Origin of the sequence: Salinibacterium xinjiangense (assembly GCF_014645015.1) — a bacterium.
GTDB lineage: Bacteria > Actinomycetota > Actinomycetes > Actinomycetales > Microbacteriaceae > Rhodoglobus > Rhodoglobus xinjiangensis.
Genome location: NZ_BMLC01000001.1, coordinates 461,373 through 519,043 on the forward strand (window position 1 = coordinate 461,373; position 57,671 = coordinate 519,043).

Consider the following 57,671-nt stretch of genomic DNA (forward strand, 5'->3'; position numbering starts at 1 on the left):
CCAACCGGTCAGGTGCGACTCAAAAACTCTTGACGCACCTTCACTACGGTCTCCCTCGCAGGGAGCCGTCACGAAAGGAATCTCTCATGTCACGTCCCCGTCTCCCCATCGGCACTTGGGGCACGATCTCCAGTCACAAGGACCCCAGCGGCTCATGGCGATCAAGCGCCTACTTCCGCGACTTCAACGGAAGCAGCCGAAGGGTGCGCGCGAGCGGCCCTTCGGCGAGTGCTGCCGAACGGCACCTAACCGCGAAGCTCGTCGAGGGTGCACGGATCGGCAGCGGTGAGCTCAAGCCCACAACGCCGCTCGCCACTACTGCTGAGATGTGGCTCGCCGAAGTTGAAGGAACCGTCGGCGATGGCACTCTTGACGAATACAAGCGCCTCGCTCGCAAACGGATCATCCCCGCCATCGGCGAGCTGATGCTCGGTGAGGTCACCGTCGGCGTAGTCGACCGGTTCCTGCGCGCCGAGTCGCTGCGAACGCCAGCACAGGCGCGCAACGTCAGGTCCGCTCTTCTCCACATCATGGCCGTGGCCCTGCGCCACGACGCGATCCGGCTCAACCCCGTCCGCGAGTCCGCCCCTCTACCGAAGGTGCACAAGACGCCCGAGGCTCTCACGGAGACCGAGGTGGTGGAGCTGCGGGACATGGTCAGGCTACACCGCGCGGGACCGGGGAGGAGCGGGCCGCCCCCCGGCGTAGACCTGATGGACTTCGTCGATCTCACCCTCGCCACCGGCACTCGAATCGGGGAAGCCCTTGGCCTCCGGTGGCAGGACATCAACCTCGATGTGGAGCCCGTCCTCGTCACGATCGCTGGAACCCTCGTCGAGGCGACCGGCGTCCCCGTGCACTACAAAAACTCTCCGAAGACCGCGTCTGGATTTCGTACGCTGTCGCTGCCCGACCACGCCGCCGCGATCCTCAAGCGGCGGCGTGCATCGGCGAAGAGTGAATGGGTGTTCGCGACCAAGGCCGGCGCCCCGCGCGCTCCGCAGAATATCCACCGGACCTTTCGGGAGATCGTCAAGGATACGGAACTCCAGTGGGTCACACCGCACGTCCTCCGCAAGACGGTGGCCACCCGCATCGCCCGGCTCTTCGGCGATGAGGCGGCCGCGAAGCAGCTCGGACACTCCGGACCTGAGGTCACAAGGCGCCACTACATCCAGAAGGCGTCGATCGCACCAGACGTCAGCGAGACGCTGAGCCTGATGTTCCTGGAACCGATGAGCTAGACCCGCCCGACACCTCAACCTGCACGGGGCGAGGCACTCATCGAGCGCTTCGCCCTGTGGGCGAGCATTGGGCCACAAACGGGCCAGATGAATCTAGGCATGGCATACCTACAACGAAATGCGTCCCCTATGTGAGCCTGCTCGACTCACACTGGCGCACGAATCGCGTTGGTTTATGACCTTTAATGGCCCAATTGCTTCAACGGGAGCCCGCTCCGGGCAAGGAAAAAGCCCCGGAATCGTGACGATTCCGGGGCTTTCTGGTGGATCCAAGGGGATTCGAACCCCTGACCCCCTGCATGCCATGCAGGTGCGCTACCGGGCTGCGCCATGGACCCCAGTCTTCTCGCAAGCGCGAAGACAACTTCATAAGGGTACTACATCCGGATGCCGGTGCGAACCCGGGACAATGGATCCATGGCTCCAGAACCGATCACCGTCTCTGTCACTCGCCGGGTCGACCCTGAGCGGGCGAAAGAGGTCGCTGCGTGGGCGCGGGCCGGGCAGGATCTGCTCAGCGCCTCCCCTGGCTACCTCGGCTCGGGCTGGGTTCGGCCAGACCCGACAAGCCCGGAATGGCACATGCTTTTCAGGTTCGCGGATGCCGCATCCCTCGCCCGCTGGCAGGAATCCCCTGAGCGCGCGTGGTGGGTAGCCTCCGCCCTCGGGATGGTGGAGCACGATGCCGAGGAACATCGCACCGGGATCGAGGGATGGTTCGACACACCCTCCACTGTCGAGGTCATCAATTCCGGGGCATCCGCTCCGCCGCGCTGGAAGCAGATGGTGTCGATCTTCGTGGCGTTTTTTCCGCTCAGTCTGCTCGCAAACTGGGCTCTGGGCCCGCTAACCCACGACTGGTCGCTCGTGTTCAGGGTGCTCATCACCGTGGTGCTGGTGACCCCCGTCATGACCTACCTGGCGATGCCGCTCGTCACACGAGCACTGCGCCCCTGGCTTACCCGCTGAGGGAGCAACCAGGGCTGCAGCGGCTGCAATCAGGCAGTGGGGAATCAGGCACTGGGATCAGGAAGCGGGGAAGCGGGAACGACGATCCCGCCCCAGGTATTCTGGCCGAACCGGGCAACCTCTGGTGAGGTGAACAGCTCGTAGAGCTTCTGAATGCGCGGGTCGTCCTGCAACTCGGGTCGCGTCGCGTCACAAGAATGTTGAAGTACGTACTGTCGTCGCCCTCGATCGGGATCGCCTGGTCCGAGCTGAGGCCGGCGGGCAGGGCGAACGAGATGGTCGCGAACGCGGCATCCACATCCGGAAGCGCATGCGGACGAGTCGCGTTCTCGGTCTCAACAAGCCCGAATTTCTTCGGGTTGTCGGTGATGCCGTCCGCGGAGGCCGCACCATTGGCGATCTCAGTCAGCACGTTGGCCGCACTGCGATCAACGCTCGCAGTGAGTTCGCTACTCGTGGTTGCAGTACCGCTCAGTGCTGCAAACCCGCTCAGTGTTGCGCGACTACTCGGCTGCCTTGGCCGCGGGCAGTTCGATCGGGATGGCCGGGCAATCTTTCCACAGGCGTTCGAGCGAGTAGTAAAGCCTGTCTTCCTCGTGGAAGACGTGCGCGATGATGTCGCCGAAGTCGAGGAGGATCCAGCGGCCCTCAGCCCGACCTTCGCGGCGCAGGGTCTTCGCCCCGGCCTCGAGCATCTTCTCTTCGATCTCACCAGCGATGGCCTGGACGTTGCGCTCGTTGCGCCCCGTCGCAAGAAAGAAGATATCGGTCAGCGGGAGGGGGCCGGATACGTCGAGAGCGACGAGATCTTCACCCTGCTTAGCATCGGCGGCACGAGCCGCAACGGTGAGAAGTTCGCGGGCGCGCGAAGTGGCAGTCACATGATCCTTAGGGGGAGAGAAGTCAGCAAGGGAGAGAAATCAGAAAACGTTGAAGGCAAAAGCCGCCACCAACAATCCGGCAACGACGACAGCGAGCGACGACGCAGCAATGAGCAGGCCGGTGAGGGCCCGCGTGCCTTTGGGCTTCTGGGTGTGAGTGACCCCATGGGCTGAGGCGTGGGTGCTGACGGCACGAATGGCACGCACCGGCGATGAATCAGTCGAGATGACTTCTGCATCGTTCAGGTCGTACAGCGCATCCATATTGTCGCCATCGAATCGATCGGACTGGCCGTTCGAGGACAGGTTGCGAGGCAGGTCGACCGAGCCTGTGAGCATGATCTCACCGGCACCCGTCAGCGGCCCGCGGATGTCGGCGCCATCGGGGATCGACGGCAACACGAGCGCATTGGTGGTGGAGATTCCACTGCCGACAGTGCGGCTGATGGTGCCTTCACCGGGCGCATCTTCGTCGACTTCGTCCTGGGCTGACCAGTGCCCGGCTGGAGGCGTCCAATGCGAACCGGCCGCGGCGACAGACTCGCCAGCGTTCTTGCTCTCAGCGCGCGCGTCATCAGCAGCCTCGCGCGTCAGCGCATCGAACTTTGCCATGGCGTCAGCAAGAGCGGGGCTCTCGTCCGCTGCGGGTGCGACAGCGGGGAGTGGCGGATCGATCAGCGGTGCTGGCCTACCTTCGGCGCCCGGCGCGTCGCGGAATGGCGGCAGCAGGTCGGACGGAGCCGCACGCGGCGCGCCTGACGGCACCTGGAACAGGGAATCGAATGGTGTGAGAGCGGGAGCCGTGAAAGGCACCTCATCCACAGCAGCAGCATCGTCAGCGGCAACCTCGTCGATGCTCCCCGCCGGGGCCGCCGGGGCCGGCGGATCGACGAGAGGCGGTGGAGTGTTGGTGCCCTCGGATGACTTGGGCTCGGCGTCGGAGGTCGTCTCGATGAGCGCCTCGCTGTCGTTCTCGTCGTTGAACGTGGTCTCGACGAACACGGCCGCCGCTGCGCCAGTAAGAGACCCGTCCGGCGCAAACTCCGGCAAACGTGGTGGATTCTGGGAGCCGCGTTGCTGGGCTTCGAGTTGCTGGGCTTCGAGTTGCTGGGCTTCGAGGGCCCTGAGTTCACGACGGGTCATGGTGTACTCAGGAATGGCAAACTCAAGAATGGCAAGCACAGGCGCGACTGGAATGTCGACCTGCTCGACGGCCACGGCTTCGGGCATTGCGGCCACCGCGGCAGGGACGATGGTGTCTTGCAGGGCAGACTCCGGAACGAAGAACTGTGGGCGCGCTCCCGCGAGTGCGCTTGCAGCGGGAGGGCTGAACGGCGTCACGGCGAGGGCATCATCGACTGCGCTGGCCGACACTTCACTGGGCGCCGGGACTGGAACGGCAGTCAGCCATGGAGCTGCGGACGCTGCGGAAGATCGGCGGCCCTCAGGGCTGTAGTCACGAACACGGTAGGCCGGTCGATCGGCCTGCGCGATGGCCTGCGTGGGAGGAAAGCTCTCGAGACCCGGAGTCGTCACGACGGAATCCACCGTCCCCGGTGCATCCGCCTGCTTCGTGGCGTTCTGCTCTGTGCCGATTTGTGTCGTGGCGATCTGTGTCGTGGCGATCTGTGTCGTGGCGTTCTGCCCAATGGCGATCTGCTCTGTGACGGCGCTCGGCGGCCCGGCTGACGCAGCGGCGCGACGCCCCCTGGGTGCGGACCCCTTATCGGTCGTTTCCGCGTTTCCGCGGGTTTCATTGCGCGCTGCCGGAGGCGAGGCGTCTGGCGAGTACGCCTGTGGAGCATCCGGCTGACCGTTGGTGAACTCGGCCTGCTCGGTGCTCTCGCCGCGCTCGCTCTCGCGAGCCGCCCGCCTCGACTGGGGCTGCGATTCGTGGAAAGTCGTCATGAAACACTCCGATACAAATGGTGCTTGGCGATGTACTGAACCACACCATCGGGAACCAAATACCAGACCGGGAAGCCCCCGCTTACCCGGTCTCGGCAATCCGTGGAGGAGATAGCCAGCGCGGGCACTTCAAGCGAGCTTACGCCCTGCTCAGGTAAACCGCTAATAGTCAGGGAGTGGCCCGGGCGGGACACGGCTACGAAGTGGGCAAGCGACCAAACCTCTTCGACGTCTTTCCACTCCATGATCTGAGCGACAGCATCGGCACCGGTGATGAAGAATAGGTCGGCTTCCGGCCTCGCCCTGCGAATATCGCGAAGTGTGTCGATCGTGTACGTCGGCCCCTGGCGATCGATATCCACCCGGCTGACGGTAAACCGAGGGTTCGCTGCCGTGGCAATCACGGTCATCAGGTAGCGGTGCTCACCCTCAGTGACGGTCTTCTTCATCCACGGTTCGCCCGTCGGCGCGAAGATGACTTCGTCGAGGTCGAATTTCTGCTGCACTTCGCTGGCAGCGACAAGGTGGCCGTTGTGGATTGGGTCGAACGTGCCCCCCATCACGCCGATGCGAGCACGTCTGCGCAGAACCGAATCCGGGGCAGGCTCGCCTACCGGAGCTAGTTCGGCCATTGAAGCTCGAGAGCCCTAGTGACCAGAGCCGTGGGTATCACTGGACTTCCCAGCGCCCTGCCCCTGCCGGTTGGCGACGTCGCGAAAGCTGAACACGACGAAGCCCAAGGCAATGAAGATGGCCGCCGCGATTCCGGCGAACGCCAGTGGTGGCATAAGCAGTGGTGCGAGTTCCTCGGTGCTGGCAGCGAGGGTGACGAGCAGCGACATGTTTCTCCATTCGGGGTTGCTCTTAAATACTAGCCGCGAACCTGGCCGGAGCCGCGCACGACCCACTTCGTGCTGGTCAGTTCCGACAGGCCCATCGGGCCACGCGCGTGGAGTTTCTGGGTGGAGATGCCCACTTCGGCGCCGAAGCCGAACTCCCCACCGTCAGTGAACCGGGTCGAAGCATTCACCATCACCACGGCGGAGTCGACCTCGGCGAGAAACCGCTCCGCCCGCGCAATGTCATTGGTCACGATCGACTCGGTGTGGTGGGTGGAGTACTGACGGATGTGTTCGAGGGCTTCGTCGAGATCATCCACTACCCGCACGGCGAGATCAAGGCTCATGTACTCGGTCGCCCAATCGTCATCGGTTGCAGGAATCGCATCGCTGAATACGGCCAGGGTGCGCTGGTCTGCGTGGATGGTCACTCCGGATTCCCGTAACCGGGCCAGTACGGGCGGCAGGAGCCTCGCGGCGGCGCTCTCGTGAACCAGCAGGGTCTCGAGCGCGTTACAGACACTCGGCCGCTGCACCTTCGAATTGTGGACGATCTCGACGGCCTGCTCGAGGTCGGCCGACTCGTCGAGGTATACGTGCACCACTCCAGCACCGGTCTCGATCACCGGAACCGTCGATTCTGCCACCACCGTGTTGATGAGATCGGCGCTTCCGCGTGGAATCAGTACGTCGACGAAACCCCGTGCCCGCATCAGCTGTTGCGCACCCTCACGGCCGAACTCGTCAATGGTCTGGACGGCACCCGCTGGCATTCCGGCCGCATCCAGCGCCGACCGGATCACCTCGACGAGCACCATGTTCGTGTTTTCGGCTGCCGATCCGCCCCTCAGGACTACGGCATTGCCGCTTTTCAGCGTGAGTGCGGCGATGTCGATGGTCACGTTCGGTCGTGCCTCGTAGATCGCCCCGACCACTCCGAACGGCACGCGCACCTGCGTGAGTTTCAATCCGTTCTCGAGCGAAGACCCGCGCACGACATCACCGATGGGATCAGGAAGCGCGACGATCTCCAGTACCGCGGCAGACAGTGATGCGAGCCTCTCTTCGTCGAGTCGCAGGCGGTCCTGCAGCCCGGCGGCCATGCCGGACTCGCGGCCGCGTGCCAGGTCCTGTTGGTTCGCCGCAAGGATCCGGGGTGCATTGTTCACGACCGCGTCCGCGATCGACCGCAGCGCTTGGTTTTTCTGCGCGGTCGTCGCCGTTGCCAGCACCCTTGCCGCTTCGCGCGCGGCTGCCAGCTTGTCGGTGAGGGTCAGTATGAGGGTGTCAACCATGGCTGCAGTTTAGCTGCGCAGCCGGCACGTGATCCTTACTACTGCGGCAGAGCAGCCGCGAACCAGGTGCCGAGATCGGCGCCCTCGAGGGCTTCGGAAACACTTCCGGTGGCGGCGAGCAGCACAGGGATCCCGGATGCCGCGGCCAGCTTCGCCGCGGCGACCTTCGTCCCTGCTCCCCCGGTGCCCACTCCGGCCGAACCGATGTCACCGAAGGTGACCCGGGACAGGTCGTCGGCAAACTCCACGTGGTCGATCTTGAGCGCGCCTGGCTCGCCGGGCGGGCGGGTATACAGTGCATCGATATCGCTGAGAAGAACGAGCACATCGGCTTTGACCAGGATCGACACGAGGGCCGCGAGCCTGTCGTTGTCACCGAAGCGGATCTCGTGGGTCGCGACCGTGTCGTTCTCGTTGACGATGGGAAGGATGCGCAGGCCGAGAAGTCGCTCCATGGCGCGCTGTGCGTTGCTGCGGTGCGTCGCGTTCTCCATGTCTCCGGCCGTGAGCAGGATCTGCCCGGCGACGATCGAGTATCGCGACAGGCTCTCCTGGTAGCGATAGATCAGCACGTTCTGGCCGACGGCGGCGGCAGCCTGCTGCGTCGCCAGGTCGGTGGGCCTGCCATCCAGTTTCAGGAACGGGATGCCCGTGGCAATGGCCCCGGACGACACCAGGATCACCTCACAACCGCGTGCATGCGCGGCGGCCAGCGCATCGACCAGTGGCGCGATCTGGCCCACGTTCGGCCCACTGACCGACGATGAACCCACCTTGACGACGATGCGTCGCGCCGTGGACAGGTCGGCTCGGGACCGAACGGCTCTAGTCACTGAACACCGTGGAACCGTCGTCGTCGGCATCGGTGCGCTTGGCACCGCGGTCTGACTTGTCGATGGCGAATCCTTCGTCGTCGACCCAGATTCCGGCGGTGCGTTCGGCCTGGAGCTCTGCGCGAGCGGCGGTCTTGGCATCCATTCGCTCGAGGTAGGTCTGGCGACGCTTGCGGTTGGTGTCCCGCTGGTTGTCGTCAAGCCTGGAGTCTGTTCCGCGCGGGCTCGTGATCAGCTCTGCAGTCGACGACAGGGTCGGCTCCCAGTCGAACACGACGCCACCCCCGGCACCGATCATGACCGTCGAACCGGGCACAGCTCCGGCCTTGAACAAGTCGTCTTCGACCCCGAGCTTCGCGAGCCGATCTGCGAGGAAGCCCACGGCCTCCTCGTTCGTGAAGTCGGTCTGCGCCACCCAGCGTTCGGGTTTGGCACCGATGACCCGGTAGACGTTTCCGAACGTGCCGCCCTCGACCTTGACGACGAAGTCTTTCTCGTTGACCGCGCGGGGGCGGATGACGATCCGCTGCTTCGCAGGCTCGAGCACCCTCGCGGTGCGATCGGCCTCGACCAGGGCGGCCAGGGCGAACGAAAGCTCGCGCAGGCCGGCACGCGACACGGCCGAGACTTCGAAAACCCGGTATCCGCGACCCTCGAGCTCTGCTGTCACGAAGTCGGCGAGTTCGCGGCCCTCCGGCACATCGATCTTGTTCAGCGCGATCAGCTGCTCGCGCTCGAGCAGCGGCAGCTGGCCCTCGGGCACCGGATATGCGGCGAGCTCGGCGAGGATGATGTCGAGGTCGCTGATTGGGTCACGGCCGGGTTCGAGAGTGGCGCAGTCGAGCACGTGCAGCAGCGCCGTGCAGCGCTCGACGTGGCGCAGGAATTCGAGCCCCAGGCCCTTCCCTTCGCTGGCTCCCTCGATGAGGCCGGGAACATCCGCGATCGTGTAGCGGGTCTCGCCGGATTCGACGACTCCGAGGTTCGGGTGGAGGGTGGTGAAGGGGTAGTCGGCGATCTTCGGCTTGGCGGCGCTCATGGCGGCAACCAGGCTCGACTTGCCCGCTGACGGGTAACCGACGAGTGCGACATCCGCCACGGTCTTCAGTTCGAGGAAGACGTCGCCCTCGAAGCCGGGGGTGCCGAGAAGGGCGAATCCCGGCGCTTTGCGCTTCGTGGTGGCGAGAGCGGCATTACCGAGGCCGCCCTGCCCGCCCTGGGCGACGATGAGGCGCAGACCGGGAGCATCCATATCGAGAAGCTGGTTGCCCTCGGCATCTTTGACGACCGTGCCGACGGGAACCTGCAGGATCATCTCTTCGCCGGATGTTCCGCTCTTGTGGTCACCCTGGCCGGGCTGGCCGTGGTCTGACCGGCGGTGCGGCGCGCGGTGAAAGCCCAGTAGCGTCGTCGTGCCGGAGTCGCTCACGAGCACGATGTTGCCGCCGTCGCCGCCGTTTCCGCCGTCGGGCCCCGCCAGTGGCTTGAACTTCTCGCGCTTGACCGAAACACAGCCGTTGCCGCCATGCCCCGCGCGAAGGTGGAGTGTGACTTGGTCGACGAATGACGCCATGGCACTCTCCGTTCTCTTGTTAACGAGTGATGGCGAGCCGAAGCCCGCCATCACTTACATGCTTGGGCCCCTGCTGAGCAGTCCGACCGATTCGAAGAATCGGAAGGTGACTCAGGAGGGAACGATGTTGATGACCTTGCGGCCACCCTTCGCGCCGAACTCGACCGCACCGGCGGCGAGGGCGAACAGCGTGTCGTCTCCACCGCGGCCGACGTTGGCGCCCGGGTGGAAGTGTGTGCCGCGCTGGCGGACGATGATCTCGCCGGCGCCGACGACTTGGCCGCCGAAGCGCTTCACGCCGAGGCGCTGTGCGTTCGAGTCGCGACCGTTACGAGTGGAGCTTGCGCCCTTTTTGTGTGCCATCTGCTGAAAACTCCCTAGCGCCTATTAAAGATTGATGCTGGTGATCTTGATACGGGTCTGCTCCTGGCGGTGGCCCTGGCGCTTCTTGTATCCGGTCTTGTTCTTGAATTTCTGGATGACGATCTTCGGGCCACGAAGGTCGTTCAGCACCTCGGCCACGACCTTGACCTTAGCCAGGTCCTTCGCGCCGTGCGTGATCTTCTCACCATCGACAAGCAGCACGGGTACGAGCTCGACGTTGCCGTTCTCGTCACCCTTGATGCGGTCGAGGACGACGATCGTGCCGACCTCAACCTTTTCCTGGCGCCCACCGGCGCGCACAACTGCGTAAACCACTTGGTTTCCCTACCTATTTTTGTCGACTAGACCGGAAATCCGGAACGCTCGAACGAATCAATGCAATGAATCAAACCTGTTGGAAGCTGTTGGTGTTCAGAGCGGGCTCGGCCCAGCAGACACCAAGGGTCAACAGTACCCGACAGTGTCGGAGCGGTCAAACCCAATACGCCCCGAGGAGCGTGCCTCAAGTCTACAGGTCGATGATGCCCTCGAGAGGGCGCTTCGGTGGGTGATCTTTGCGCCAGATCCACAACAGGAGGCCGGCCAGCACCCCCAGGGGCAAGCGCATCAAAAACACGTTGATCGCACCCACGAGCGCGCTGAGCACCCCCTGGCCCGCGCCGCTGCCGTCGAACCGCGGGAACGGGAAGGAAGAGCCGAAGATCGATGCATCCGATGAAAATGAGGCAATGACGGCAAGCACCGCGATGACGATGAAGGTCACGGTCGATCCGATGCCGGTAGCGAGGATCGCACGGGTGATGACGTGTGGAACCCTGAGCTCTTCCGCGATCGGTGCGACGAGCCAGAGGCTGAGGAAGAAACCGATCCCGAACGGGATTGCCCGCAGGAGCGCGAAGCCGATCGACAGGATGAACACGTTCGGCAGATCCTGTCCGGCTGCTGACAGGAAAGAAGTCGCCGTTTGAACCATTTCCTGGGCAACGAGAACCACGACGATGGCGATTCCGGTGATCCCCGAGACGAACGCCCCGTGCCTGCGGACAAGTTGCTTCATGGTGACCGTCATGGCCACCATGCTAACGCCTAGTATTTTTGGATGACCGTGTTGATCGACCAGCCGATCTGGCCAGCGCACGACACGGTCTGGGCCCATATCGTCAGCGACACGTCACTGGCGGAGCTTCATGAATTCGCGGCATCCGCCGGGCTCCCGGACCGGGCCTTCGACCTGGATCACTACGACGTGCCCGCACGGATGTGGGCGAAGCTCGTGGCTCTCGGAGCTGAGCCGGTCAGCATCCGCGAATTCATTCGCCGGCTCGAGGCCAGTGGCCTCAGGGTGCCCCAGCGTGACCGGTAGCGCTCAACTCCGGTTGAAGATGCGCGACAACAGGCTCGGCCGGGCGGTCGACTTTTCGCCCTCGTGGCCCCGGCAGCGATCGGCGCTGGGCACTCCCCGCATCACCTGGTCGACATGCTCGCCACAGCCCGCCCAAGTCGTCTTGCCGCATTTTTTGCATGTGACAGCCCTGCACATCAGGTCTCCTCCAGTTGGTTGGTGAACTGCTCACTATACCCCCAGGGGTATAGTGAGCTTTTGGAGGATTTTATGAAAATACTGATTATGGGTGGGGTTGCGGGCGGCATGGCCGCAGCGACGAGGCTTCGACGCCTGGACGAGGACGCCGAAATCGTGGTGTTCGAAGCCGGCCCGTACGTCTCATTCGCGAACTGTGGACTCCCCTACTATCTGGGCGATGTCATCACCGACCGCGACACGCTCATCTCCCATTCCCCTGAATCATTCGGCAATCGGTTCCAGATCGACGTGAAGCTCCACCACGAGGTCACAGCCATCGATCCAGCCACAAAGGCGGTGACGGTGCACGACCACGCTGCTGGCACCGACAGCACCCACAGCTACGACGCACTCATCATCGCCGCCGGTGCAACTGCGAACCTGCCTGTTGCGCTGGCCTCACCACGCACCCTCACGCTGCGCACGATCGATGACATGGATCGCATCCACGCCATCCTGGACGAGCCGGGCACCGAGTCGGTGGTGATCGTCGGCGGCGGATTCATCGGACTTGAGGCTGCAGAGAACATCCGGCATCGTGGATTCGCCACCACGATCATCCAGCGTGGAGCCCAGCTGTTCCCGCTGCTCGATCCCGAGATGGTCGCGCCCCTCGCCGCCGAACTGGTGGAGCATGGGGTCACGATTCGCACGGGAACGCAGGTGCGTCGGATCGACGGTGACGTGGTGACCCTGAGCGATGGCAGCACGATCCGGGCCCAGTTGGTCATCGACTCCACCGGTATCGCCCCGAACGCGAGCATCGCGGCCGCGGCAGGCTTGCGCATCGGAGACACCGGTGGCATCTGGGTCGACCCCCGACACCGCACCAGCAATCCATTCATCTACGCCGTCGGTGATGTGGCCGAGAAGACCGACCTCGTCTCGGGCACGGCGACCCTCGTTGCGCTGGCGGGGCTCGCGAATCGCCACGGTCGCGCCGTCGCCGATGTGATCGCAGGCACACCGGACGACGCGGTGCCCTCGCTCGGCACGTCCATCATCGGGGTATTCGGGGTCACCGCGGCCTCCACCGGCTGGAACGAGACACGGCTTCGCGCCAGTGGCCGAGCGCACCGCATCATCCACGTGCATCCCGCCTCCCATGCCACCTACTATCCCGGCGGATCCATCCTCGCGATCAAGCTGCTCGTCGACCCGGCGACTGACCTGATCCTGGGCGCGCAGGTCGTCGGTCGTGACGGCGTCGACAAGCGCATCGACGTGCTCGCTGTGGCCATCAGCGCCGGCATCACCGCGTCGAAACTCAAGAACCTGGAGCTTGCATACGCGCCGCAGTATGCCTCGGCCAAAGATCCCGTGAACATCGCCGGTTACGTAGCCGAGAACACCGCCTCCGGGTTGGTGCCGACGGTGCAGTGGCACGAGGTGGATGCCCTCGCCGAGGCCGGAGCGACCATCCTGGATGTGCGTACGGCCGCCGAGTTTGAGCGCGGGCGGATCCCGGGAGCGCTCAACATCCCGCTGGATGAGATCCGGGATCGGGCCTCAGAGATACCCGCGGGGTCGGTGATCGTGCATTGCCAGGTCGGCCAGCGCGGGAACACGGCAACGCGCATCCTCACCCAGGCAGGGCACCTCGTGACCAATCTGGACGGCGGCTATCTCACCTGGGTGGCTGGAACGACAACGACAGGACGAGCCCGATGACCGACACCACGACAGGCACACGGCGCACCCACGTCGAGGGCGATCGGGCCGCCCAGCAACGAAAGATCGTCAATCGGCTGCGGCGCGCGCAGGGCCAGCTCGCGGCCGTCATCGCGGCAGTCGAACGCGGTGAAGACTGCCGCGATGTCGTCACCCAGCTCGCGGCCGTCTCCAAAGCGCTGGACCGCGCTGGCTTCACGATCGTCTCGTCCGCCATGCGCAACTGCCTCGCCGACCCCAGCAGTGAATCGGTCACCCCTGACGAGCTCGAGAAGCTGTTCCTCACCCTCGCCTGAGGCTGGCTCCCTGTCATCGCAAAGCCCTCGTGGCTTCGCAGCTGGGCGCCGAAGACCAGAGCGAGAGCGACGAGCTCCTCGCGGGTGCCAAACACAGCGCGCGAAACCAGCACCTTCCGGCGGCCACGAGCGACCCGATGAACCGCGCGGGCATGATCCCGCGCGACTCCCGCACCACGATGTCATCGATGCTCCTACCCCGCCTGGAGCGCGTGTGCCGGTGACCCTCGGGACGACGACATCCAGCCGCGATAAATCGGGCTCGCGACGGTGTGTGCATCGGAGCGCCCGAGCCCTCGGAATCGCCACCCGGTCTCGCCCTGACAGAGCAATCCCCGGTTCATGTGCTGAACCGGGGATTCTCGTTGCGCTGTGCGGTTGTGACGCTGGTCGCTAGTTGGAGCCGGCGCCCTTGGTCGTGATCACCGGTGATGAAACGCGCCGCGAGACCCGCGAACGACCCTGACCTGGCTGCTTGGGCTCGGGAAGGGCATCCAGCACAGAATCGAGGATCTGCTCGGCGTCGTGTGTCGAGATTTTACGGGGTGACCGCGAGTTCTTCTTCACGGGGATGTCGAGAATGGCGACGGCCGCCTCGGCAGCAGCGACCGAGGCCTCTTCCACCTTCGACTGCTCCTCTACCCGGGGCTGTTCGGAAGCCGGGGTCGACTCCGGAGCTGCAGCCTGCTGCACAGCGATCTCGGTGGTGTGAGGCACGGTGCTCGCAGCGACCCTGGCGAGCGCATTGCGAACATCCTCGGTGATGGCGTGCGTGCCCGCACTGCCCATGCCGTTCTTGACGGTATTCGAGGGAGCCGACTGGCCGTTGCCAGAGCTGTTCCCGTTTCCACTGCTGGAACCGCCCCCGTTGTTGCCGCTGCCGGAACCGCTTCCATTGTTACCCCCGCTCCGGTTGCGACCGCGGCGGCTGTTGCCGTCGGCGGCCGGCTGCGCGGTTTGCTGCTGCTGGCGGTGCTTGGTCACGGGGTCGTGATGAACGACGACACCGCGACCCGCACAGACCTCACAGGCCTCGCTGAAGGTCTCCAGAAGCCCGAGACCGAGCTTCTTGCGAGTCATCTGCACGAGCCCGAGGCTGGTCACCTCGGCGACCTGGTGTTTGGTGCGGTCACGACTCAAGCACTCTACGAGTCGCCGCAACACCAGGTCACGGTTGGACTCGAGCACCATGTCGATGAAGTCCACGACGATGATGCCACCGATATCCCGGAGCCTCAGCTGGCGCACGATCTCCTCGGCGGCCTCGATGTTGTTCTTGGTCACCGTCTCTTCGAGGTTGCCGCCGGAGCCGACGAACTTGCCGGTGTTCACGTCGACGACAGTCATCGCCTCAGTGCGGTCGATGACAAGGGAGCCACCGGAGGGCAGCCAGACCTTGCGGTCGAGTGCCTTCTCGATCTGCTCCGTGATGCGGAACGCGTCGAAGGAGTCGACGTTCGTGTCGTCGTAGCTCTCGACGCGCTCCGAAAGGTCAGGGGCCACGGCGTTGAGGTATCCCTCGATCGTGCCCTTAGCATCCAAACCATCGACGACGAGTTTCTGGAAGTCCTCGTTGAACACGTCACGGACGATCTTGATCAGCAGGTCGGGCTCGGAGTGCAGCAGCGCTGGACCCTGCTGGGTCTCGACCAGGCGGCTGATCTCCGCCCACTGAGTCGTGAGCCGCTGCACGTCGAGCGTGAGCTGCTCTTCGGTCGCACCTTCGGCCGCCGTGCGCACGATCACGCCGACGTTCTCGGGCAGAACCTCCTTGAGGATCTTCTTGAGGCGTGCACGCTCGGTGTCGGGAAGCTTGCGGCTGATGCCACTCATCGATCCATTGGGAACGTAGACGAGGTATCGGCCCGGCAGGCTGACCTGGCTGGTCAGTCGGGCACCTTTGTGGCCCACGGGATCCTTTGTGACCTGCACGAGCACACGGTCGCCAGGCTTGAGCGCGAGCTCTATGCGGCGAGCCTGGGTCTTGCCTTCACCGGACTCGAGAGCGGCGGCATCCCAGTCCACCTCACCGGAGTACAGCACAGCGTTACGCCCGCGCCCGATGTCGACGAAGGCCGCCTCCATGCTCGGCAGAACGTTTTGCACACGACCGAGGTAGACGTTTCCTATAAGGCTCGCGTCGGCCGCCTTCGCGACGTAATGCTCGACGAGCACGTTGTCTTCGAGCACGGCGATCTGGATGCGGTCGAACTTCGAACGCACCACCATGACGCGGTCGACGCTCTCACGACGGGCGAGGAACTCGCTCTCGGTAACGACAGGACGGCGACGACCGGCATCGCGGCCGTCGCGGCGGCGCTGCTTCTTGGCTTCGAGCCTCGTCGAGCCCTTGATGCGGGTCGGCTCGTTGCTGACCACGGGTTCCGGGCGCGGCTGGCGTACCCGCACGACAGTGTTGGGAGCCTCGTCTCCCGGGCGAGCTTCCTCACCGGGGCGACGGCGCGACCGCCGACGAACGCTGCCGGTCTCGTCAGCATCGGTATTGACCTGGTCACCCCGGGAGTTTCCCCCGTCGTGGCTCTGGTCACGCGAATGGGACTCGCGCGGCTCACGCTCCGGCCTGGAATTGCTCTCGCGACCGGGAGCACGCTCCGGCATCGGAGGAAGATCAGGCGCCTGGAACAGCAGTGATGTGCTCGGGCGTGCCCTGGTCTTCTTTTCGGGAGCCGAAGTCTCGACCGTGTCCTCCGGTGCAGCCTGAGCCTCAACCTGAACTGCACGACGCGGCTGGGTGCGCCGCGCGGCCGACTGGTCTGTAGCCGACTGGTCTGTCGGTGCCTGGTCGGCGACCGGCTTCTCGGCCTGCACTTTCTCGGCCTGTGCTTTGGACTCCACCGCGACAGGCGGCGTCGGTTCGGCTACCTGGGTGCGTTCTGGCTGGGGAGTCTCGGGGGCTTCTGCTGCGGTCGAGGCGGCAGCCGCGGCATCCCGCGCTGCCTTCCGACCACCGAAAAGGCGGCTTCTCTTCTTCGGGCCGTCTGCGTTGTTGTCGTGTGTATTCACCATTGCTGGTGTACTCCTAGCCCGGGTGGGCGACCGCGCCGCTCACCGGGTACTCTCTCGTGCGCTGTCCCCGCACTCGTGCGGAAGACTGCTGCCAATTCTTCAGGTCATGCTGCGGGCCTGCCCTCAAGAGGGCTGCTCACGCTGCATCAATTCTTTTGTCACTAAGACGCTTGTCAAGATCAATTCTTTTGTCACTACTGAACGGAACTTGCTATCCGCCTCGGGCGGTTCTGCGCATTCATAGCGCTGAACTGCATTCCTGGCCCGGTTTCATGCCCGGTAAATCTGTATTTGGTGCCACATCGAGCGCGGCTCGGGTGACTGAACTCGATTATCGCATGCATTCGCAGCAAGAGGCTATTTGGTGCGTGCAATAATCCGATCATGACTCAGGCTCCAGCCACCGTACGCCCGCTCCCGCTTGCGATTGTGCTGATCGCCACGGGAGTGATCGGCTGGTACGCGGCATTCAAACTGGTGCTCGACAAGCTCGAGGTGTTGGTGAATCCGCAGGCCGACCTCGACTGCAACCTGAGCGTGATCGTGCAGTGCGGCAAGAACCTCGGCTCGTGGCAGGGTGCCATTCTCGGCTTCCCGAATCCCCTCCTCGGCGTCGCAGGATTTGTCGCACCGATGGCTGTCGGAGTCGCCCTCCTGGCCGGCGCAGGCTTCGCCCGATGGTTCTGGATCAGCCTCAACGTCGGAGTGCTCGCCGCGTTCGCCTTTTGCCTATGGCTGGCTTTTCAAAGCATTTTCGCCCTGAGCACGCTGTGCCCGTGGTGCATGGTCGTGTGGTCTGCGACGATCCCGATGTTCTGGGCGCTGACGCTTTTCAATGCCCGGGCGGGCATATTCGGCAACCGGATGACCCGGCTCGGCTCAACCCTGTTCACCTGGGTTCCGGCGATCACCGTCGCCACCTACCTGGTCATCACGATCGTTGCGCAAGTGCGACTGGACGTGCTCTCCACGCTGTAGGGCGCGCAGCGCCCGACTCGCTAGAACCAGAGAGCGAGTTCGCGAGCGGCCGATTCGGGAGAGTCGCTGCCGTGAACGAGGTTCTGCTGAACCCTGAGACCCCAGTCTCGACCGAGGTCGCCACGGATGGTCCCCGCTGCCGCGGTCGTCGGGTCTGTCGTGCCAGCCAGCGCGCGGAATCCTTCGATCGAACGGTTTCCGGCAATGCGCAGTGCGACGACCGGCCCGCTCATCATGAATTCGACGAGCGGCTCATAGAACGGCTTTCCCTGGTGCTCTTCGTAGTGCGCCGCGAGCAGGTCGAGGTCGGCTTCGACCAGCTTGATGTCGACGAGCTGGTATCCCTTGGCCTCGATTCGGCGCAGGATCTCGCCAGTCAGGTTGCGGGCCACGCCGTCGGGCTTGACGAGGACGAGAGTTTCTTCAACAGGCATGGGGTCTCCTTGGAGTTGATTGGGTGGTGTGGTTGGTTGTTCAGGTCGCTGGAGGGTTGTCGAAAGAAGCACGCTGGCGGTCGATCTGACGACCCTTGACGAAGCAGAAGATCCAGATCGCGATGAAGGCGAGGGCCACGAAATACATCGCCGTGAGCACGACACCCGTGGCGAGGAGCACACCCTGCAGTGCCCAGCCGACCCACACGCCCCAGGGTCGACGCAGCAGGCGACCCGTGGCGATCAGTGCGAAGATCAGCACACCGCCACCGATGAACGCCATACCGGCGGGGAGCGCCTTGATGCCGAACACCGTCAGGGTGACGAAAAACATCAGCACGGCCTCGAGTACGAGCACGATGCTCAGCAGGGACTCGGTAGTCGAGCGCACCCGCCGGATGCGCGGTGGTGTGGGCTCATCGGCCGTGGTCACTGCTTCCACTTCTCCGCTGCGGCAAGGTCGATGGCCTCGCCGACGAGAGTGACGGAGCCGGTGACGATGACCGCGCGGCGTGGTGCTTTTGCCGCCCACTCACGGGCATCCTGCATCGCCCGCTCGAAGGTCGCGAACTGGTGGGTCGCGTCTTCGTGGGTGACCTCGAGCACCAGTTCGGCGAGCTCGTCGTAGGCGACAGCACGTTCGGACTGCGATTGGGTCGCATGGAAGCGGGCCGCGACCGGAGCAAGGGCCGCGATGATGCCGCGAGCGTCCTTGTCCTGCAGTACGCCGAGCACTACGACCACCTCGTCGAACGTGAAATAGGTCTTGATGGCGGCTGCTAGGGCTGCTGCCCCGTGAGGGTTGTGGGCCGCATCCACGATGACCGTCGGCTCGGTGCCGATGATCTGCAGTCGCCCGGGGGATGTTGCGGTCGCGAGCCCCTCGGCAAGCACATCGCCGACCAGGGCCTGGCTACCGGCCCCGAGGAACGATTCGACGGCGACGATAGCCAGGGCTGCATTGTGCCCCTGGTGATCGCCGAACATCGGCAGGAACAGGTCCCTGTAGGTACCCGCGAGGCCGCGAACCGAGATGACCTGCCCGCCCACTGCGACGCTGGAGCCCAACAGCTCGAAACCGGTGCCCTCAGTGGCGAATGTCGACTCCGTGAGTTCGACGGCGCGCTCGAGCTCGGCCAGCGCGTCACCGGTCTGGATCGCCGACACCACGTTGGCCAGCGGCTTGATGATGCCGGATTTGGTGCGCGCGATCTCAGCGACGGTCGACCCGAGTCGCTGCGTATGATCGAGGGCGATCGGGGTGAACACAGCCACCTGGCCGTCACCGACATTCGTGGAATCCCACTCTCCGCCCATCCCGACCTCGATCACGGCGACATCGATGGGGGCATCGGCGAAGCTCGCGAAGGCCAGCACTGTCAGCGCCTCGAAGAACGTCAGGGGCTCCTCCGAGCCCGCGATCAGTTCGGCATCGACCATGTCGAGGAACGGGCGGATGTCAGCCCAGTTCGCTGCGAGAGCCCTGTTCGAGATGGGCTGCCCGTCGATCACGATGCGCTCGTTGACGCGTCGAAGGTGCGGACTCGTCATCAGTCCGGTGCGCAGGCCGTATGCGCGCAGGATGCTCTCCGTGATGCGGCTCGTCGAGGTCTTCCCGTTTGTGCCCGTCACGTGCACGATCGGGAAGGTGCGCTGCGGATCGCCCAGCAGCTCGACGGCGCGACGCGTGGCCTCGAGCCGCGGCTGCGGCGCCGCTTCACCGATGCGGGCCAGCAACTCTTCGTAGACCCGGTCGGCGTCATCCTGGTACTCGGTGTCTTCGAGCTCGAAATCGGAGTCATCGTCGAGGTTTGTTCCCTCGTCGCCCTGCGCGAACGGGCTCAGATCGGCGAGCGGGTTCGCGTTGTCGTCGCCGAGGTCGGTCTCGTCGAACTCGTCACCGGTATCGAATCCTTCATGGTCGTCCCGACCCGATCCACCGTTCCCTGATCCACGGTTGTCAGACATTCACTGCTCCAGATTTCCAGACATCGATGACCAGCACGCCCTCGTTCGCATACTGGCCAGCCTTAAGCGTCGCACGTTGTGAGCCGGCCACAGAGTCTGCGGCAGATATTTCGGGCTCTGGCGAGACCGAGAGATCCATCTGGACGGCGAGTGTTTCGGCAGCGATGGTGTCGCCGAACCGCTCGATCGCCGCGATATCAGCCACAGTCGAGCCGACCACCGACAGCGTGATGCGGTCGCTGACGTCCAGCCCCGCCGCCTTCCTGGTGTCCTGGATGGCGCGGATGATGTCGCGCGCGAGCCCCTCGGCCTCGAGCTCCGGCGTCGACTGCGTGTCGAGGATGATGAACCCACCATCGGCGAGGAACGCTATCGCGCTCGACTCATCCACTGCCGTCGGCTGCAGCTCGAACTCGCCCTGTAGCAGTTCCACTCCTCCGGCAATGACGCCGTCCGTTGCCGTCTCCGACCAGTCCCCCGCTTTCGCGGCCTGGATAACGTGCTGCACCTGCTTGCCGAGGCGCGGACCGAGGGCGCGAGCGTTCACCGTGAGCTTGCGACTGATGCCGAAGGACTCGAGCGAACCTGCCGCGAATGGCTCGAATTCGACCGCCTTCAGGTTCAGTTCCTCAGCCAGGATTGCCTGCACCCCGTCGAACCAATCGCTGCGAGTGGTCACGATCGTCAGCTTCGCCAGCGGCAGTCGCACTCGCAGCGAGCGGTTTTTGCGCAGCGCCAAGCCCGCCGACGCGATCTCGCGCACGTAGTCCATCTCTCGGACGAGCTCGTGGTCGGCCGGGAACGCTGAGGCATCCGGCCAGTCCGTGAGATGCACACTGCGCCCGCCGGTCAAGCCCCGCCACGCCTCTTCGGCGATCAACGGGATCAGTGGAGCAGCAACCCGCGTGACGGTCTCGAGCACGGTGAACAGGGTGTCGAACGCATCCTGGTCGCCCTGCCAGAACCGGTCGCGGCTGCGCCTGACGTACCAGTTCGTCAGGACGTCGGCGAAGTCACGGAGCCTGGCGGCGGCGATCGGGCTGTCGAGCGCCTCGAGGTCGGTCGTGACATCCCGCAGCAGTTCACCGGTCTTGGCGAGGATGTAGCGATCAAGGAGGTTCGTGGAATCTGTGCGCCACCGGGCCTCGTAGTCGCTCGCGTTGGCGTAGAGCGCGAAGAAGTAATACGTGCTCCAGAGCGGGAGCATGAGCTCGCGCACGCCCGCGCGGATACCTTCCTCGGTCACGATGAGGTTGCCCCCGCGGATCACCGACGACGACATCAGGAACCAGCGCATGGCGTCGGCTCCGTCGCGGTCGAATACCTCGTTGACGTCGGGGTAGTTGCGGAGGCTCTTCGACATTTTCTGCCCGTCGCTGCCGAGCACGATGCCATGGCTGATGACGTTCTTGAATGCAGGGCGGTCGAACAGCGCCGTCGACAGCACGTGCAGCATGTAGAACCAGCCGCGGGTTTGCCCGATGTACTCGACGATGAAGTCTGCGGGGTTATGGGCCTCGAAGGACTCCTGGTTCTCGAACGGGTAGTGCACCTGGGCGAATGGCATGGAGCCCGAGTCGAACCAGACGTCGAGCACATCCTCGATGCGACGCATGGTCGACTGCCCGGTCGGGTCATCGGGGTTCGGCCTCGTCAGCTCGTCGATGTACGGGCGGTGGAGGTCGGTGGGTCTCACCCCGAAGTCGGCCTCCAGCTCATCGAGCGAACCGTAGACGTCGAGGCGCGGGTAGTCGGGGTTGTCGCTCTTCCAGACCGGGATCGGGCTGCCCCAGTATCGGTTGCGGCTGATCGACCAGTCGCGCGCGTTGGCGACCCACTTGCCGAACTGGCCATCTTTCACATTCTCGGGCACCCAGTTGATCTGCTGGTTGAGCTCACCCATGCGGTCGCGGAACTCGGGGACCTTCACGAACCAGCTCGACACCGCCTTGTAGATCAACGGGTTGCGGCAGCGCCAGCAGTGCGGGTAGCTGTGCTCGTAGCTCGCGACGCGGAAGAGTCGGCCATCGTCGCGAAGCTTGCGGATGAGCGGCTTGTTCGCCTCGAAGACCTGCAGGCCAGCGACATCCTCGATGATCGGCAGGAACTTTCCTCCGTCGTCGACGGAGAGGATCACGGGGATTCCCGCGGCAGCACAGACCAGCTGGTCGTCTTCACCGTAGGCGGGCGCCTGGTGCACGATACCGGTGCCCTCGCCGGTGGCGACGTAGTCGGCGACCAGGATCTGCCACGCGTTGCCGGTGCCCCACTCGGCTTCATCCGCGTAGTAGTCCCACAGCCTGGCGTAACGCACACCATCGAGCTCGCGACCCTTCAGGGTGCGAGTGGTGGCGGATGCCGCGGCGTCTGCCGACTCGTAACCGAGCTCTTTCGCGTACGCGCCGACCGTGTCAGTCGCCAGGAGGTAGCCCGCGACGCCCTCCGCCGCGCCGTCTCCCCCGCCCAGTGGACCGCTCGGGACCACGGAGTAGTCGATGTCGGGGCCCACGGCGAGCGCCATATTCGTCGGCAGCGTCCAGGGGGTTGTCGTCCATGCGAGTGCCCGCACGGCCGTCAGCCCGAGGCTCTCGGCCTTCACACCGTCCAACGGAAAGGTCACTGTGACCGACTGGTCCTGGCGCATCTTGTAGACGTCGTCGTCCATGCGCAATTCGTGGTTCGACAACGGTGTCTCGTCGTGCCAGCAATACGGCAGCACACGGAAACCCTCATAGGCGAGTCCCTTGGTGTGCAGCTGCTTGAACGCCCAGATGACCGACTCCATGAAGTTCACGTCGAGCGTCTTGTAGTCGTTCTCGAAGTCGACCCAGCGGGCCTGGCGCGTGACGTACTCTTCCCACTCCTTCGTGTAGGCGAGCACGGATTCGCGGGCTTTCGCGTTGAAGACCGCGATCCCCATCTCCTCGATCTGCGCCTTCTCGGTGATGCCGAGCTGGCGCATCGCCTCGAGTTCGGCTGGCAGCCCGTGGGTGTCCCAGCCGAAGCGTCGGTGCACCTGCTTGCCGCGCATGGTCTGGAACCTGGGAAACAGGTCTTTCGCGTATCCGGTCAGTAGATGGCCGTAGTGCGGAAGCCCGTTGGCGAAGGGTGGGCCGTCGTAGAAGACCCATTCCGGCGCGCCCTCGCGCTGGTCGATGGACGCCTGGAATGTGCCATCCTGTTTCCAGAATTGCAGCACGCGCTCTTCGATCGCCGGGAATCGCGGTGAGGGTGCGACGGGCTCGTCGGGGGTGTGGCGTGGGTACGTCATCTCAGGCTCCTGTGTTGTTCCAACACGAGGACGACATCGCTTCTGCAAGCACTGCCGCGGTACCACCCCGCTTGCCCTCGCGCCGGCTTACGCTCGACGAGAACCACTCAGACTGCTGTGACGGGCTTACCCGCTCGGTTCTACGCACGTGTCGGCGGGCCGCCAGCGTGTTTCTTCCGAGAACTCCCCGGTGATGGCCGGATCAGCGTCTTTCAATGACGAGTCTAGCGCGAGCTACCAGGCCGTTGACGAGGGATGCCGCGGTTACGGCGGCGTCGACCGTCACCTGTCGCCCGGCAGCAGTGCTCGAACAGCGCCATGGTTGATGCGGCATCCGTTCGATACAGCACGGGACAGGCGTATCGCTCTCCTTACGCTGGAACAACTATTTTTATGAGTAGCCACTCACCACGGCTTCTCGACGGAGAACCCGCCGCCACCACCGCGATCCTGCGACTGCTCATCGGCCTTCTCCTGGTCGGCCTGCCCCTGCTGGTCCTGGAGATCCTGCAGTTGCTGATCCTGGCTGTTCGGCTCTCCGTCGCCCCGGTCGGGCTGCTGGGCGTCACGCAGGTTCTTGGCGGCGTCGATCTTCTGCTGCACCCGCTGCTTCGAGTCGTCGAGCTGCTGCTTCTTCTCCGGAGGGTCGCACTCCGGCCCGGCGGCATCCAGTACCGCCTGCGACGCTTCGTACAGCAACACGGCGCCCTGGTAAAAACCGTTGGCAACATAGATGTCCCCGAATCGCTCCCAGGTGAGGGCGAGGTTCAGCCGCACGTCGCATTTTCGATCCTCGGGAGCGAGCTCCAGTGCTTTCTCGAAGTCGTCGGTCGCTGGCCCGTAATACTGGTCAGCCGCGAAGGCGTCACCGCGGTTGAAGTAGGGCAGGTACGGCTCCACGATGTTGATGTCGAGCAGCGAACCCGAAATCTCGCCGCTCGAGGTGTACAGCCCGCTGTCGTAGGCGTCGATCGCCGACTGCGCGGTCGGCGCGAGGGTCAGGAGCTTCACTGCGGCGACGAGCACGAAAAGCACGAGAGGCAGGGAGATCCAGAACATCAGAAGGCGGCGGCGGCGAAGTTGTTCGACCGTGAGGGCTGTCATGACGCCCTCCTGGCGGGTCGAAGCTCGGCTATGGCGCCGCCGATCGCAACGATCTGCAGCAGGGCCAACAGGCCGAGGGGAATCGCGAAGATCCAGTACAGCTCGGTGACGGTACCGGGTTTCCCATCGTCTGCGAAAAGGTCGCCGACCTCGATTCCCGTCGTCGCGAGCGCGGTGGATGTCGCTGCCGACCTCTTCTCATAGACGATCCCGAGCCCACTCGCGATCAGCTTGAGCGCGGTCTCGTCGATCGTCGAGACGGCTTCGACGGGCGTGCCCCCCGAGAAGTCCTGAATGTAGGAGGGCGGCGGGGTATCCGTGGGAACGGGCACCTGCTCCTCACCGAAGAATCGCTCGTCGATCCCGTTGGATTCCTGCATCCGCCCGCCATCCGCGGTGCCGTAGCCGAGCACCGCGCCACCCTGGATGTACGGCGCGAGCTGGTCGAAGGGCTGCGGCTCTGCGCTCGAGGTCTGCTCGCCGTCACCGAAGTAGAACAGCACGCGACGCTGCTCGGGGTTCTGCGCGGCGGCATCCAGCAGGATGCCCGACAGCAGGTCGAGCGGTTCGTCGATGCTGCTCCCCCGCGAGTACGCCGAGACCTCCTGCCGAAGCACCGATGCGGCCGACAACACCGCGGAGCTGTCACTGGTGAGCGGCACCCGCTGCACCGCGACGGCGTCGAAGGTCACGAGGGAGAATTGCGCACCGTTCAGGTCCCTGACAATCGAATCGATATCGGCTTTCACGCCATCGAGCCGGGTCGGCGCCGCGGTGCTGCCTGATCCCTCGCCGTCCCAGTCCTCAGCCGCCATGCTGCTGGTCGTGTCGACCACGAGATACACCTCGAGCCCTCCCGAGGCGCTCGGCCCCTGGCCCTCGCCGAGGATGGTGGGGCGAACGGCGATAACGAGCAGAAGCGCAACCATGAGAAGTCTCGACGACCACAGGATCACGAGGCGACGGCGACGTCGGTTGACGACGAGCTGCCACACGGTCATCGCAGCAAGGGCCAGGCCGACGACGGCCAGCAGCCAGATCGGTGCCACGGGATTGACGGTCATCGCTTCAGCCTCCAGCCGAAGACGGAGAGCCCCACGAGACCCGCGAACGACAACCAGACCCACGGCTGTGGCTGCTCGATGACCTGCACCCGGGGTTGACCGGGAAGAATGGACGCCTGCTCCGAGGTAATCTGGTCGACCACGGCAGGAATGACCGATGGATCATCGAGCGCGTAGTAGGCGCCTCCCGTGGCCAGCACAGAGGTCTCGAACTCGTTCGCGAGATCGGCGAGATAGTCTTTGGCCGCCGCGTCTCCGGGGTTGATCCCGTACACCCTAATCCCACGATCGGCGGCGAGCTGCGCTGCCTGCGGAAGCGTGAAGATCTGCTCTCCGGCCACGAAGTTGTCTGTCACCATGATCACCGATCGCGACCTGTCTGCGGTGCCCTGGTCGAACCTGACCACACAGGATGCCAGCCCATCGCCCACCAGGGATGAGCCATTGCCGATGAGCGTGCCGCCATAGTAGGGCGCTGCGGGGTCATCGAATTCTTCAGAAAGCCGTTCGAGCTGCCTCGAGATGTAGTCGTAGTCCGTCGTCAGCGGGAAGTACGTCACCGCTGAGGCGTTGAAGACCACGAGACTTATGCGTTCGCCGGTGAACTCCGTCGCGAGCTCCTGGAACACCTCGAGCACCACGGCGTCGTAGTCGATCATCGAGCCCGAGACATCCAGGCACAACACGATGTCACGGTTATTGAGGTCGGGGGTGACGAGTGATACCGTCGCCGGCCGAGCTGTCAGCACTGCTCCCCCGGTAACGAGGGCGACCAGGCAGAGTGCGAATCCGGCCACGAGCAGCCTGTACCGCGACATGGCCCGCCGATAGGAGGGAAGCGCCGTGAGCCGCTCCCGGTGTGCGACGGGGATGCCGCCCGTCACGCGATGCCGTCGCCGGTACCACGCCACTGCACCGATGACGGCGGCGGCAGCCGCGATCCACAGCAGCGGGGCCCACCATGCGATCAGTGCCATGTGGTTACCAGCCTCTTGGCCTCGTCGACGGCACGGTCGACGCTCACGCCGGCGCGCACACCGAAAGCGCCCGGATACAGCTTCTCGACGGCCTGCGCGAGTGGCGTGAAACGTGTACCGCGCAGGTCTTTCAGGGTCATCTGCATCGTCTGCTGGCCTTCACGTTCGGCCACGTACGATCTCAGGATCTGGCTGAGCTGGTGATGTGCTTCCCGGGAATCGACGCGTCCGCTGGCGTGCTCGCGCCGCGTCCGGTCGATGAGTTCCAGATATTCCATGCGGACGGTTTCTGCCGTGCGCAGCGGACCAGCCAGCTGGTCTTCGGCAGGTCGCGTCGGCACGCGACCGGCCCTCGTCGACACGAACAGGAAAACGTACCAACCGGCCACCACCAGCAGCAGCACGAAACCGATGATTCCCCACCACGGCAGGTACTGCACTGGGGGAAAGAATTCGCTATCTCCTGGCATGCTTATGCGCCTCCAGGAGCCTGAACAGGCCGGGAACAACCGCAGCGCCAGAGGTAATCCGCCGGCTGCTGATAGTCACGCTCTCGAAGAACTCCTCGGTCGTCGTAGCCGTCTGCGTGACGGAGGACGCATACTCTGCCCGCAACGTCGAGTCATCCCGCAGGAATTTGGGGAGCGCGGCCGAGTCAGCCACGTCGTACATGGCACGCCCCGCCCACTCCTCGCGCATGAGATCGGCATCGCCGATCGTGAGCCAGAGAATCTCGTGCTGCACCGCGAGCCTGCGGACGAGCCGCTGCTCGTCGGAGGTGAGCTGCCTGTCATCCGCGATCACCATCACGATCATCCTGCGCCTGAAGGTGCGTGCCACATAATCGAGCTGCCGCGAGAGATTGCTCGGATCGCTCGACAGCGTCGTCGATGCATGGATGCGCTGCAGCATCCTTTCGAGGTGCGATTCGGTGAGTTCGGGCGCCATGTACCGGGTCGATTCCGCGGTTCCCGTAACGAGTCCGACCTGATCGCCATGCCGGATCGCGATGTAGCCGGCTGTTCCGGCGGCGAGGATCGCGAGGTCGCGCTTCGACTCACCACTCTCGGCGAGTGCCGCCATGTCGCGGCCGGTGTCGACCACGAGCATCAGCGTGTGCTTTCGTGAGGCGATGTAGCGCTTCGTGAGCGGCGAACCGTGCCGCGCCGTGGCCTTCCAGTCGATGTCCTTGAATTCGTCTCCCGGCACATAGGGCCGCAGGTCGTCGAAATCCATGCTTCGACCGTGGAACACCGAACGGTATTCACCCTCGATCAGCCCGCGCACCTTACGGTGTGCGTGAATCGACAGTTTCGTCCTGACGCGGCGCAGCAGGCTATCCACGGTCCCCGCCGTTTCTCATCGACATCGTCCCCGGGTGAGCAACGGTCAGGGAGCCTTCACTGATTCGAAGATGGCGTCGATGACGGTTTCCGGCGAGATGTTATCGGCGATGGCCTCGAAGTTCAGGATGATGCGGTGCCTCAGCACCACGTGCCTGAGCTCTTTCACGTCTTCCGGGATGACGTGATCGCGGCCCTCCAGAAGCGCCAGTGCGCGTGCAGCCTTGCTGAACGCGATGCTCGCCCGGGGGCTCGCACCGTACTCGATGCCGTCGGCCAGCTCCTGCGAGATATAGGTGGACGCGTGCCGGGTCACGTACACGGCAGACACGATGTAGTTGGTGATCGAGGCGTCGACGAAGACCTTCTTCACGGCATCCTGCAGGAAGAGCACATCCTCGATCGACACGGTCGGCGACTCCGGCGCGTCCTTGTCGTACACGCCGGCGTCGATCCTGCTGATGATCTCGATCTCTTCCGCGAACCCGGGATAGTCGAGCACCTCCTTGAGAAGGAATCGATCCAACTGCGCTTCGGGCAGGCGGTAGGTGCCCTCCTGTTCGATCGGATTCTGCGTCGCGAGCACAAGGAACGGCGTCGGCAGCGCATACACGGTGCCGCCGATGCTCGTCTGGCGTTCCTGCATCGCCTCGAGCATCGCGCTCTGCGTCTTCGCACTGGATCGGTTGATCTCGTCGAGCAACACGAAATTCGCGTGTACAGGGCCGAGCTGCGTCTCGAAGCTCTGGCGGTTGTAGTCGAAGATCTGGGTGCCGATGATGTCGCTCGGCAGCAGGTCGGGGGTGCACTGGATGCGCTTGAACGAGCCATTCACCGCGTCGGCGATCGCCTGCGCTGCCGTGGTCTTGGCGAGCCCCGGCACGCTTTCGAGCAGCACATGGCCGCCGGTCAGCAACCCGATCAGCAGGCTGCGCTTGAGGCTGGCCTGGCCGACCACCTTCGAGCCGTAGGCGTCACCGATCGTCGTCAGGATGGATGTCGCCCTCGCGAGATCGGCGACCGACAGGGTCCCAGCCGACAGGGTCCCAACCGCCGCAATCATGGCTGCGCCGCCAGGGCCGCGCCGAGCTCGATCATGGCCACACTCGTGCGGTCCCCGGTGCGGCGGTTCCACAACTCGACGGTGCCCTCGGCGGCATCCCGTCCGACGATGACGATGAGCGGTACTCCGAGGAGCTCTGCATCACCGAACTTGACCCCGGGCGAGACCTTCGGCCGGTCGTCGAACAGCACGTCGAAACCGCTCTCTTCGAGCGAATCGACGATGGTCTCTCCGATGGCCATGACGGCGACATCCTTGCCCGCGACCGCGACATGAACGTCGAACGGCGCCACATTCTTCGGCCAGATGAGCCCCTTGCCGTCGTTGTTACTCTCGGCGATGACAGCGAGGATGCGCGTGACACCGATGCCGTACGAGCCCATGGTGACCGTGACGAGCTTGCCGTTCTCGTCGAGCACCTTGAGCCCGAGCGCGTCAGCATACTTGCGACCCAGTTGGAACACGTGCCCGATCTCCATGCCGCGGGCAAGTTCCACGGGGCCGGAACCATCGGGAGCAGGATCGCCGGCGACCACGGAGCCGACCTCGATGATGCCGTCGCTGTGGAAGTCGCGCCCGGCGACGAGGCCGAACACGTGCTGGCCGTGCACGTTAGCGCCTGTGATCCACCCTGTTCCTTCAGACACTCGCGGGTCGAGCAGGAATCGGATGCCCGTGGTCGACCTGGCCGGTTCCCCCGTCTGTGCCGCTCCCAGGACCGCGCCGCTCGGTGACCAGGGGCCGATGTAGCCCTTGACGAGTCCAGGATGCTTCGCGAAGTCGCCCTCGTTGGCCGCCTCCACGTCGGCGGGTGCAAAGGCGACTTCTGCACGCTTGAGGTCGATATCACGGTCGCCGGGGATTCCGACGACAACCAGCTCGCGGGTTCCATCGAGGGCGGTCAGGGCCAGCACGATGTTCTTCAGCGTGTCGGCAGCAGTCCAGGCGCGGCCGTCCGGTCGAGGGTGCTTGCCGTTCGCGACATCCACGAGGGCCGCGATCGTCGGGGTATCCGGGGTGTCCAGTACTTCGGCCGGGGTGAGGCCGTCGAACGAGCGGGGCTCAGGCACAGCCGTCGTGAACGCCTCGACGTTGGCGGCGTAGCCACCGGCGGAGCGCACGAAGGTGTCTTCGCCGACCGGGGTGGGGTGCAGGAACTCCTCACTCCTCGATCCACCCATCGCGCCGGCATCTGCCTTCACGATCACGTAGTCGAGGCCGAGCCGCGTGAAGATGCGCTCGTAGGCATCGCGATGCTGCTGGTACGAAGCGTCGAGTCCGGCATCCGTGTAATCGAACGAGTAGCTGTCTTTCATCGTGAACTCGCGTCCACGCAGCAGACCCGCACGGGGTCGTGCCTCATCGCGGTACTTATCCTGGATCTGGTACAGCGAGAGCGGCAGGTCTTTATAGCTCGAGTAGAGGTCTTTCACGAGAAGCGTGAAGACCTCCTCGTGGGTCGGAGCCAGCAGGTAGTCGGCACCCTTACGGTCTTTGAGGCGAAAGATGCCGTCGCCGTATTCCGTCCAGCGGTTGGTCACCTCATACGGCTCGCGCGGCAGCAGGCCGGGGAAAAGTACCTCCTGGGCTCCGAACGCTTCAAGTTCGTCCCGGATGATCGCCTCGATCTTTCGACGGACCTTCAGGCCCAGTGGCAACCACGCAAACACCCCGGGAGCCTGGCGCCGGATGTAGCCAGCGCGCACCAGCAGGCGGTGGCTGGCGACCTCCGCATCGACGGGATCTTCACGGAGAGTGCGGACAAAAAGCTGCGAAAGGCGAGTAGACACCCGGCCATATTACCGGCGGCGGCTGGAGCCACCCTTCGGTGACGGCTAGCTCGTGAGCACCTGTGGAGACCCGACGGCACCCGCTGGCATCTCAGCCGCCAGGCGGTTCGCCTCCTCGATGAGGGTAGCGACAATGTCTGCTTCCGCCACGGTCTTGATGACCTCGCCCTTGACGAAGATCTGGCCGCGGCCGTTGCCACTGGCGACGCCGAGATCGGCTTCGCGCGCCTCGCCAGGCCCGTTCACGACACATCCCATGACAGCCACACGCAACGGAACCGTCATCTTCTCGAGCCCGGCGGTCACGTCGTTTGCGAGTTGGTAGACGTCGACCTGCGCGCGCCCGCAACTGGGGCATGACACGATCTCGAGCTTGCGCTCTCGCAGGTTGAGTGATTGCAGGATCTGGAGCCCGACCTTGACCTCCTGGACCGGCGGCGCCGAGAGCGAGACGCGGATTGTGTCTCCGATGCCCTCGGACAGGAGGATACCGAACGCCGTCGCGCTCTTGATAGTGCCCTGGAACTCTGGCCCGGCCTCGGTCACACCGAGGTGCAGCGGCCAGTCACCGCGCTCGGCGAGCTGGCGATAGGCCTTGACCATGACGATGGGGTCGTTGTGCTTGACGGAAATCTTGAAGTCGTGGAAGTCGTGCTCTTCGAAGAGGGCTGCCTCCCACACCGCACTCTCGACGAGAGCCTCCGCCGTCGCCTTCCCGTACTTCTGCATGATGCTCGGCTCGAGTGATCCGGCATTGACGCCGATCCTGATGCTCACGCCGGCCGCCTTGGCCGCGGCAGCGATCTTGCCGACCTGGTCGTCGAACTTTCGGATGTTCCCGGGGTTGACGCGCACGGCGCCCACGCCGGCGTCGATCGCGGTGAAGACGTAGCGGGGCTGGAAGTGGATGTCGGCGATCACCGGCAGCTGGCTCTTGCCCGCGATGATGTGCAGCACGTCCGCGTCGTCCTGGTGCGGAACCGCGACGCGCACGATGTCGCAGCCGGTTGCCGTCAACTCGGCGATCTGCTGGAGCGTCGCATTGATGTTGGTGGTTTGGGTCGTGGTCATCGACTGCACGCTCACCTGGGACTCACTGCCCACCCCGACCTTGCCGACCTTGATCTGGCGGGTCTTGCGACGGGGGGCGAGAGTTTCGGGAACTTTGGGAATACCGAGATTGATGGCTGGCACGCACCCCAGCTTACGCGGGCACGCTCACCACGGGCACGAGGTGCGCTTGTGGCGAAATGCTGGCATTGCCGACGTCGCCGGGAGTCGACTACAGGATCGAGATCGGCTTGACGATATCGGCATAGATCAGGATGACGCTCATCACGATCAGCAACGAGGCGACCACGAACGTGAGAGGAATGATCTTCGCGGTGTCGATCGGACCAGGATCCTTACGACCGAAAAGCTTTGCGAAGAAGCGCCTGATGCCTTCGAACAGCGCACCAGCGACATGGCCGCCGTCCAGCGGCATGAGCGGCACCAGGTTGAAGACCATGAGCGCGACGTTCAGTGACGCGACGAGGCCGACGAGGGCCGACGCCCGTTCGACGATCGGCACGGTGTTGAGACTCGTGATCTCGCCGGCCAGGCGCCCGACACCGACGACGCTGATGGGTCCGTTCGGGTCACGCTCATTCGGCCCGAACGCCGCGTTGACAACGTCGATCATGCGCTGGGGAAGATTCAGGATGAGGTGGGTCACCCTCGAGATGTTGTCGCCGACTGCGGGAAGCACGGCAGTGATGGGCTGCTGCACCACCTTCGAGGCCGAACCGATGCCGAGGAAACCGACTTCCTCTGTGATGGAGGCACCGCTCGAATCTTTCTGGATCGCGCCCTGCGCGTCGTAGACATAGCGTTCGGTAAGCAGGGGGGAGGCTGTCAGCGTCACCGGCGCTCCATCGCGATTCACCACGATCGACAGGTCGTCCGAAGCCGACTGCCTGATGATGGTTGTCGCCTGCTCCCAGCTGGTGATCGCAATGCCATTCATGCTGACAATCCGGTCCCCCGGTGTCAACCCGGCTGCGAGCCCTGGAGCCGGGGCCGACGACGGCCCGCACTCCTGTTGCTGGCTCGTCGCGGGAAGAACGCATTCCGAAACGCTCCCGACGGTCGTGGTGGCCTGGGCGAGTCCGAATCCGCAGAGCAGCACGGCGTACAGCACCACCGCGATGACGAGGTTCATGAACGGTCCACCGAGCATGATGATGACCCGCTTGTAGACGGGAAGCCTGTAGAAGGCACGACGCTCGTCGACCACGGCCTCTTCGCCGGTGGTCTCGTCGACGGCCACCATGGTGTCGGAACTGGAGGTGCGGGCATCCTGGACCAGGCTCTGCATGATGCCGGTCGTCGCCGTTCGCGAGCTGGCTCCCTCTTTGGCAGGGGGAAACATGCCAGCCATCGAGATGTATCCGCCCAGCGGGATGGCCTTGAGTCCGTACTCGGTTTCTCCCCGCCTGCGCGAGAAGAGGGTCGGGCCGAAACCGATCATGTACTGGCTGACCCGCACCCCGAAGAGTTTTGCCGGGACGAGGTGGCCGATCTCGTGCAGTCCGATCGACAGCGCGAGGCCGACGACGATGATCACTATGCCCAGGAGATAGAGCAGAACGGTTTCCACTGGCCCATGCTAGCGTCGCCGTCTCGATAACTCGCTGTGAACTGGCAGGGACCCTCCGAGCGCGTTTCTGCGGCGGGTTGATACGATCGATCGGGTGAACACACGAGATGACGACGCGACCGTAGGGTACGCGAACAGCGATGATGCATCGACTGACCGTCTCGTCGCTGGCCGCTACCGGCTTCGGGAGGTGCTCGGCCGCGGCGGTATGGCGACCGTCTACCGCGCTGACGATGAGTCGCTCGGACGAACCGTCGCCGTCAAACTCTTCCACGCCGGACTTGCCCATGCACAGGATGCCCGCCGCCAGCGCGACGAAACGAGCCTGCTCGCGAGCCTCAATCACCCGGGCCTGGTCACACTGTTCGATGCAGCCACCGATGGCGACGACGCATTCCTCGTTATGGAGTTTGTCGATGGGGATGATCTCAAGAACCGGATGCAGGTTGGTGCGCTCGACTCGAGGTCCACTGCGCTGATCGGTGCGGACGTTGCCCGGGCCCTGGCGTACATCCACGGCAGGGGCGTCGTGCACAGGGACGTGAAGCCGGCGAACATCCTGCTTGCCAGCGACCTGGACGCGTCGAAGCCCACATATGCGAAGCTCGCCGACTTCGGGATAGCCCGGCTGATCGATTCGACTCACCTCACAGCGACTGGTTCGCTCATCGGCACGGCGAGTTTCCTGAGCCCCGAGCAGGCAGAAGGAGGCGAGATCGGCGGAGCCAGCGATATCTACTCGCTCGCACTGACCCTCCTCGAATGCCTCACCGGCAACCGAGCCTTCCCGGGAACCGCCGTCGAATCCACTTTCGCGCGACTCAATCGAGATCCGGTAATTCCCGTCGAGCTGGGGCCAGCCTGGGTGGAGCTCCTCACATCGGCAACCGCCCGCACACCAGCGGCCCGACCCAGCGCGATCGAGTTCGCGCAGCGTCTCCAGGATCTGTCGGCGACCGACGCCACGCTCGTACTTCCGCTGTTTGCCGCACAGCCCGCCGATGGCACCCAGCAGACAGTGCGGATGGCGGTGGGACCGAATGAGACAGTGCCGATGTCATCGTCAGCGATTCCGCAACGACGCGCCCGAACGGTTTCAAGCCGCGCCCGAGCCATCGGGATTATCGCGGCTGCGGTCATCGTGATCTCGGCGGGCGTCGGCCTATGGTCGCTTCGGCCCGTCGATGCCGGCGCAGGTTCTGGGCCGTCGAGCGTGCCCGTCGTCTACCCCGCCACCGAGGGCGACCTCGGAGTCCATCTCGAACAACTACAGGAAAGCGTGGCACCGTGATGCGCCGGATTACCCTGATCGTGCTCGCAACGTGCGTCCTCCTGTCAGGATGCGCGGCAAACGACAGTTACAGCACCGATACCGCTGGTGCGCTTCAGGGTCGCGTGCTGGCGGTGTCTGAGGCCTCGGCCGCTGGCGATCCGGTGGCTGCCCTGGCGCACCTCGATGAGTTGCAGGCTTCGCTGCTCGACGCCTACGGCGCCGGTTCGGTGACCAAGCCTCGATTCGATGGCATCACTGCCGCCATCGAACTGGTGCGAGCGGATCTCGAACTGGCCATCAGCCAGCAGGTTGAGGTCCCCAAAGATGAGGACAAACCCGACAAACCCGACGAACCGGACAAACCCGACAGGCCGGACAAGCCGGGCGAAGACTAGTCCCGAGAGGCGAGTAACCCGTCGGCGTGCTCGCGAGCCCACCGTTCGGCCTCGTACACGGCATTCAGGTCCATGCCGTGCGGTTCGTGGGCATCGACGACGGCGGCCACCGTATCGAGGATGTCCAGGTACCCGATGGCTCCCGCGTGGAAGGCCAGCACGGCCTGCTCGTTCGCCGCATTGAACACGGCAGGGAAGGTCAAGCCCGCTTTGCCCACCTCTTTCGCGAGCGCGACGGCGGGAAATACCTCGGAATCCAACGGCTCGAAGCTCCACTGGCTCGCCGTCGTCCAGTCCAGCGGTGTGCCGACTCCGGGTACGCGATTCGGCCAGTCGAGCCCGAGGGAGATTGGCAGGCGCATATCGGGCGGGCTCGCCTGGACGATGGTCGAACCATCCACGAACTCCACCATCGAATGCACGATCGACTGGGGATGCACAGTGACGTCGATGCGGTCGTAGGGCACATCGAACAGGATGTGCGCCTCGATTACTTCGAGCCCCTTGTTGACCAGGGTGGAGGAGTTGGTCGTGACGACGAGCCCCATATCCCAGGTCGGATGCGCCAGCGCTTCGCTCGGAGTGACTCCTCGGAGTGACTCTCGAGTCCTGCCCCGGAACGGACCGCCCGACGCCGTCAACACCAGTCTCTGCACCTCGGCGCTGCTGCCGGAGCGCAGCGCCTGGGCAATGGCCGAGTGCTCGGAATCAACAGGCACGATCTGTCCGGGGGCAGCGGCCGCGGTAACGAGGTCGCCGCCCACGATCAGGCTCTCTTTGTTCGCCAAGGCAAGAGTGGCGCCGGACTGGAGTGCCGCGAGGGTCGGACCGAGCCCCACGGAACCCGTGATGCCATTCAGGATGACGTCTGCTGAGACATCCCGAACCAATTGGCACGCCTCATCGACCCCGAGCGCCGTGTGCTTGACACCGAACGCGCGCGCCTGCGTCATCATCTCGTCGCGATTACTGCCGGCGGCAAGCCCCACCACCTCGAAGAGGTGAGGATTAGCGGCAATCACGTCGAGAGCCTGGGTTCCGATGGAACCCGTCGACCCGAGGATGATCACGCGACGCACGATGACCCCTAGCCCAGGCCGAGGATGTCGACCACGAAAACGAGGGTGTCTGTTCCGCCGATCGAGGGCGGACGGCCCGCTTCGCCGTAACCCTCAGCTGGCGGGATGATCACGATTACCTGCGAACCGACGGTCTGGCCCTCGAGCGCCTTGGTGAACCCGGCGATGACCTGGGCGGTGTTGAACGGCGAGGGTTCGCCGCGAGCCCAGCTCTCGTCGAAGATCTCCTTCGTGTTCCAGTTGATGCCCTGGTAGTGCACGATCACGTCTGAGGCCGGCGGCACCTCAGCGCCGTCACCCTTCTTGAGAACCGCGATCTTCAGCTCGGTGGGCGGCGCCCCGTCGGGAATCGTGACGGTCGGGCGGCCGTCGTCGGCCAGTACCACCGTCGGGAATCCCGCTGTGGCCGGCTGATCGGCACCGTCTGCCTTGGGCAGTGGCGCGGTGGTGGGCCCATCGGTGGGCGGCGCCGCCTCGATCGAGACGATGTCGGCGACGAACACGAGATCCTGGCCCGGCTCGATGCCGAGGTCTGCCGATCCGGTCTCTCCGAATGCGTCGGCTGGCGGGATGACGCCGACGACCCTGGAACCGACTGCCGAGCATTCGAGTGTCTTCACGAAGCCGGGAAGCAGGTTCTCATTGAGGGGGAACGCGCTGAGCGTCGCATCCGTGTAGTCGGTGCCTGCGATGTTCACGCCCGTGGCACCGTTGAAGATGGAGTACTGCACGTTCAGGGTGTCGCCCTGCTGGGCGACCTTGCCGTCGCCCTTGATGGCGACGGTCCGCTCCGTCTTTTCGGCGGATGTCGGCGAATCGAAGATGACGATGGGAAGCGTTCCGATCTTACCGGTCGCCTTCACTGCGTCAGAGATCGAGCCGGATGGTGTGGGGGTACAGTCCGCCGCAGCGCCACCCCCTGAGGCTGGTGTGCACGCGGCGAGTGAGACGACGAGACCCGCGGTGACGAGCATGGTTGTAACGATGCGCAAGACGGCACCTTTCTGATCGGAAGTCCGGAGCAATACTTACGCAGTTTTCCTGAACGAACTGTGAACGCCTACGACGTGATGCGAAGAGTCGGCTCATGGCCCACAGGGAAGTTTACCGAACTGGCGATGAAGCACAGGGCACCCGCCTCGGCATGGATGGCCTGGGCTACCGTCGGATCTCCAGCCGAGATCGTGACCACCGGGCGCAGAGTCACCGATGTGAAGTGGCCGCCATCCCCTACCTGCCGCATCTCTCCTACGGCGTCGTCGACGTATTCTTCGACGATGATTCCGTGCTTGACCGCTACGTGCAGGTAGCTGAGCATGTGGCACTGGCTGAGGGAGGCGAGCAGCAACTCTTCGGGATTCCACCGTTCGGGTGTGCCGCGGAACGGGGTGTCTGCTGAGCCCTCGATCGGCGCATTGCCTTCGGCCGAGACCAGGTTGTCCCTGCCGTAATCCCGGTAGCCGGATGTACCGGATCCGGTGTTGCCCGTCCACTCGACGCGCACACTGTAACGATGCTCAAGATCCACCGAAAATCCCCCGTCGCGTGGCCCGTTTACTGCACATAGGCTCTAAGTATTATGACTGACATCCTTTCGACATACGTTTCACCGATCACCCAGGAGCGCAGGATCACGACGGCCATCCCCGGCCCGAAATCGGTCGCCCTGCAGAAGCGTCGAGAGGCGGTCGTCGCCTCCGGTGTCGCCTCGGCACTGCCCATCTTTGCCGAGCGCGCTCACGGGGCCATCGTCGTCGACGTCGACGGCAACCAGTTCATCGACCTCGGAGCCGGAATCGGCGTGGTGACCATCGGCCACACCGACGCTGCAGTCATTGAAGCCGCATCGAAGCAGCTGACCGAGCTGACACACGCCATGTTCACGATCACGCCATACGAGTCATACGTACGCGTGGCTGAATTGCTCGCCGAGCACACCCCGGGCGACTTCGCGAAAAAGTCCGTGTTGCTCAATTCCGGTGCAGAAGCCGTCGAGAACGCTGTCAAGATCGCTCGCTCCTACACTCGCCGCTCCGGCGTCGCCGTGCTCGATCACGCCTATCACGGCCGCACGAACCTGACCATGGCGATGACCTTCAAGGCGATGCCATACAAGACGGGCTTCGGACCGTTGGCACCCTCGGTGTTCCATGCGCCGGGTTCGTACCCGTACCGCGACGGACTCAGCGGAGCGGATGCCGCTGCCCGCACGATCACCTACCTGGAAAAGTCCATCGGCGCCTCCGACCTGGCCTGCGTCGTAGCAGAACCCGTGCAGGGTGAGGGTGGATTCATCGTGCCGGCAGACGGCTACCTGGTCGCCTTGCAGGAGTGGTGCACGGCAAACGGGGTGGTGTTCATCGCCGACGAGGTGCAGAGCGGCATGGCCCGCACGGGAAAGTACTATGCGAGTGAGCATTTCGGGCTCGTGCCAGACATGATCATCACCGCCAAGGGCATCGCCGGAGGCCTGCCCATCTCCGCCGTGACCGGTCGTGCCGAGATCATGGATGCACCGCATAAGGGCGGCCTCGGCGGCACGTTCGCCGGCAACCCTGTCGCAGCCGCGGCGGCGATCGCGGTGTTCGATGAGGTCGAACGCAGGAACCTCCTCGCCGAGGCATCCAGAATCGAATCGATCCTCAAGCCCGCGTTGCACGCACTCGCGCTAAAGTACCCGATCATCGGTGACGTGCGCGGCATCGGAGCCATGATCGCGATCGAGCTCGTGCAGCACGGTTCGCTCACCCCGAATCCCGCCGCGGTCGCCGCGGTCGCCGCCTACGCGGCACAGCACGGAGTAATCCTGCTGACCGCGGGCACGCTCGGCAACGTGATCAGGTTCCTGCCGAGCCTCGTCATCAGTGACGAACTGCTGGCAGACGCCATCGGCGTGATCGATGACGCCTTCGCGTCACTATGACGCATCGCGCCCTAACGCCGGAAGGAACAGTGGAGCTTGCCCGGCTCGAACGCTCGGGGATGATCGAGTCGCGCCATGCGGGTGCGGCAGTCGTCGTCAGCGGAGACGGATCGGTGCTCCGTGAACTGGGCGACGGATCGGCGCTGGTCTACGGCCGGTCGACCCTGAAGTTCCTGCAGGCCGTCACCATGCTGCGGGCCGGCCTGGATCTCGAGGGAGAGCAGCTCGTGCTTGCGGCGGCCAGCCATACCGGCACCCCGCGACACCTCGCGGTCGTCGAGCAGATCCTGGCTCGCGCGAGTCTTGGTGACGATGCGCTGAAGTGCCCTGTGGACTATCCGATCGACGCACCATCGAGATATTCAGCCACGGGTAAGCGCCGAATCACCATGAACTGCTCGGGAAAGCACGCCGCATTCCTGCTCACCTGCGTGCTCAACGGCTGGCCGACCGAGTCGTATCTAGAGCCGAGCCACCCGCTGCAGCGGGCGATCCGGGCCACGGTCGAAGAGTTCACCGGTGAACCTGTCGCACACAGCGGCATCGACGGCTGCGGTGCTCCCGTCTTCGCGGTCACGCTCCGTGGGCTCGCCCTGGCGATGTCGCGGCTCATCACCGATCCGGATGGCGCACGGCTCGCCGCCGCGATCCGGGCTGATTCGTGGGCGCTGGACTCCCCCGCGGTTGCCACCGTCATCGATTCACTCGGGCTAATCGCCAAGAACGGCGCGGAAGGCGTGTTCGTCGCCGTGACCCCTGAAGGCACATCCGTCGCTCTCAAGATCATGGATGGCAGCACCCGGGCGTCCATCGCTGTCGGCCTGTCGCTGCTCGCGTCGGTGGGGGCAGTGGATGCCGCGACGGCAGAGACCGTGATCGCCGAGACCATCGAACCGGTGCTCGGCGGCGGACTCGTCGTGGGCGGCATTCGCGTCACCGAGGCCGTCTTCGCCAGCTAGCTGCGAGGCGCCAGCTAGCTGCGCAACTACCCCTGCCTGGCGAGTCGCTTACGCCTGGCAGCAGCCGACAGTTGCGTCACGACGACCAGCACCAGTGCGAACAGGAATACCGCAGAGGCGATCACGTTCGCCTCGGGAGGCATGCCCTTGGCGGCCGCCGTGTAGACGAACACCGGGAACGTCTCGACACCGCCATTATTGAACCTCGTGATGATGAAATCGTCGAAGCTGAGAGCGAACGACAGCAGGGCTGCGGCGATGATGCCGGGCATGAGCAACGGCAGCGTGATTTTCATGAAGACCTGCGCGGACGAGCCGTAGAGGTCTCTACCCGCCTCTTCGAGGGCTGGATCAAGGCTCGCCACTCTCGCCTTCACCGTCACCACTACGAAACTCAGGCAGAACAGGGCGTGGGCGATGATGATGGTGCCGAGCCCCTTCGGAACGCCTACGCTCAGGAACTGTGCCGCGAGTCCGGCTCCGAGTACGACCTCGGGAGTAGCCATCGGCAGGAACAGCAGCAGGCTCATGGCGGAGCGGCCCCGGAACTTGAAGCGCACGAGAGCGATAGCCATCATGGTTCCCAGCACGGTGGCGATCAGGGTTGCGACGACGCCGACGAGGATGCTCGTACCGAATGCAGCACAGACGCCCTGCGCCTCGCAGACCCGCGTCCAGTTGTCGAGCGTGAATCCGACCCAGACGATGTTCGATTTCACCGACGCGTTGAACGAGAACACGAAGGTATAGACGATCGGGATCATGATGAAGACCAGCGCCAGGGCGCTGTACAGCGGCAGGAGCCACTTGCCGAGCGACAGCCTCACAACAGCTCCTCAGTGCCAGAGCGTCTCACGTAGAGCGCCACGATCAGCAGGATCAGCCCCATCAGGATCACGGACAGCGCCGAGGCCTGCGGGTAATTCAGCAACGAGATGAACTGCGACTCGATCACATTGCCGACCATCTGCGTCTGTGCCGAGCCGAGGAAACTCGCGCTCGCATTGATGTAGTCACCCGACGCCGGGATGAACGTGAGCAGGGTTCCCGATACGACTCCCGGCAGCGACAGCGGCAGCGTGACCCTCCAGAACGTCGTGGCGGGGCTCGCGTAGAGGTCGGATCCCGCCTCGAGGTAGCGCACGTCGAGGCGCTCCAGGGTCGTGTAGATCGGCAGAGTCATGAACGGGAGGAAGTTGTAGGTCAAACCGAAGATCACCGAGAACGCCGTGCCGGTCAGGTGCCCGTCGGCGGGCAGGATCGTGAGCGCCTTCAGTGCGGAGACGATGGCCGAATCATCCGACATCAATTGCTTCCAGGCGAGGGTTCGCAACAGGAAGGAGATGAAGAACGGGGCAATGACCAGCGTCAGCATGAGCGCCTGCAGCAGCGGCCAGCGGCGCGCCTTCACGCCGATGAAGTACGCGAGCGGATAACTGATGACCAGGGCGAAGAACGTGGCCGCGAGCGCGTAGCCGAACGCTCGCAGGAAGTGCGGCCAGTAGGCCTGGATCACGATCGCGTAGTTCTCGATCCTGAACGCCGTCTGGTACTGGCCGACGTCCCCGAATTCGATCGGTGCCTGCAGGGAGGTCATGACGAGCGACACCAGGGGCGTCAGGAAGAACAGCGCGAGATAGGCGAGCCCCGGAAGCAGCAGGATGAGCGCGACTTTCGATTTGCGCCGCGGCGCCGGGTCTGTCTGGATCGAGTTCGACCCGAAGGCTGCGAACGCCACTAGCGCTCCTCGATCTCCGCGAGGAGGTTATGCCTGGCCTGCATCGCAATCGTCGCGGTATCGGTATCGTCGGAGAACCTCGGAATCTCACCCGGTTCGTCAGCCAGCCCGAACCCGTGCTCGACCGTCCACGACACCCACACTTCGGCACCGGGGTGGGCCACTGGGCCGAAAACCATGTTCTGTGCGAACACCGTGATCATCCCGATCCCGGCAATGGCGACCTGGTACTGCGTGCTCACTCCGCTGAACGAGACATCCACCACCCGGCCCGGCCCGAGCACGTTGGTTCCCGCAGCGCTTTTCGGCGCCCGGGTGTGCAGGATGAGCTTCTCGGGGCGCACGCCGACCGTGACCTCCCCGGTGTGCCGCTGGGCACGCTCACGGGGAACCTCGATCTTCACGCCACTGATGTCGACCACGATCGACGTGCTCCCGCTGGCGGTGACGTCGCCGGTGAAGAGATTCGACTGGCCCAGGAAGTTCGCGACGAACGCCGTTCTGGGCAGCTCGTAAAGCTCCTCGGGGGCACCCATCTGCTCGATGCGGCCCTTATTCATCACGGCGACGGTGTCGGCCATGGTCATGGCCTCCTCCTGGTCGTGCGTGACGTGGAGGAAGGTGAGTCCGACCTCGTTCTGGATCGACTTCAACTCGAGCTGCATCTGGCGGCGCAACTTGAGGTCGAGTGCCCCGAGGGGCTCGTCGAGCAGCAGGAGCGCCGGACGATTCACGATGGCCCGAGCGAGCGCCACGCGCTGCTGTTGCCCGCCCGAGAGTTGCTGCGGCTTTCGTGTCGCGAGGTGATCGAGCTCGACCAGTCGAAGTGCTTCGTGCGCCTTCACGACAGCATCGCTGATTCCGCGACGCCTCAGGCCGAACGCCACGTTTTCGAGCACCGTCATGTGAGGGAAGAGCGCATAGCTTTGGAACACCGTGTTGACCGGCCGCTTGAACGACTTTGTATCTGTCACGTCGTTGCCGCCGATCAGGATGCGTCCTGATGTCGGTTGCTCCAGGCCGGCAACCAGTCGCAGGGTCGTCGTCTTGCCGCATCCTGACGGCCCCAGCAGCGCGAAGAACGACCCGGCGGGAATATGCAGATCGAGGTCGTCGATCGCCGTGAAACCGGGGAAGCGCTTATGGATCCCCACGAGTTCGAGATCAGCACCCTCCTCAGCGAAAGCGCTTTGTGCCATCACGCACCCAGCTTGACGCGCTGGAACTCGGCATTGAAGGCCTGGTCGTCAGCGGAATCCAGCGTACGGAAGATGTAGGAGTTGGCCAGCGTCTTTTCGCTCGGGAAGATCAGCTGGTTGTCGGCCACCTCCGGGTACTTCTCGGCCGCGACCGCCTGCGCACCCGCCACGGGCGTGATGTAGTTCACCCACGCCGCGACCTCTGCCGCTACCTCAGGCTCGTAGTAGTAGTTCATGAGAGCCTCAGCGTTCTTCTTTCGCGGGGAGCCCATCGGGACGACGAACGTGTCGCCCCAGAGCGTTCCACCCGAGTCGGGAAGAGCGAATTTCCACTTCTCGTAGCCTGCTTCGGCGTTGAGGACGGTGATGTCGCCCGACCACGCGATGGCAGCGAGCGCGTCACCCGACACGAAGTCCTGCATGTACTCGTTGCCCTTGATGCCCGAGATCTGGCCGGACGTGACCTGCTTCTCGAGCACCTCGATCGCATTGGCGTACTCGTCCATGCCCCAGTCGCCGGTCGAGACGTCGACGCCCTGGCTCAGCATGATCAGGCCCATCGTGTCACGCATCTCGCTGAGCACGGTGACTTTGCCCTTGAGGCTCGGATCCCACAGGTCGTCCACGCTCTTGAGACCGGCGGGCAGCTCTTCGGTATTCCACGCGATGCCGGCGAATCCGTTCTGCCACGGGAGCGACATCTTGCGACCGGGGTCGAAGTCGGGGTTGAGGAGGGCCGGCGCGAGGTTCTTCTTGTTGGGGATGTTCGCGGCATCCAGTTCCTGCACGTACTTGAACCGGATGAGTCGTGCGACCATCCACTCCGTCAGGCAGAACGTGTCGGCACCGGTCGCCTGGCCCAGCGCCAGCTGGTCTTTAATGGTGCCGTAATACGTGTTGTTGTCGTCGATGTCGACTTTGTACTCGACCGAGATACCCTCAGCGCTCTCGAAATTGATGAGCGTCGGATATCCGCCGGCGTCGTCTTCGTCGATATATGCCGGCCAGTTCGACCAGGTGAGGGTCTTATCGGTGTCAGAGACATCCGTTGCAGGCTTGGGAGCGGATCCGCCGGCCGGAGCACACGCGGCGAGCGCCATCGCTGTCGCCCCGATCCCCGCACCCTGAAGCAGGTGTCGCCTGCTCAGCTGCGATTTTTTGGCCTGCATAACCAGCTGGCGGATGATCGGATCTTCGGGAAGCGATTTCGGCAGTGATGACATCGTGGGCGACTCCTTCGCGCGTTGGTTGATACTTGCACACGAGTAGCACGAGGCACAGCTTTCAAGTGCAAAGCGCCCATTTTGTAACAAAAATTTCACGAAATCAGCATTGGAAGGGACGATTCTGTGCGGATTCCACGGTCACGGCTACTCATCGCGACATATCGCTACTACGCTGGGGCGCATGAGAGTGGCTGTCCCTCGGGAGATCAAAAACAACGAATTCCGCGTAGCGATCACCCCCTCGGGAGTGCATGACCTTGTCTCGCACGGCCATGAGGTGCTCATCGAGACGGGGGCTGGCCTCGGGTCATCCATCACCGACGAGGCCTATGTCGCTGCCGGAGCCAGCATCGCGCCAGACGCCGCATCCACCTGGGCTGCCGCCGACCTCCTTCTGAAGGTCAAGGAGCCGATCGCCGCGGAGTACGGGTATCTCCGGGATGACCTGCTTTTGTTCACCTACCTCCACCTGGCCGCAGAAGCCGAACTCACGAGCGCTCTCACCCATGCGTCCGTCACCGCGATAGCCTACGAGACCGTGCAGCTGCCGTCGCGAGCTCTGCCACTACTCGCTCCCATGAGCGAGGTAGCGGGGCGTCTCGCCCCAATCGTGGGCGCCAACGTCATGCTCAAGCCCAACGGAGGCCCCGGACTGCTCGTTCCCGGAGTTCCCGGAACGCATCCGGCGCAGGTGGTCGTGCTGGGCGGCGGTGTGGCGGGCACCAACGCGGTGTCTGTTGCGGTCGGCCTGGGCGCCGACGTGACAGTGCTCGATACGAACATCCAAAGACTGCGTGAACTCGATGCCCTGTACGCGGGTCGCGTCAAGACGATCGCCTCGAACGGCTTCGAAATCGAGCGCGCGCTTCTCACCGCCGACCTGGTGATCGGTTCGGTGCTGGTTCCCGGCGCGAAAGCTCCCAAGCTCGTCAGTAACGAGCTGGTGTCGAGAATGAAAGCCGGCAGCGTTCTGGTCGACATCGCCGTCGACCAGGGCGGTTGCTTCGCTGACTCTCGTGCGACCACCCACGCTGAGCCGACCTTCACGGTGCACGGCTCGCTGTTCTACTGCGTGGCGAACATGCCGGGCGCCGTGCCCAACACCTCCACGTATGCCCTGACGAATGCCACGATGCCTTACGTTCGCGCCATCGCGAACCTCGGCTGGAAGTCGGCGCTGCGGGCCGACCCCGCCCTCGCCCTCGGTCTCAACACTTTCGGGGGTGCCGTGGTCAATTCGCCTGTCGCTGCCGCCCACGGGGTCTCTCACATCGAGATGGCTGTCGCGCTTGCGTGAGTGATCGTCGGCTCACACCGACATTCCGGGGATTGTCGCGCGCCTGACCCTGTGCTCGCTCTCGAGCCAGACGTCGTTTGCTCCCGCGCTGAGCGGTGGCGGCAGCTCTCGCGACCTCGTCAGGGCCCGGTAGTCTGCGACCGTACACCGGTCGAACATGATCTCCGCCACCGGTCGAAGCGTCGGCAGCAGGCCCCACCGCGACTGCCATTCATCAGTGTCGCCGACAATGACCTGCCCCGGCCCGATGGTCAACTCCCACTCCCCGGGCACCAGGGACGCGAGGTGAAGCACCTCGAACCCGGCTGCCGACAGCCTCCTGCCGACAATCGAGGCGCGTGAGCTGACTATCGCCCATGGTCTGTCCGTGGACGGCCGCACCAGATGGTGGGCATCGGGTGATCGAAGCGGATCAGGATCGCAGACGACCTGCACCCTCGCGCCGTGCCAGAACCCGCCGCCCGGTGGGAGTGTCGCGTCGAACCGGGCGCCGTCTGCTCCGGCCAGCACGATGTCCGACTTGCTGGCATGCCTCAGTATTAGCCGCCCCGTTACGAGAGCAGCGAGCGGATGGATGTCGGCGGTCAACCTCTGGGCAGCCAGTACCACGACCACACCGCGCGCCGGGCCGTCGCGCAGCAGCCGCAGCAGCCGCTCGATTGCGGCGTCTTTGTGCTCTGCCGGAAACCTCGCCAGAAGCGAGTCGAGATCGTCAATAGCCACGACCTCGTCACGAGACTGTTCGAGCGCCGCGATGACGTCCCAGGCCCCGGCGACATCTGCAGGCACCAGCAGTCCGCCCTGCGCCAGCGCCGCGAGCGCCGTCGACTTCCCGCTGCGGGCCACACCGAGCACCAGAACGTGGCCGTCGAGTCGTGCATCCCATTCCGCAATGCCATGCCGCTGCTCATGCGGGAGATCGCTGAGCCCGAACGGCACGCGGCCAGCACCAATGCTGTGGGCGCCGAGGCCGGCATCGCGCCTGCTGAGGGACTCCGGGAGCGGATCGCACCACGGTCGTCTCGGCGCCGTCGCATGCTTCCAGCGCATCGCAATGTCGCTGGCATCGCCAGGGCCAGCCATCGCGAACTGGACCGTGCGGGGGCGCCCTCCAGCAAATCCGACCAGACCACGACCCACGGCACCCGCGGGAAGCTCTGCTGCCGCAGTCGTTCCCATGACCGCAGAACTGTCAGCGGCATTATTGACGCGCAGCGAGATGCGGAGATCGGCGTTGGCCAGCACCCCATCCCTCACGATCCCTGCTGGACGCTGCGTGCTCAGGATGAGGTGCACGCCGAGGGAGCGCCCTCGAGATGCGATGTCAGTGAACAGCGGATGCAGGTCGGGGTGCTCCCCCAGCATCGCGGCGAATTCGTCGGCGACGATGACCAGCCTCGGCAGGCTGAGCGGACCCTCCGGTGGGAGATCCAGGATGTCGCGCGCCCCGGCCCTGGCCAGGACGCGCTCGCGATACTTCAGTTCTGCACCCAGGCTCGCGAGCGCCCTGGCTGCTTCTGCGGCATCGAGATCGGTGATGATCCCCACCGAATGAGGAAGAGACGCGAGGGATTCGAACGCTGAACCGCCCTTGAAATCGAGCAGGAGGAAGTTGACGTCCGCCGGGGCGTGCCGCGCGGCCAGCGCGAGCACCCATGAGATCAGGAGCTCACTCTTGCCGCTACCGGTGGTGCCTCCGACCACCGCATGCGGGCCGTGCACGACGAGGTCGATCGTAACGGGACCGGCGGCATCCACCGAGAAGTCTGCGGCGAGGGTAGTGCTGCGCTCATAGTGTGCTGGCGACGGAAGCACGGACGCGAGCGGCACCAGCGTCGGGATATCGAGACCGAGCGACACCAGCCCATCCCTGGTCGCCTCACGAGCCGCCCGCGTGGCCCATGCGATCGCAGATTCTCTCGACACGAGTCCGGGGCTCACCACGCGGCGCTGGCTTCGATCAGGATGCCGAATAATCTCTGCCCCGGTGTCGTATCCGACCCTGATCACAATGCGACAGTCTCCGGGCAGTTCGCTCTCCTGGCGGGCCATGGCGACGAGCGCTGTGGCCCGATCTTCAGCAGCCATGCCGAACTCGGCCAGGTATCCCTGTCGGGGCTCCCGCAGCGCGCGGTGCGGAAGTGTGCCCACCCAGGATTCCGCCCGATCGGTTGCGGCAACCCAGTAGTCAGCTGGCGAGAGGGCCCAGGCGAGCTGGACAACGATGGCTCTCGCCACCGCCAGTGCCAGAACCCGCGATCCGCAGACTCCGATGCCGTATCGCGCATCCACCAGCACCGGTGCATCCTTGAGCACAGAAGCGAGGCTCTCGATCTCATCGAGGTCGGAATCGACCGCAGTAGGCGCGACGCGAGTTGGCGAGTCGAGCCGCAGGGTGCTTGGCACCGAACCGAGACCGGCACGGACCAGAATCGGCGACGCCGCGCCGGCCATCCAGCGATCGGGGTCTGCCCCATGGCTACTGGTGATCGCTTCGGCGCCCGGCCCGATCTCCGCGAGATCCGAGACTTCAGCGGTGTGGGCCGCACGGATCGCTGCGACCGTAGCCGTTGCATCCCGCGCGAATCTGGCCCGCTCCCGCTTCAGGGAGGTGCGGGACCCGAACTTCGAGTCGGCGAAGCTGGCGAGGGCGGTGACCGGCCCGAGGACGGCAAAAAGCAGGGCGAACGGTGAACTCGTGATGAACCAGAGGACGAGCGCTGCAACCAGCGGCGCGAGACTGGCGATGAGCGGAAATCGAAACGGCGGCGACGAACCCGGAGGTCGAGGCGCGGTAATTCGCTGGGGTTCGGGGCTGAGCATCACCGTAGACAACCACGAGCGAACGCGGGCTCCCGATCGAGGGATCAGGTCGGTGGATTTTCACCGCGGGGTCGCGACTCTGAGGAGAGGTCCGGGACCACGCGGCAGCCCTAACTGACGATGAAGAACTGCTCACCGATCTCGACCCTGGTACCACGGGCTATCCGGTATCGCTTTCCCGGCTCGCACCGTCTCGGCTGCGCATCTGGCTCACGAACGACAGTACCGTTGCCCGAGAACCTGTCACTCACCCAGAAGGTGCCTGCTTCCTGGCCGAACTCGACATGGGTTTTCGACACAGATTTTCCCGGATCGACAATTGTGACGAACGTGTCGAAATACTCACCCGGCTCAGCCAATGGATGCCTGCCGACCATTCCCGTACCGAACACGGTGACGCTCTCGCCGGTGCTGAACTGGAGCACGAATCGATCCCTGCGCAGTGAGTTGTTGACGATCCGCGTCTCCTCGACATCGGGGAACTCCGCCGCGACGGGAGGAAATGAGCCAGGGATCGCTGCCACGACGGGTGTCTGGCGCGCTACCTGCGCAGGCTCGACGGCCTCGGGCTGCTCAGGTCCTGTGCCCGAGGACGGACCGTGGGTGGATGCATGCTCGGTCGACCTCGGCAGCCCCCACGGGAAGGGGTCGTAGGCCACGGTGTCATGGGGTCGCGGCTCTGGGCTGGGGCGCCGGCGCACAAACCCGCATTCGGCACAGAATATGTCGGATTCCTCGAACCGCTGGCCGCACTGGGCGCAGAGGTCACCATCCCGGATCGCGTCGACAACCTCGGGTTCGAGGTCTGCCTCGACTTCGGGGTCTGGCTCTGGCTCGACCTCAAGCTCTACCTCAGCGTCAGCGTCAGCGTCAGCGTCAGCGTCAGCGTCAGCGTCAGCGTCAGCGTCAGCGTCAGCGTCAGCGTCAGCGTCAGCGTCAGCGTCAGCGTCGACCTCAGCCTCGACCTCAGGCTCAAGCTCCGGCTCCGGCGTGGGCTCAGACAGAAGCGGGCCACCGATTTCATCAATGACGGCCGGTACCGATTCCTTCGATGTCACAGGCCCCGCCGCATGGGGGTGTGCGGGTCGCGCGCCCGTCGAACGGCCGCATTCACCGCAAAACATGGCACCGGCGGGAAGGTCGGTACCGCAATACAAACAGGTCACAGCACGCGCTTTCTATCGTGAGAAGAAGTTCTTGAAACTATATCCACCAAGGGATCGCAGGGAGATCCTGGCCTTGATGCGCTGCCACCTGGTCAGGCCGTCGTCAAGCGATGCCTGCAATTCGTCGACCGCGCGCCAGACGTTGTCTGCGTCGGTACCGGATGGCGCATCCGGAGCGAAGATCGCCCGATCGGCAATCGCCGCGAGCACCGCGGACTGCACCCCCCCGGCCGCCATCGCGAACTCAGTGCGGGTAGATGCCACCTCGGGGCTCAGTCCATGGTCGACGACGGCGTTCTCGAACTCCTGCCATCCCCCACTGATGCGTTGGATCGGTGTTGACGCGTTCCGCCGCAATTTCCTCCTGCGGAACTTCGCGGCAACGATCACGAGGAACGGCGCGAGTACGACTGCCGCAGCGATCGCCACCCAGCCAAGCACCCTCAGCACCGCAAGAACCGCCTGGAGCGCGAGGTTCACGTCCGGTGTTCGTTGCTGCTCAGTGTCAGGGGTGAGCTGACGGTCGAACCTGTCCGGCTCGAGAACCGGGGGTGGCACGATCGTCTGTGGCCTGGCAATCTGCGAGGTCTCTTCTGGAATCTCCTCGGGGATATCGCGGACGAGCGGGTTCGGATCGATCGTCACCCAGCCGAATTGGGCCGTGTTGATTTCGATCCACGCCGACACATCGGCCCCGGTGACCGCCTCGCCTTTCGCCAAGAATCCCATCACCACTCGGGAGGGGAAGCCCAGGTCTTTTGCCATCAGTGCGGCCGATACCGCGTACTGTTCGGCATCCCCGATCATCCGGGAATCTGTGAACAGCTGCGAAATGCGGTCCGCCGCATGCCCGGAGCGACTGGCCGGTTCATCCACACCGATTCCGTGACTGATGTAGCCGTCAGCCTTCAGCCCGGCAAGGGCCGCTACCAGCCTGTTGCCGGCACCCGAGACGCCCGATGTGTACCCTTCGAGAGTGGCGGTCAACTGATCCGGAACATCCTGCGGGATAGGTACGGATGCCGAACCGGGGTCGAGCGTGGCCAGCTCGCTCTCGGTGGGCTGTCGCGGCGTGATTGCCGAGAGCGTGTACGAATCTCCGCTGACCAGTCCCCCCACGACCGCAGCCGTGCCCGAGACATTGTTGTAATAGAAGCCATCACGCAGGGTGGCAGCGTCGGCACTCGTGAAGTCGACTGCTTCGAACAGGCCGGTCGTCGGCAGCCACACCCCGGAATATCCGCGGATCGTTACCTCGAGTTCCTGCGCGGTCCCGTCGACGGCCGACTGGTCGAACGTCGACGGCACTCGTGTGAATGACCCTGACTGGCTCGTTACACGGCTACTGCCGACCGAGTAGACGACACCGTTGTAGGTATCGAGGGTAGCGAGTCTGATGCGACCGCCTTCCGGGAGCCCCCGAACCTGGAACAGAGTGGAGTCGATGGTCGCCGGTTGCCAGTAGCTCCGGAATGCTGAAAGGGGGCTGACGTAGTCACGCGGGTCGAATGGCTGCACGATCGCTGTGCGCAGTACGGTCCGGTCTGCGGCCGGGGGCACAAGTGCAACGGCACCGATAGCCGCCGTCGATGCAACGGCGAGGATAACGGCCGCGCTCACGGCGGTACGAAGGCCCGCCACGCCAGCGTCTGGCGAGCGATCGAGACTTGCGGCATCGGTCGACTGGGCCAGCAGGGAGTTGACGGCGGTCCGACGGCGGTACCATCGCAGCCACACGAGCCAGAGCAGCACCGCTACCAGCAGCGCGATCGGTGTCACCAGTGGCCGGTCGGGGAACTTCGGCCCGAAGGCCGTCGCCACGAGGAACACCAGGACGGGGAACGCAGCAGCGATCTCTCCCCGAGTCGACCTCAGCGCCACGCTCAGGCCGACGACGGTCGTGGTGAGGATCAGGACGAGCGCGGGCACGAGCAGCGCCTGGTAGTCCGCGACGGGCAGCGTGATCGTCAGCAATTGTTTCCAGCCGAGGGCGACACCGGTGACGAGATCGACCAGACCGCCAGCGGTCGGCAGAACCCCGTATTGCGTTTTGGCCGGCACCGCGAGGGGAACCCCGACAAGAAGGAAGGCGGCAACGGTGGCCACCATCACGACGGGAGACGGCCACCGGAAATAGGCACCGATGACGGCGATGATCGTGCCGAAACCCAGGGCACTCCCCACCAGGATGACGATGGCCGTGCTTCGATAAATCGGCCACAGTGCTGTAGCGGCGATGCCCGTGGAAACCCAGAACATGGCCACATTGACGGCAATGAAGAGCGGGCTCGCTGGCGAGAAACCGCGGGAATTGCGCTGGCCCCTGCTCATGCTGCTGACGCCCTCGCCAGGGACTGTTTGAGGTCGTCGAGGTAACCGATCGTGAGCACACTCAATCCCGCGATGCGACGAAGGCCCGGGGCACTCTCGGGATCGCACACGACGGCAACCACCTCGACCCCGAGCGGGAATTTCGTGGATGCTGCTCGCAATTGTTGGCGGGTGACGCTGGAGCCGCACACGAGGAATGCCACCGACACGCCGCTCGCGCGATCCGCCGCAACGCGAGCGACGTCGGTAATGGTGAGCGCCGATTCGGTGTGTTCGACTACGGCGAGATCATCCAACAGTCTCGTTCCCGTGAGGGTCGACAGCATTCGCACGGCAAAGACCTTGTGTTTGGCGAACTCCGGCGTATCCTCGCTCGCGACGACGGTCACGGTGCGGGTGTCCCTGATGGCCCTGATCCCGAGCGACCCGGTGACGCTCACCGCCAGCTCGAATTCGTCGTCGTTGGCATAGTCGGCACTGGCCAGACTGAGCGCGATCATGAGGTGGCTGCGGCGCGTCTCCTCGAACTGGCGAACCATGTAGGTCCCCGTTCTCGCCGTCGATTTCCAGTGGATGTTGCGGCGCTCGTCTCCCGGCATGTACTCGCGCAGCGCGTGAAACGACACGTCGTTATTGGAGAGGTCTCTCGTCGGGTTGCCCTCCAGGTCTCGGATGAAACCGGTGCTCATGCTCGGAATTGCGACAGTGCGCGGATGCACGAACAACTCACTCACCTCGGTCCATACGAGTTCCCGCCGGACAAGACCCACGGGGTCCGCGCGAACCGTGCGAACCGGTCCGACCGGCACCACACCGCGACGAGCCGTCGGGATCGAGAAGTTATGGGTGAATGATCGGCCCTTCCGGAGGCTCGGCAGCGCAACCTCGGCCAGAGCTTTCCCGACCGGGATCTCGATGGTGACCCCGAGGGTGCGCCTGCGTCCCGTGTTGGCGATCATCACTTCCCCCACGGCTGATTCCCCAGCGACGACCCTCCGGTGCGGCATGCTGAGGTCGATCTGGATGCTGCTTCGGCCGACGAGGTAGACGACAGCGATGATCATGAGCGCGCCGCCAGCAAATCCGACGACGATAAGTTCGATCCACCCGATCAGGTAACCGAACAGGAGTGACAGTGGTACCAGGGCCAGCATCGTCCAGCCCAGCGGCGTGATGACCGCGGCCAGTCGCACAAAAACCCGCCGGAGAAAGCCGCCGATCGAGCGGCCCAACTGCACGGCTGAGATGATCGTGTCGGCCAGGAAACCCGTCCGCTCCCCGACGATCCTCGTTCGGGTATTGGTGAGTCCGGCCGTGCCGGTGGGGAACTGGAAGTCGGCGCGCGCCGATGTCGCCGAACTCACCGACCTCTGGGCGCTTCTCGAGATTCGGCTCGGCTGAGTGCCGTCCAGCCCTGTCCTGCGGTCTGCCATCACACAGATTGCCGCTCGCTGGGTGGCGGGGTCTCCATGAGAATCTGACTCATAATGCTCGGTGCCGTCACTCCGTCGAACTCCGCCTCGGGGTCGATGACGAGCCTGTGGGCGAGCACGGGTTCGGCGAGCGCCTTCACATCATCCGGGATCACGTAGTGCCTGCCGCTGGCCGCGGCGAGCGTCTTCGCTGTGCGGATGAGGGCGAGCGCCCCACGCACGCTGGCGCCCAGGCGCACCTCGGGGACGGTTCGAGTCGACTCGACCAGTCGACCGACATAGTCGTTGATGGTGGGATCGACATGGACCATACGGGCCAGTTGCGACATCTCGGCGACCACCTCTGCGGTGACGATCGCGGGCACGGTCGTCTCGTGGGCCTTCACGCCGGCTCCTTCGAGAATGCGCAGCGTCGATGCGTGATCCGGGTATCCGATGGATGCCTTCATGATGAAACGGTCGAGTTGAGCTTCGGGCAGGCGATACGTGCCGGCCTGCTCGATCGGGTTTTGTGTCGCGATCACCATGAAGGGTGCTCCGACGGGGTGGGTGACACCATCGACTGTGACGTGCCCTTCCTCCATGACCTCCAACAGCGCCGACTGCGTCTTAGGGCTCGCACGGTTGATTTCGTCGGCAAGCACGATGTTGGCGAAGATCGGTCCGCGATGGAACTCGAAGTCGGAGACAACCTGGTTGTAGATGCTCACCCCCGTGATGTCGCCGGGGAGCAGGTCTGGGGTGAACTGGATACGGCTGCTCGAACCCGCGACGCTTTGCGAGATAGCACGCGCGAACGAGGTCTTGCCCGTGCCGGGGAAGTCCTCGAGCAGAAGGTGGCCGTCGCTCAGCAGCGCTGTAAACCCGAGTCGGATGACGAAGGTCTTACCCAGCAGCACCTGGTCGACATTGGCCACGAGCCTGTTGAAAATGCCGGAGAACCAGGTCGCCTGTTCTGGTGTCATGGTCATACTGGTACTCCCCTGCTTGGATTCGGATGCACGGTTCCCGGCCTGGGCTGTGCCGTGCCGGTCGAGCCTGCGTCAGTCATAGTCGGACCATAGGTAGGTCTTCGTGTACGTCGTGCCGTTGGCCGAGACCCGAATGGTGAGGTGCGGATCCTGACGCACGCTCGCGTCAGCATGACAGGTCGTCGCAGTTTCCGCCGGAAAGTATTCCCTGGGCGGCGCTCCGCAGGCATATTCGACCAGAGAATAGCCGGTCGGTAATCCATCCCACTGGAATGTTCCCGAGTTCGACAGCAGAGCGTCGTCGGGGAGGAACGTCAGTTGCCCCGTGACCCGGGGATCCACGGGCGTGCCGAGGTCGAAAGAAGCCGACCACGACGACTGGCACAGCGGCACAGAGGCCCAGATGCGGCAGGCCCGAACCTGCACGGCCACGTTCTGCCCGTACTGCTGGCCATCGGTATTCAGGAACGACCCCAGGGGAACCCGTCCCGACTCGGTGGCGGGGACACCGGGACCGATAAGACGGTAGATGATCGAATAATCGACGGTCAGCGGCTCAGCTCCGATAGACCCTCCGAGCAGCTGGAAGTCGAACACGTCCCCGTTCTGCACGGGGCCTGTTCCCGAATCGATGGCCGTGACGATGCCGGGAGCCGTGCGGGCGACCACCGAGGGGCTCGCTGTACAGCCCTGCCCGTTCCTGGCGAACACGAGCAGCGAGTAACTCGCATTGGCCTGCAGCCCGGAGAACTGGGCGGTGGTTCCGGTTCCGGCGTCGAGCACGACGGCGCCGTTCGCCGTCACCGTACCGTCGGCCGCACAGGTGGGAGCCGCGCCGGTGTAGGCGGCAGCGCGGTAGCCCGAGATCTGGCGACCGTTGTCACTGAATATGCCCGGCCAGTCCAATCGCACGCTTGCGTCGCCGGTCATCGTCGCGAGCGGTGATGCTCCGGCGATGGGTGGCCCGGCAGGAACATCGGAGCGCGGCTCGCTCGTGTTCCACACCGAGAGCGCAGTGAGCGCGGCATTGCGTGGGCTGACCGTGTAACTGACGGCGACTCCGTTGTCGAGAGTCCATCCGGCAGCCAAAGTGTTGACGGTACAGATGCCGCCGGCACACACCGTGGCCGGGGAGAAGTCTCCCGAGAATCCGCCCACATTCAGCCTGTAGCGGTCCACAGGCGAGCCACCGGCCGGAGAAGTCACCGCATTCCACGAGATACTCAGGCCCCGATCGAGGGCGATGGAACTAAACGATGCCGGAGCTGCGGGGATCAGGTCTGACCAGATTGGATCTGCGAGCACCGTCGAATCGGACTCTCCGATCGCATTGATGGCCACTACCGCAATCGTCACGGCATTCGCCGGTCCGTTGCCCGCAGTGGGTATCGAACAGGTGGTTCCTGTGCACTCCGTCGACGACACGACGGTGCCCCCGTCTGACGCGGTCACGCGGTAGGCGGTGATCGGCGAATTATTGAAGGCGCCACCGTTCCATCGCATCGTGATCGACCTGTCACCGAAGCCCGTTGGCGCGATATTCGCAACCGGGTCGGGTCGGTCCTGCACGGAGACCGTGATCGATCCCCAGACGAACCGGTCTGGATCATTCGTGGAGTCGGCGACCTGGTACTGCAGGTTGACGTCGCCAGGCAACGCCGTCCGGGCAACGCTGACCGAGAGCCTCGAATTGTCCTCGTTGGGGCTGATGGTAATGCCAGCCGGCAAAACGGCGCCGTCCAGTCCCCTGATATTGACGACCCGGATCGGGGCGCCGGGGAACGGGTTGGTGGCGGCATCGTTGGCGAGCACATCCACCGTCGTGGTGCCACCACGGCGAGCGACGGCTTTGTCGGCAGCGGGTATCAGTAGTGGTCGGGTCGAGGGCACGATAGTGAGCTGGATTCGCCCTGAGCCACCCTGCGTGACGTCATCCCGCACGCCCAGAGCGACGGTGGAGACGGTTCCCTTCCGCGCATTCTCGGCCGCCCTGAGCGTGAGTATCGTTCCGTTGAGCACCGCACGGAATCCGTCGGGCTGGGGGTCGAGGATCGAATACACCAATTCATCGATGTCGTCGGGGTACGGGTAATTCGTCAGCTTGAGAAGGTCGATATCCCGTCCCTCACCAGGCTCGAATTCGATGACGGCGCCACCGAACTCCGGAGGCTGGTTCACCCTTGGGGACACAGTGATCGGCAGCACGAGGATGGACTTTCGGCCGTTGGGGTCGCTGGCGGATGTTCCGTCCGTCACCTCGAACGAGATCGACGCCGGTCCGAAATACCTGTCGGCCGAGGTGAACCGCAGCGTGTACTGGTCTGAGACGAGGCTGCGCCCGTTCGAGTGAGTGGCCTGTACGGTGCTCGAGTCCGTCAGCCTCACCTGCTTGCCGCCGACGGCGATGACGTAGTCGTTGATATCGATGGTGAGTTCGGACTCACTGACGACCTTCAGTGCGGGGGCGCGTCGATCGAGCTGCGGCAGGGCGTCATTCAGGCCAGGCACCCTGATAAACGCGAAGCTGAAGACATTGCGGTCATCGGGGTGCGTGAGCCTGAACGGGATGATCTGGCTCTTCTCGGCGACTGTCACCTCGATGCGCTTGTCTGAGGTCACCCTCGCGTTGGCGGAGTATCCCGGATATACGGAGAGTCCGAGAGACCGGGAGTCGCCATCGGCGAAGAAGACATTGGCGAGCACATCGACAGTCACCCTGGGGCGATTGAGCACGTCCGACAGGGTCAGGATGCTGTCGGTCGCGATCGGATACGAGAGCGGGGCACCAGGATCGACGATGACCCTGATGAAGTTCTGGCTCGTGCCGCCCTTGTCGTTTTCGATCGTGTAGATCACGCCGTAGCTGCCAGGAAGCGCGGGAGGTGTGATCTCGACGATGTCGGTGCCCACGATGACGGCGGTGGTGACCTCGTCGTTGGGCATCGCGCCGGTGATGACGAGGGGGCTGCCGTCCGGGTCGGAGTCGTTGGCAAGCGCCTGGACCGATACCGTGAAACCGGGTCGCACTGTGACCTCGTCGGCGATGGCGACCGGGTTGCGGGCACCCTCGAGTCTGGGGCTGATGCCGATACGCACAATCCCCGTGGCTCGCGCCCCCAGGGAGTCGATCACGGTGTAGGTGAACGAATCCGTGCCCGCAGAGTAGTCGCCTGCGTCGTACACGAAGGTGTCATCCTCCACTGCGGACACCGATCCCTTGTCGGGATTCGTGGACTGGCCGAGCAGCTGCACCGAATCTCCGTCCGGGTCGATGCCGCTCAGCGGAATGCGCACGCGAACGCTCTCCCCGGCGATCACCCTCGCCGTGACAGTGGTGGGAACCGGTGCGTTGTTCGTGGCTGCGTCGGCTTCGCGCACCGAGATCCGCACCAGGCCCGTCGCAGCCTGGCCATCCGGGCCGGTCACCCGATATGCGGCTGTGAAGTTTCCCGTCTTGTCCGGGGCGAGGTAGCGCAGCACTCGTCCCGAGGCGAACAGGAGCCCGGAGTTTTCGGGAAGAGCCTGGTCGAGCACGGGCTGGAGGGTGAGTGTGAGCCCATCGGGATGCTCATCGTTGGAGAGCACAGGGATGTCGATCGCATCACCGACTCGCACCGTGACATTGTCATCGTTGGCGATCGGAGGCTGGATGCGGGTCAGCGCTGGGATCTGGATCACGGTGATGACGCCCTCAGCCTCGGCCAGGCCGTTACTGATCCGGTA

The 57,671-nt window shown here is 64.4% G+C and carries 52 protein-coding genes and 1 tRNA gene (1 of these 53 only partly in view); 13 read left to right on the forward strand and 40 right to left on the reverse strand.

The features are described 5' to 3' along the window. Window positions 1–86: 86 nt before the first annotated feature. A complete protein-coding gene (locus IEW81_RS02180; protein ID WP_179691836.1) occupies window positions 87–1,244 on the forward strand; it encodes a tyrosine-type recombinase/integrase in 1,158 nt (385 codons plus the stop codon). Between the two features lie 261 nt (window positions 1,245–1,505). Here IEW81_RS02180 and IEW81_RS02185 read toward each other — a convergent pair. Continuing rightward, a tRNA-Ala gene (locus IEW81_RS02185) sits at window positions 1,506–1,582 on the reverse strand. A gap of 79 nt (window positions 1,583–1,661) precedes the next feature. Between IEW81_RS02185 and IEW81_RS02190 the strand changes: the two genes are divergently transcribed. Further along, on the forward strand, window positions 1,662–2,213 hold the full coding sequence (locus IEW81_RS02190; RefSeq protein ID WP_097060707.1) for an antibiotic biosynthesis monooxygenase: 552 nt from the start codon (window positions 1,662–1,664) through the stop codon (window positions 2,211–2,213). On the opposite strand, the gene IEW81_RS02195 is transcribed toward IEW81_RS02190, so the two are convergent. The 11 genes from IEW81_RS02195 to IEW81_RS02245 all read right to left on the reverse strand — a co-directional run bounded on the left by IEW81_RS02195 (window position 2,203) and on the right by IEW81_RS02245 (window position 10,995). After that, entirely contained in the window at window positions 2,203–2,625 is a 423-nt protein-coding gene (locus IEW81_RS02195; RefSeq protein WP_229671196.1) for a MetQ/NlpA family ABC transporter substrate-binding protein, read from the reverse strand. The two genes, IEW81_RS02190 and IEW81_RS02195, sit on opposite strands and share 11 nt — an antisense overlap. A gap of 91 nt (window positions 2,626–2,716) precedes the next feature. Beyond that, window positions 2,717–3,094, reverse strand: coding sequence for a ribosome silencing factor (rsfS, locus tag IEW81_RS02200; protein WP_097060706.1), 378 nt, complete (start codon window positions 3,092–3,094; stop codon window positions 2,717–2,719). Between the two features lie 39 nt (window positions 3,095–3,133). Then, complete coding sequence (locus tag IEW81_RS02205; RefSeq protein ID WP_097060705.1) at window positions 3,134–5,002, reverse strand: hypothetical protein; 1,869 nt, start codon at window positions 5,000–5,002, stop codon at window positions 3,134–3,136. Continuing rightward, a complete protein-coding gene (nadD, locus tag IEW81_RS02210) occupies window positions 4,999–5,634 on the reverse strand; it encodes a nicotinate-nucleotide adenylyltransferase (RefSeq protein WP_097060704.1) in 636 nt (211 codons plus the stop codon). The genes IEW81_RS02205 and nadD overlap by 4 nt, the downstream gene beginning before the upstream one ends. Before the next feature lie 15 nt (window positions 5,635–5,649). Continuing rightward, a complete protein-coding gene (locus IEW81_RS02215) occupies window positions 5,650–5,844 on the reverse strand; it encodes a hypothetical protein (RefSeq protein ID WP_097060703.1) in 195 nt (64 codons plus the stop codon). Between the two features lie 29 nt (window positions 5,845–5,873). Further along, a complete protein-coding gene (locus IEW81_RS02220; RefSeq protein WP_097060702.1) occupies window positions 5,874–7,136 on the reverse strand; it encodes a glutamate-5-semialdehyde dehydrogenase in 1,263 nt (420 codons plus the stop codon). A gap of 38 nt (window positions 7,137–7,174) precedes the next feature. Beyond that, window positions 7,175–7,969 (reverse strand): glutamate 5-kinase, encoded by a 795-nt coding sequence (gene proB, locus IEW81_RS02225; RefSeq protein WP_229671197.1) that lies wholly within the window; start codon window positions 7,967–7,969, stop codon window positions 7,175–7,177. After that, a complete protein-coding gene (gene obgE / locus IEW81_RS02230; RefSeq protein ID WP_097060700.1) occupies window positions 7,962–9,542 on the reverse strand; it encodes a GTPase ObgE in 1,581 nt (526 codons plus the stop codon). Before obgE ends, proB begins: the two co-directional genes overlap by 8 nt. 111 nt (window positions 9,543–9,653) lie before the next feature. Then, entirely contained in the window at window positions 9,654–9,905 is a 252-nt protein-coding gene (rpmA, locus tag IEW81_RS02235) for a 50S ribosomal protein L27 (protein ID WP_097060699.1), read from the reverse strand. A 24-nt stretch (window positions 9,906–9,929) separates the two neighbouring features. After that, complete coding sequence (rplU, locus tag IEW81_RS02240; protein ID WP_097060698.1) at window positions 9,930–10,241, reverse strand: 50S ribosomal protein L21; 312 nt, start codon at window positions 10,239–10,241, stop codon at window positions 9,930–9,932. A gap of 193 nt (window positions 10,242–10,434) precedes the next feature. Then, window positions 10,435–10,995 (reverse strand): hypothetical protein, encoded by a 561-nt coding sequence (locus IEW81_RS02245; protein WP_143544662.1) that lies wholly within the window; start codon window positions 10,993–10,995, stop codon window positions 10,435–10,437. A 30-nt stretch (window positions 10,996–11,025) separates the two neighbouring features. On the opposite strand from IEW81_RS02245, the gene IEW81_RS02250 reads away from it, so the two are divergent. Continuing rightward, window positions 11,026–11,289, forward strand: a complete 264-nt coding sequence (locus IEW81_RS02250; RefSeq protein ID WP_097060696.1) for a DUF4031 domain-containing protein — start codon at window positions 11,026–11,028, stop codon at window positions 11,287–11,289. 3 nt (window positions 11,290–11,292) lie between these two features. Here the strand turns inward: IEW81_RS02250 and IEW81_RS14815 are convergent, their stop codons facing one another. Continuing rightward, window positions 11,293–11,466: a DUF8730 family Cys-rich protein gene (locus IEW81_RS14815; RefSeq protein WP_097060695.1), complete on the reverse strand. Its 174-nt coding sequence runs from the start codon at window positions 11,464–11,466 to the stop codon at window positions 11,293–11,295. 72 nt (window positions 11,467–11,538) lie between these two features. Here IEW81_RS14815 and IEW81_RS02255 point away from each other — a divergent pair, with 72 nt between their 5' ends. From IEW81_RS02255 to IEW81_RS02265, 3 genes are read left to right on the forward strand one after another with little or no spacing between them, the layout of a single operon-like run. Further along, a complete protein-coding gene (locus tag IEW81_RS02255; protein WP_097060694.1) occupies window positions 11,539–13,179 on the forward strand; it encodes an FAD-dependent oxidoreductase in 1,641 nt (546 codons plus the stop codon). Further along, a complete protein-coding gene (locus IEW81_RS02260; protein ID WP_097060693.1) occupies window positions 13,176–13,475 on the forward strand; it encodes a metal-sensitive transcriptional regulator in 300 nt (99 codons plus the stop codon). The genes IEW81_RS02255 and IEW81_RS02260 overlap by 4 nt, the downstream gene beginning before the upstream one ends. Window positions 13,476–13,504: 29 nt before the next feature. Further along, complete coding sequence (locus tag IEW81_RS02265; protein WP_097060692.1) at window positions 13,505–13,699, forward strand: hypothetical protein; 195 nt, start codon at window positions 13,505–13,507, stop codon at window positions 13,697–13,699. 169 nt (window positions 13,700–13,868) lie between these two features. Here IEW81_RS02265 and IEW81_RS02270 read toward each other — a convergent pair whose 3' ends face one another. Further along, the gene (locus IEW81_RS02270; RefSeq protein ID WP_097060691.1) at window positions 13,869–16,502 is read right to left on the reverse strand and encodes an Rne/Rng family ribonuclease; all 2,634 of its coding nucleotides are present in this window, start codon (window positions 16,500–16,502) and stop codon (window positions 13,869–13,871) included. A 384-nt stretch (window positions 16,503–16,886) separates the two neighbouring features. Between IEW81_RS02270 and IEW81_RS02275 the strand changes: the two genes are divergently transcribed. After that, window positions 16,887–17,480 carry a vitamin K epoxide reductase family protein gene (locus tag IEW81_RS02275; protein WP_097060690.1) on the forward strand — a complete coding sequence of 198 codons (594 nt, stop codon included), beginning with the start codon at window positions 16,887–16,889 and terminating at the stop codon, window positions 17,478–17,480. 20 nt (window positions 17,481–17,500) lie between these two features. Here the strand turns inward: IEW81_RS02275 and ndk are convergent, their stop codons facing one another. The 13 genes from ndk to IEW81_RS02340 form a co-directional block, all read right to left on the reverse strand. Continuing rightward, window positions 17,501–17,914 (reverse strand): nucleoside-diphosphate kinase, encoded by a 414-nt coding sequence (gene ndk, locus IEW81_RS02280; RefSeq protein WP_097060689.1) that lies wholly within the window; start codon window positions 17,912–17,914, stop codon window positions 17,501–17,503. Between the two features lie 40 nt (window positions 17,915–17,954). Then, window positions 17,955–18,347 carry a DUF4233 domain-containing protein gene (locus IEW81_RS02285; protein WP_229671198.1) on the reverse strand — a complete coding sequence of 131 codons (393 nt, stop codon included), beginning with the start codon at window positions 18,345–18,347 and terminating at the stop codon, window positions 17,955–17,957. Continuing rightward, window positions 18,344–19,882 carry a bifunctional folylpolyglutamate synthase/dihydrofolate synthase gene (locus IEW81_RS02290; RefSeq protein WP_097060688.1) on the reverse strand — a complete coding sequence of 513 codons (1,539 nt, stop codon included), beginning with the start codon at window positions 19,880–19,882 and terminating at the stop codon, window positions 18,344–18,346. The genes IEW81_RS02285 and IEW81_RS02290 overlap by 4 nt, the downstream gene beginning before the upstream one ends. Next, entirely contained in the window at window positions 19,875–23,153 is a 3,279-nt protein-coding gene (gene ileS, locus IEW81_RS02295) for an isoleucine--tRNA ligase (RefSeq protein ID WP_097060687.1), read from the reverse strand. The genes IEW81_RS02290 and ileS overlap by 8 nt, the downstream gene beginning before the upstream one ends. A gap of 405 nt (window positions 23,154–23,558) precedes the next feature. Further along, window positions 23,559–24,257 carry a tetratricopeptide repeat protein gene (locus tag IEW81_RS02300; protein WP_097060686.1) on the reverse strand — a complete coding sequence of 233 codons (699 nt, stop codon included), beginning with the start codon at window positions 24,255–24,257 and terminating at the stop codon, window positions 23,559–23,561. Then, window positions 24,254–25,321 carry a vWA domain-containing protein gene (locus IEW81_RS02305; protein WP_097060685.1) on the reverse strand — a complete coding sequence of 356 codons (1,068 nt, stop codon included), beginning with the start codon at window positions 25,319–25,321 and terminating at the stop codon, window positions 24,254–24,256. The genes IEW81_RS02300 and IEW81_RS02305 overlap by 4 nt, the downstream gene beginning before the upstream one ends. After that, complete coding sequence (locus IEW81_RS02310; protein ID WP_097060684.1) at window positions 25,318–26,298, reverse strand: vWA domain-containing protein; 981 nt, start codon at window positions 26,296–26,298, stop codon at window positions 25,318–25,320. Before IEW81_RS02310 ends, IEW81_RS02305 begins: the two co-directional genes overlap by 4 nt. Beyond that, entirely contained in the window at window positions 26,289–26,768 is a 480-nt protein-coding gene (locus IEW81_RS02315) for a hypothetical protein (RefSeq protein ID WP_143544661.1), read from the reverse strand. Before IEW81_RS02315 ends, IEW81_RS02310 begins: the two co-directional genes overlap by 10 nt. Beyond that, complete coding sequence (locus IEW81_RS02320) at window positions 26,755–27,642, reverse strand: DUF58 domain-containing protein (RefSeq protein WP_097060682.1); 888 nt, start codon at window positions 27,640–27,642, stop codon at window positions 26,755–26,757. Before IEW81_RS02320 ends, IEW81_RS02315 begins: the two co-directional genes overlap by 14 nt. Window positions 27,643–27,687: 45 nt before the next feature. Beyond that, on the reverse strand, window positions 27,688–28,704 hold the full coding sequence (locus IEW81_RS02325) for an AAA family ATPase (RefSeq protein ID WP_097060681.1): 1,017 nt from the start codon (window positions 28,702–28,704) through the stop codon (window positions 27,688–27,690). Further along, window positions 28,701–30,494, reverse strand: a complete 1,794-nt coding sequence (locus IEW81_RS02330; RefSeq protein ID WP_097060680.1) for a proline--tRNA ligase — start codon at window positions 30,492–30,494, stop codon at window positions 28,701–28,703. The genes IEW81_RS02325 and IEW81_RS02330 overlap by 4 nt, the downstream gene beginning before the upstream one ends. A 45-nt stretch (window positions 30,495–30,539) precedes the next feature. After that, window positions 30,540–31,688 (reverse strand): flavodoxin-dependent (E)-4-hydroxy-3-methylbut-2-enyl-diphosphate synthase, encoded by a 1,149-nt coding sequence (gene ispG / locus IEW81_RS02335; RefSeq protein WP_097060679.1) that lies wholly within the window; start codon window positions 31,686–31,688, stop codon window positions 30,540–30,542. An 88-nt stretch (window positions 31,689–31,776) separates the two neighbouring features. Beyond that, window positions 31,777–33,135, reverse strand: a complete 1,359-nt coding sequence (locus IEW81_RS02340; RefSeq protein WP_097060678.1) for a M50 family metallopeptidase — start codon at window positions 33,133–33,135, stop codon at window positions 31,777–31,779. Between the two features lie 94 nt (window positions 33,136–33,229). Between IEW81_RS02340 and IEW81_RS02345 the strand changes: the two genes are divergently transcribed. Further along, the gene (locus IEW81_RS02345; RefSeq protein ID WP_229671199.1) at window positions 33,230–34,426 is read left to right on the forward strand and encodes a serine/threonine-protein kinase; all 1,197 of its coding nucleotides are present in this window, start codon (window positions 33,230–33,232) and stop codon (window positions 34,424–34,426) included. Continuing rightward, window positions 34,423–34,803: a hypothetical protein gene (locus IEW81_RS02350; RefSeq protein WP_143544660.1), complete on the forward strand. Its 381-nt coding sequence runs from the start codon at window positions 34,423–34,425 to the stop codon at window positions 34,801–34,803. Before IEW81_RS02345 ends, IEW81_RS02350 begins: the two co-directional genes overlap by 4 nt. Here IEW81_RS02350 and IEW81_RS02355 read toward each other — a convergent pair. The 3 genes from IEW81_RS02355 to IEW81_RS02365 form a co-directional block, all read right to left on the reverse strand. After that, entirely contained in the window at window positions 34,800–35,882 is a 1,083-nt protein-coding gene (locus tag IEW81_RS02355; RefSeq protein WP_097060676.1) for a 1-deoxy-D-xylulose-5-phosphate reductoisomerase, read from the reverse strand. The genes IEW81_RS02350 and IEW81_RS02355 overlap by 4 nt on opposite strands. 8 nt (window positions 35,883–35,890) lie before the next feature. Continuing rightward, window positions 35,891–36,874: an FKBP-type peptidyl-prolyl cis-trans isomerase gene (locus IEW81_RS02360; RefSeq protein ID WP_229671200.1), complete on the reverse strand. Its 984-nt coding sequence runs from the start codon at window positions 36,872–36,874 to the stop codon at window positions 35,891–35,893. A gap of 68 nt (window positions 36,875–36,942) precedes the next feature. Beyond that, a complete protein-coding gene (locus tag IEW81_RS02365; RefSeq protein ID WP_097060674.1) occupies window positions 36,943–37,410 on the reverse strand; it encodes an OsmC family protein in 468 nt (155 codons plus the stop codon). Between the two features lie 51 nt (window positions 37,411–37,461). Between IEW81_RS02365 and gabT the strand changes: the two genes are divergently transcribed. Further along, window positions 37,462–38,805, forward strand: coding sequence for a 4-aminobutyrate--2-oxoglutarate transaminase (gene gabT / locus IEW81_RS02370; RefSeq protein ID WP_097060673.1), 1,344 nt, complete (start codon window positions 37,462–37,464; stop codon window positions 38,803–38,805). Further along, on the forward strand, window positions 38,802–39,764 hold the full coding sequence (locus tag IEW81_RS02375) for an asparaginase (RefSeq protein WP_097060672.1): 963 nt from the start codon (window positions 38,802–38,804) through the stop codon (window positions 39,762–39,764). The genes gabT and IEW81_RS02375 overlap by 4 nt, the downstream gene beginning before the upstream one ends. A gap of 26 nt (window positions 39,765–39,790) precedes the next feature. Here the strand turns inward: IEW81_RS02375 and IEW81_RS02380 are convergent, their stop codons facing one another. From IEW81_RS02380 to IEW81_RS02395, 4 genes are read right to left on the reverse strand one after another with little or no spacing between them, the layout of a single operon-like run. Beyond that, on the reverse strand, window positions 39,791–40,591 hold the full coding sequence (locus tag IEW81_RS02380) for an ABC transporter permease (protein WP_229671202.1): 801 nt from the start codon (window positions 40,589–40,591) through the stop codon (window positions 39,791–39,793). After that, window positions 40,588–41,502, reverse strand: coding sequence for an ABC transporter permease (locus IEW81_RS02385; protein WP_097060671.1), 915 nt, complete (start codon window positions 41,500–41,502; stop codon window positions 40,588–40,590). The genes IEW81_RS02380 and IEW81_RS02385 overlap by 4 nt, the downstream gene beginning before the upstream one ends. Continuing rightward, window positions 41,502–42,701: an ABC transporter ATP-binding protein gene (locus IEW81_RS02390; protein WP_097060670.1), complete on the reverse strand. Its 1,200-nt coding sequence runs from the start codon at window positions 42,699–42,701 to the stop codon at window positions 41,502–41,504. The genes IEW81_RS02385 and IEW81_RS02390 overlap by 1 nt, the downstream gene beginning before the upstream one ends. Then, window positions 42,701–43,924: an ABC transporter substrate-binding protein gene (locus tag IEW81_RS02395; protein WP_097060669.1), complete on the reverse strand. Its 1,224-nt coding sequence runs from the start codon at window positions 43,922–43,924 to the stop codon at window positions 42,701–42,703. The genes IEW81_RS02390 and IEW81_RS02395 overlap by 1 nt, the downstream gene beginning before the upstream one ends. A 184-nt stretch (window positions 43,925–44,108) precedes the next feature. Between IEW81_RS02395 and ald the strand changes: the two genes are divergently transcribed. Beyond that, window positions 44,109–45,224 (forward strand): alanine dehydrogenase, encoded by a 1,116-nt coding sequence (ald, locus tag IEW81_RS02400; protein ID WP_097060668.1) that lies wholly within the window; start codon window positions 44,109–44,111, stop codon window positions 45,222–45,224. A 12-nt stretch (window positions 45,225–45,236) separates the two neighbouring features. On the opposite strand, the gene IEW81_RS02405 is transcribed toward ald, so the two are convergent. Both IEW81_RS02405 and IEW81_RS02410 read right to left on the reverse strand, forming a co-directional pair. Continuing rightward, window positions 45,237–48,047, reverse strand: a complete 2,811-nt coding sequence (locus tag IEW81_RS02405) for an FtsK/SpoIIIE domain-containing protein (RefSeq protein ID WP_143544659.1) — start codon at window positions 48,045–48,047, stop codon at window positions 45,237–45,239. A 110-nt stretch (window positions 48,048–48,157) separates the two neighbouring features. Beyond that, entirely contained in the window at window positions 48,158–48,706 is a 549-nt protein-coding gene (locus tag IEW81_RS02410) for an FHA domain-containing protein (protein ID WP_102017058.1), read from the reverse strand. A gap of 6 nt (window positions 48,707–48,712) precedes the next feature. Between IEW81_RS02410 and IEW81_RS02415 the strand changes: the two genes are divergently transcribed. After that, window positions 48,713–49,234, forward strand: coding sequence for a hypothetical protein (locus IEW81_RS02415; RefSeq protein WP_179691835.1), 522 nt, complete (start codon window positions 48,713–48,715; stop codon window positions 49,232–49,234). Here the strand turns inward: IEW81_RS02415 and IEW81_RS02420 are convergent. From IEW81_RS02420 to IEW81_RS02435, 4 genes are all read right to left on the reverse strand, one after another. Beyond that, a complete protein-coding gene (locus tag IEW81_RS02420) occupies window positions 49,226–51,544 on the reverse strand; it encodes a transglutaminase TgpA family protein (protein ID WP_097060664.1) in 2,319 nt (772 codons plus the stop codon). The two genes, IEW81_RS02415 and IEW81_RS02420, sit on opposite strands and share 9 nt — an antisense overlap. Beyond that, window positions 51,541–52,977, reverse strand: a complete 1,437-nt coding sequence (locus IEW81_RS02425; RefSeq protein WP_097060663.1) for a DUF58 domain-containing protein — start codon at window positions 52,975–52,977, stop codon at window positions 51,541–51,543. The genes IEW81_RS02420 and IEW81_RS02425 overlap by 4 nt, the downstream gene beginning before the upstream one ends. Continuing rightward, window positions 52,977–53,948 (reverse strand): AAA family ATPase, encoded by a 972-nt coding sequence (locus IEW81_RS02430; RefSeq protein WP_097060662.1) that lies wholly within the window; start codon window positions 53,946–53,948, stop codon window positions 52,977–52,979. The genes IEW81_RS02425 and IEW81_RS02430 overlap by 1 nt, the downstream gene beginning before the upstream one ends. 72 nt (window positions 53,949–54,020) lie before the next feature. Then, window positions 54,021–57,671, reverse strand: partial view of an Ig-like domain-containing protein gene (locus tag IEW81_RS02435; RefSeq protein WP_097060943.1) — the 3' portion only. 2,253 nt of this gene lie beyond the right edge of the window; only the last 3,651 of its 5,904 coding nucleotides appear in the window; the start codon falls outside the window, past its right edge; the stop codon is at window positions 54,021–54,023.

Bases quoted from the DNA above. Each gene is read 5' to 3' on its own strand.
- IEW81_RS02180 (WP_179691836.1), top strand. From the start codon at position 87: ATGTCACGTCCCCGTCTCCCCATCGGCACTTGGGGCACGATCTCCAGT.
- IEW81_RS02190 (WP_097060707.1), top strand. From the start codon at position 1,662: ATGGCTCCAGAACCGATCACCGTCTCTGTCACTCGCCGGGTCGACCCT.
- IEW81_RS02205 (WP_097060705.1), bottom strand. From the start codon at position 5,002: ATGACGACTTTCCACGAATCGCAGCCCCAGTCGAGGCGGGCGGCTCGC.
- nadD (WP_097060704.1), bottom strand. From the start codon at position 5,634: ATGGCCGAACTAGCTCCGGTAGGCGAGCCTGCCCCGGATTCGGTTCTG.
- IEW81_RS02215 (WP_097060703.1), bottom strand. From the start codon at position 5,844: ATGTCGCTGCTCGTCACCCTCGCTGCCAGCACCGAGGAACTCGCACCA.
- IEW81_RS02220 (WP_097060702.1), bottom strand. From the start codon at position 7,136: ATGGTTGACACCCTCATACTGACCCTCACCGACAAGCTGGCAGCCGCG.
- obgE (WP_097060700.1), bottom strand. From the start codon at position 9,542: ATGGCGTCATTCGTCGACCAAGTCACACTCCACCTTCGCGCGGGGCAT.
- rpmA (WP_097060699.1), bottom strand. From the start codon at position 9,905: ATGGCACACAAAAAGGGCGCAAGCTCCACTCGTAACGGTCGCGACTCG.
- IEW81_RS02245 (WP_143544662.1), bottom strand. From the start codon at position 10,995: ATGACGGTCACCATGAAGCAACTTGTCCGCAGGCACGGGGCGTTCGTC.
- IEW81_RS02250 (WP_097060696.1), top strand. From the start codon at position 11,026: ATGACCGTGTTGATCGACCAGCCGATCTGGCCAGCGCACGACACGGTC.
- IEW81_RS14815 (WP_097060695.1), bottom strand. From the start codon at position 11,466: ATGTGCAGGGCTGTCACATGCAAAAAATGCGGCAAGACGACTTGGGCG.
- IEW81_RS02255 (WP_097060694.1), top strand. From the start codon at position 11,539: ATGAAAATACTGATTATGGGTGGGGTTGCGGGCGGCATGGCCGCAGCG.
- IEW81_RS02260 (WP_097060693.1), top strand. From the start codon at position 13,176: ATGACCGACACCACGACAGGCACACGGCGCACCCACGTCGAGGGCGAT.
- IEW81_RS02270 (WP_097060691.1), bottom strand. From the start codon at position 16,502: ATGGTGAATACACACGACAACAACGCAGACGGCCCGAAGAAGAGAAGC.
- IEW81_RS02275 (WP_097060690.1), top strand. From the start codon at position 16,887: ATGACTCAGGCTCCAGCCACCGTACGCCCGCTCCCGCTTGCGATTGTG.
- ndk (WP_097060689.1), bottom strand. From the start codon at position 17,914: ATGCCTGTTGAAGAAACTCTCGTCCTCGTCAAGCCCGACGGCGTGGCC.
- IEW81_RS02290 (WP_097060688.1), bottom strand. From the start codon at position 19,882: ATGTCTGACAACCGTGGATCAGGGAACGGTGGATCGGGTCGGGACGAC.
- ileS (WP_097060687.1), bottom strand. From the start codon at position 23,153: ATGACGTACCCACGCCACACCCCCGACGAGCCCGTCGCACCCTCACCG.
- IEW81_RS02300 (WP_097060686.1), bottom strand. From the start codon at position 24,257: ATGACAGCCCTCACGGTCGAACAACTTCGCCGCCGCCGCCTTCTGATG.
- IEW81_RS02305 (WP_097060685.1), bottom strand. From the start codon at position 25,321: ATGACCGTCAATCCCGTGGCACCGATCTGGCTGCTGGCCGTCGTCGGC.
- IEW81_RS02310 (WP_097060684.1), bottom strand. From the start codon at position 26,298: ATGGCACTGATCGCATGGTGGGCCCCGCTGCTGTGGATCGCGGCTGCC.
- IEW81_RS02315 (WP_143544661.1), bottom strand. From the start codon at position 26,768: ATGCCAGGAGATAGCGAATTCTTTCCCCCAGTGCAGTACCTGCCGTGG.
- IEW81_RS02325 (WP_097060681.1), bottom strand. From the start codon at position 28,704: ATGATTGCGGCGGTTGGGACCCTGTCGGCTGGGACCCTGTCGGTCGCC.
- gabT (WP_097060673.1), top strand. From the start codon at position 37,462: ATGACTGACATCCTTTCGACATACGTTTCACCGATCACCCAGGAGCGC.
- IEW81_RS02375 (WP_097060672.1), top strand. From the start codon at position 38,802: ATGACGCATCGCGCCCTAACGCCGGAAGGAACAGTGGAGCTTGCCCGG.
- IEW81_RS02390 (WP_097060670.1), bottom strand. From the start codon at position 42,701: ATGGCACAAAGCGCTTTCGCTGAGGAGGGTGCTGATCTCGAACTCGTG.
- IEW81_RS02395 (WP_097060669.1), bottom strand. From the start codon at position 43,924: ATGTCATCACTGCCGAAATCGCTTCCCGAAGATCCGATCATCCGCCAG.
- ald (WP_097060668.1), top strand. From the start codon at position 44,109: ATGAGAGTGGCTGTCCCTCGGGAGATCAAAAACAACGAATTCCGCGTA.
- IEW81_RS02405 (WP_143544659.1), bottom strand. From the start codon at position 48,047: ATGCTCAGCCCCGAACCCCAGCGAATTACCGCGCCTCGACCTCCGGGT.
- IEW81_RS02415 (WP_179691835.1), top strand. From the start codon at position 48,713: ATGGGGTCGCGGCTCTGGGCTGGGGCGCCGGCGCACAAACCCGCATTC.
- IEW81_RS02420 (WP_097060664.1), bottom strand. From the start codon at position 51,544: ATGAGCAGGGGCCAGCGCAATTCCCGCGGTTTCTCGCCAGCGAGCCCG.
- IEW81_RS02425 (WP_097060663.1), bottom strand. From the start codon at position 52,977: ATGGCAGACCGCAGGACAGGGCTGGACGGCACTCAGCCGAGCCGAATC.
- IEW81_RS02430 (WP_097060662.1), bottom strand. From the start codon at position 53,948: ATGACCATGACACCAGAACAGGCGACCTGGTTCTCCGGCATTTTCAAC.